Source organism: Paenibacillus sp. FSL R7-0340 (assembly GCF_038002205.1).
Classification (GTDB): Bacteria; Bacillota; Bacilli; order Paenibacillales; family Paenibacillaceae; genus Paenibacillus; species Paenibacillus polymyxa_B.
The window spans coordinates 522,672-580,342 of record NZ_JBBOBY010000002.1; the positions used below are offsets into that span (position 1 = coordinate 522,672).

The 57,671-nt window shown below is 42.2% G+C and carries 53 protein-coding genes, 1 pseudogene and 1 riboswitch (2 of these 55 cut by a window edge); of the genes and pseudogenes, 39 read left to right on the forward strand and 15 right to left on the reverse strand.

All coding sequences use genetic code 11. The annotated features are described in order from the left end of the window. From MKX59_RS25250 to corA, 4 genes are all read left to right on the forward strand, one after another. On the forward strand, nt 1-1,197 hold the 3' portion of the coding sequence (locus MKX59_RS25250; protein WP_023987086.1) for an amino acid ABC transporter substrate-binding protein/permease. It extends 252 nt beyond the left edge of the window; 1,197 of the gene's 1,449 nt are visible here — the last part of the coding sequence; its start codon lies beyond the left edge, outside the window; the stop codon is at nt 1,195-1,197. Continuing rightward, the gene (locus MKX59_RS25255) at nt 1,190-1,918 is read left to right on the forward strand and encodes an amino acid ABC transporter ATP-binding protein (RefSeq protein ID WP_023987087.1); all 729 of its coding nucleotides are present in this window, start codon (nt 1,190-1,192) and stop codon (nt 1,916-1,918) included. The genes MKX59_RS25250 and MKX59_RS25255 overlap by 8 nt, the downstream gene beginning before the upstream one ends. Nucleotides 1,919-2,080: 162 nt before the next feature. Continuing rightward, entirely contained in the window at nt 2,081-2,227 is a 147-nt protein-coding gene (locus MKX59_RS27640) for a GNAT family N-acetyltransferase (RefSeq protein ID WP_081327454.1), read from the forward strand. Between the two features lie 203 nt (nt 2,228-2,430). Beyond that, nucleotides 2,431-3,390 (forward strand): magnesium/cobalt transporter CorA, encoded by a 960-nt coding sequence (corA, locus tag MKX59_RS25260; protein ID WP_340859298.1) that lies wholly within the window; start codon nt 2,431-2,433, stop codon nt 3,388-3,390. A gap of 6 nt (nt 3,391-3,396) precedes the next feature. Here the strand turns inward: corA and MKX59_RS25265 are convergent, their stop codons facing one another. Next, nucleotides 3,397-3,912 (reverse strand): hypothetical protein, encoded by a 516-nt coding sequence (locus tag MKX59_RS25265; RefSeq protein ID WP_025721205.1) that lies wholly within the window; start codon nt 3,910-3,912, stop codon nt 3,397-3,399. Nucleotides 3,913-4,138: 226 nt separating this feature from the next. Between MKX59_RS25265 and MKX59_RS25270 the strand changes: the two genes are divergently transcribed. The 13 genes and pseudogenes from MKX59_RS25270 (at nt 4,139) to MKX59_RS25330 (ending at nt 20,948) form a co-directional block, all read left to right on the forward strand. Continuing rightward, nucleotides 4,139-4,429: a YerC/YecD family TrpR-related protein gene (locus MKX59_RS25270; protein WP_007428885.1), complete on the forward strand. Its 291-nt coding sequence runs from the start codon at nt 4,139-4,141 to the stop codon at nt 4,427-4,429. Further along, a complete protein-coding gene (locus tag MKX59_RS25275; RefSeq protein ID WP_028542001.1) occupies nt 4,429-5,217 on the forward strand; it encodes a sirohydrochlorin chelatase in 789 nt (262 codons plus the stop codon). Before MKX59_RS25270 ends, MKX59_RS25275 begins: the two co-directional genes overlap by 1 nt. A gap of 173 nt (nt 5,218-5,390) precedes the next feature. Then, entirely contained in the window at nt 5,391-6,272 is an 882-nt protein-coding gene (locus MKX59_RS25280; protein WP_013308843.1) for a diacylglycerol kinase, read from the forward strand. A gap of 218 nt (nt 6,273-6,490) precedes the next feature. Continuing rightward, entirely contained in the window at nt 6,491-8,293 is a 1,803-nt protein-coding gene (rlmD, locus tag MKX59_RS25285; protein ID WP_340859303.1) for a 23S rRNA (uracil(1939)-C(5))-methyltransferase RlmD, read from the forward strand. 744 nt (nt 8,294-9,037) lie between these two features. Beyond that, complete coding sequence (locus MKX59_RS25290; RefSeq protein WP_028542003.1) at nt 9,038-10,591, forward strand: type I restriction-modification system subunit M; 1,554 nt, start codon at nt 9,038-9,040, stop codon at nt 10,589-10,591. After that, a complete protein-coding gene (locus MKX59_RS25295) occupies nt 10,588-11,838 on the forward strand; it encodes a restriction endonuclease subunit S (protein ID WP_028542004.1) in 1,251 nt (416 codons plus the stop codon). Before MKX59_RS25290 ends, MKX59_RS25295 begins: the two co-directional genes overlap by 4 nt. A gap of 1 nt (nt 11,839) precedes the next feature. Next, nucleotides 11,840-13,045 (forward strand): AAA family ATPase, encoded by a 1,206-nt coding sequence (locus MKX59_RS25300; RefSeq protein ID WP_028542005.1) that lies wholly within the window; start codon nt 11,840-11,842, stop codon nt 13,043-13,045. Beyond that, nucleotides 13,042-16,140 carry a type I restriction endonuclease subunit R gene (locus MKX59_RS25305; RefSeq protein ID WP_028542006.1) on the forward strand — a complete coding sequence of 1,033 codons (3,099 nt, stop codon included), beginning with the start codon at nt 13,042-13,044 and terminating at the stop codon, nt 16,138-16,140. The genes MKX59_RS25300 and MKX59_RS25305 overlap by 4 nt, the downstream gene beginning before the upstream one ends. 14 nt (nt 16,141-16,154) lie before the next feature. Beyond that, nucleotides 16,155-16,634: pseudogene (locus MKX59_RS25310) on the forward strand (N-6 DNA methylase); the annotation flags it as partial. Nucleotides 16,635-16,994: 360 nt separating this feature from the next. After that, nucleotides 16,995-17,984, forward strand: a complete 990-nt coding sequence (locus MKX59_RS25315) for a tRNA dihydrouridine synthase (protein ID WP_340859310.1) — start codon at nt 16,995-16,997, stop codon at nt 17,982-17,984. Between the two features lie 53 nt (nt 17,985-18,037). Beyond that, nucleotides 18,038-18,607, forward strand: a complete 570-nt coding sequence (locus MKX59_RS25320) for an SF0329 family protein (RefSeq protein WP_069081253.1) — start codon at nt 18,038-18,040, stop codon at nt 18,605-18,607. A 293-nt stretch (nt 18,608-18,900) separates the two neighbouring features. Further along, nucleotides 18,901-19,488 (forward strand): TetR/AcrR family transcriptional regulator, encoded by a 588-nt coding sequence (locus MKX59_RS25325; RefSeq protein ID WP_233903829.1) that lies wholly within the window; start codon nt 18,901-18,903, stop codon nt 19,486-19,488. A 137-nt stretch (nt 19,489-19,625) separates the two neighbouring features. Continuing rightward, entirely contained in the window at nt 19,626-20,948 is a 1,323-nt protein-coding gene (locus MKX59_RS25330) for a metal-dependent hydrolase family protein (protein ID WP_071559273.1), read from the forward strand. Nucleotides 20,949-20,950: 2 nt separating this feature from the next. Here MKX59_RS25330 and MKX59_RS25335 read toward each other — a convergent pair whose 3' ends face one another. Beyond that, on the reverse strand, nt 20,951-21,907 hold the full coding sequence (locus MKX59_RS25335; protein ID WP_340859313.1) for an AraC family transcriptional regulator: 957 nt from the start codon (nt 21,905-21,907) through the stop codon (nt 20,951-20,953). 301 nt (nt 21,908-22,208) lie between these two features. Here MKX59_RS25335 and MKX59_RS25340 point away from each other — a divergent pair, with 301 nt between their 5' ends. From MKX59_RS25340 to MKX59_RS25350, 3 genes are all read left to right on the forward strand, one after another. After that, on the forward strand, nt 22,209-23,228 hold the full coding sequence (locus MKX59_RS25340; protein WP_340859315.1) for a glycoside hydrolase family 88/105 protein: 1,020 nt from the start codon (nt 22,209-22,211) through the stop codon (nt 23,226-23,228). 12 nt (nt 23,229-23,240) lie between these two features. Further along, entirely contained in the window at nt 23,241-25,415 is a 2,175-nt protein-coding gene (gene gnpA, locus MKX59_RS25345; RefSeq protein ID WP_340859317.1) for a 1,3-beta-galactosyl-N-acetylhexosamine phosphorylase, read from the forward strand. A 159-nt stretch (nt 25,416-25,574) separates the two neighbouring features. After that, nucleotides 25,575-25,946, forward strand: coding sequence for a hypothetical protein (locus MKX59_RS25350; RefSeq protein WP_340859320.1), 372 nt, complete (start codon nt 25,575-25,577; stop codon nt 25,944-25,946). Nucleotides 25,947-26,078: 132 nt separating this feature from the next. Here MKX59_RS25350 and MKX59_RS25355 read toward each other — a convergent pair whose 3' ends face one another. Continuing rightward, entirely contained in the window at nt 26,079-27,014 is a 936-nt protein-coding gene (locus tag MKX59_RS25355) for a helix-turn-helix transcriptional regulator (protein WP_028542016.1), read from the reverse strand. A 112-nt stretch (nt 27,015-27,126) separates the two neighbouring features. Between MKX59_RS25355 and MKX59_RS25360 the strand changes: the two genes are divergently transcribed. Next, entirely contained in the window at nt 27,127-27,573 is a 447-nt protein-coding gene (locus MKX59_RS25360) for a VOC family protein (RefSeq protein ID WP_071559269.1), read from the forward strand. Nucleotides 27,574-27,692: 119 nt separating this feature from the next. After that, a complete protein-coding gene (locus tag MKX59_RS25365) occupies nt 27,693-29,171 on the forward strand; it encodes a protein adenylyltransferase SelO (RefSeq protein WP_071559268.1) in 1,479 nt (492 codons plus the stop codon). 104 nt (nt 29,172-29,275) lie between these two features. Here MKX59_RS25365 and MKX59_RS25370 read toward each other — a convergent pair whose 3' ends face one another. The 6 genes from MKX59_RS25370 to MKX59_RS25395 form a co-directional block, all read right to left on the reverse strand. Then, entirely contained in the window at nt 29,276-29,692 is a 417-nt protein-coding gene (locus MKX59_RS25370; protein ID WP_013308879.1) for a DUF4280 domain-containing protein, read from the reverse strand. 5 nt (nt 29,693-29,697) lie between these two features. Further along, nucleotides 29,698-30,228: a hypothetical protein gene (locus MKX59_RS25375; protein ID WP_179085480.1), complete on the reverse strand. Its 531-nt coding sequence runs from the start codon at nt 30,226-30,228 to the stop codon at nt 29,698-29,700. Further along, entirely contained in the window at nt 30,225-31,487 is a 1,263-nt protein-coding gene (locus MKX59_RS25380) for a pentapeptide repeat-containing protein (RefSeq protein ID WP_071559267.1), read from the reverse strand. Before MKX59_RS25380 ends, MKX59_RS25375 begins: the two co-directional genes overlap by 4 nt. 12 nt (nt 31,488-31,499) lie before the next feature. Further along, the gene (locus MKX59_RS25385; RefSeq protein WP_071559266.1) at nt 31,500-32,915 is read right to left on the reverse strand and encodes a phage baseplate assembly protein V; all 1,416 of its coding nucleotides are present in this window, start codon (nt 32,913-32,915) and stop codon (nt 31,500-31,502) included. Then, the gene (locus MKX59_RS25390; protein ID WP_071559265.1) at nt 32,912-33,592 is read right to left on the reverse strand and encodes a hypothetical protein; all 681 of its coding nucleotides are present in this window, start codon (nt 33,590-33,592) and stop codon (nt 32,912-32,914) included. Before MKX59_RS25390 ends, MKX59_RS25385 begins: the two co-directional genes overlap by 4 nt. 165 nt (nt 33,593-33,757) lie before the next feature. Further along, nucleotides 33,758-34,633: an SDR family NAD(P)-dependent oxidoreductase gene (locus tag MKX59_RS25395; protein ID WP_071559264.1), complete on the reverse strand. Its 876-nt coding sequence runs from the start codon at nt 34,631-34,633 to the stop codon at nt 33,758-33,760. 197 nt (nt 34,634-34,830) lie between these two features. Here MKX59_RS25395 and MKX59_RS25400 point away from each other — a divergent pair, with 197 nt between their 5' ends. From MKX59_RS25400 to MKX59_RS25410, 3 genes are all read left to right on the forward strand, one after another. Beyond that, nucleotides 34,831-35,298, forward strand: a complete 468-nt coding sequence (locus MKX59_RS25400) for a MarR family winged helix-turn-helix transcriptional regulator (RefSeq protein WP_071559263.1) — start codon at nt 34,831-34,833, stop codon at nt 35,296-35,298. A gap of 49 nt (nt 35,299-35,347) precedes the next feature. Beyond that, nucleotides 35,348-35,794, forward strand: a complete 447-nt coding sequence (locus MKX59_RS25405) for a GNAT family N-acetyltransferase (protein ID WP_071559262.1) — start codon at nt 35,348-35,350, stop codon at nt 35,792-35,794. 516 nt (nt 35,795-36,310) lie between these two features. Further along, nucleotides 36,311-37,690 (forward strand): amino acid permease, encoded by a 1,380-nt coding sequence (locus MKX59_RS25410; protein WP_023987114.1) that lies wholly within the window; start codon nt 36,311-36,313, stop codon nt 37,688-37,690. 126 nt (nt 37,691-37,816) lie between these two features. On the opposite strand, the gene MKX59_RS25415 is transcribed toward MKX59_RS25410, so the two are convergent. Further along, nucleotides 37,817-38,080, reverse strand: a complete 264-nt coding sequence (locus MKX59_RS25415) for a DUF3953 domain-containing protein (protein ID WP_071559261.1) — start codon at nt 38,078-38,080, stop codon at nt 37,817-37,819. 193 nt (nt 38,081-38,273) lie between these two features. Beyond that, entirely contained in the window at nt 38,274-39,314 is a 1,041-nt protein-coding gene (locus tag MKX59_RS25420) for an NAD(P)-dependent alcohol dehydrogenase (protein ID WP_071559260.1), read from the reverse strand. Between the two features lie 356 nt (nt 39,315-39,670). On the opposite strand from MKX59_RS25420, the gene MKX59_RS25425 reads away from it, so the two are divergent. The 4 genes from MKX59_RS25425 (at nt 39,671) to MKX59_RS25440 (ending at nt 45,734) form a co-directional block, all read left to right on the forward strand. After that, complete coding sequence (locus MKX59_RS25425; protein ID WP_023987117.1) at nt 39,671-40,087, forward strand: MerR family transcriptional regulator; 417 nt, start codon at nt 39,671-39,673, stop codon at nt 40,085-40,087. A 389-nt stretch (nt 40,088-40,476) separates the two neighbouring features. After that, complete coding sequence (locus MKX59_RS25430; protein ID WP_023987118.1) at nt 40,477-41,418, forward strand: hypothetical protein; 942 nt, start codon at nt 40,477-40,479, stop codon at nt 41,416-41,418. Between the two features lie 299 nt (nt 41,419-41,717). Further along, nucleotides 41,718-42,440: a hypothetical protein gene (locus MKX59_RS25435; RefSeq protein WP_028542030.1), complete on the forward strand. Its 723-nt coding sequence runs from the start codon at nt 41,718-41,720 to the stop codon at nt 42,438-42,440. A 381-nt stretch (nt 42,441-42,821) separates the two neighbouring features. Next, nucleotides 42,822-45,734 carry an S-layer homology domain-containing protein gene (locus tag MKX59_RS25440; protein ID WP_340859336.1) on the forward strand — a complete coding sequence of 971 codons (2,913 nt, stop codon included), beginning with the start codon at nt 42,822-42,824 and terminating at the stop codon, nt 45,732-45,734. A 107-nt stretch (nt 45,735-45,841) separates the two neighbouring features. Here MKX59_RS25440 and MKX59_RS25445 read toward each other — a convergent pair whose 3' ends face one another. Continuing rightward, nucleotides 45,842-46,516: an NAD(P)H-dependent oxidoreductase gene (locus tag MKX59_RS25445; RefSeq protein WP_023987121.1), complete on the reverse strand. Its 675-nt coding sequence runs from the start codon at nt 46,514-46,516 to the stop codon at nt 45,842-45,844. Nucleotides 46,517-46,659: 143 nt separating this feature from the next. Between MKX59_RS25445 and MKX59_RS25450 the strand changes: the two genes are divergently transcribed. Then, nucleotides 46,660-47,052: a winged helix-turn-helix transcriptional regulator gene (locus MKX59_RS25450; protein ID WP_023987122.1), complete on the forward strand. Its 393-nt coding sequence runs from the start codon at nt 46,660-46,662 to the stop codon at nt 47,050-47,052. A gap of 191 nt (nt 47,053-47,243) precedes the next feature. Then, on the forward strand, nt 47,244-48,236 hold the full coding sequence (locus tag MKX59_RS25455) for an ABC transporter substrate-binding protein (protein ID WP_264454151.1): 993 nt from the start codon (nt 47,244-47,246) through the stop codon (nt 48,234-48,236). A 120-nt stretch (nt 48,237-48,356) separates the two neighbouring features. Here MKX59_RS25455 and MKX59_RS25460 read toward each other — a convergent pair whose 3' ends face one another. The 3 genes from MKX59_RS25460 to MKX59_RS25470 all read right to left on the reverse strand — a co-directional run bounded on the left by MKX59_RS25460 (nt 48,357) and on the right by MKX59_RS25470 (nt 51,585). Continuing rightward, nucleotides 48,357-49,859, reverse strand: a complete 1,503-nt coding sequence (locus tag MKX59_RS25460; protein WP_028542033.1) for a stalk domain-containing protein — start codon at nt 49,857-49,859, stop codon at nt 48,357-48,359. 227 nt (nt 49,860-50,086) lie between these two features. Then, nucleotides 50,087-50,722 carry a cyclodeaminase/cyclohydrolase family protein gene (locus tag MKX59_RS25465; protein ID WP_023987124.1) on the reverse strand — a complete coding sequence of 212 codons (636 nt, stop codon included), beginning with the start codon at nt 50,720-50,722 and terminating at the stop codon, nt 50,087-50,089. Continuing rightward, nucleotides 50,719-51,585, reverse strand: coding sequence for a bifunctional 5,10-methylenetetrahydrofolate dehydrogenase/5,10-methenyltetrahydrofolate cyclohydrolase (locus MKX59_RS25470; protein WP_023987125.1), 867 nt, complete (start codon nt 51,583-51,585; stop codon nt 50,719-50,721). Before MKX59_RS25470 ends, MKX59_RS25465 begins: the two co-directional genes overlap by 4 nt. Nucleotides 51,586-51,695: 110 nt before the next feature. Continuing rightward, nucleotides 51,696-51,780: riboswitch (ZMP/ZTP riboswitch) on the reverse strand. A gap of 213 nt (nt 51,781-51,993) precedes the next feature. Here MKX59_RS25470 and MKX59_RS25475 point away from each other — a divergent pair. The 8 genes from MKX59_RS25475 to MKX59_RS25510 all read left to right on the forward strand — a co-directional run. Next, nucleotides 51,994-53,055 carry a fatty acid desaturase gene (locus tag MKX59_RS25475; protein ID WP_023987126.1) on the forward strand — a complete coding sequence of 354 codons (1,062 nt, stop codon included), beginning with the start codon at nt 51,994-51,996 and terminating at the stop codon, nt 53,053-53,055. Nucleotides 53,056-53,339: 284 nt separating this feature from the next. Beyond that, on the forward strand, nt 53,340-53,885 hold the full coding sequence (locus tag MKX59_RS25480; RefSeq protein WP_068938576.1) for a PadR family transcriptional regulator: 546 nt from the start codon (nt 53,340-53,342) through the stop codon (nt 53,883-53,885). Continuing rightward, nucleotides 53,863-54,360 carry a hypothetical protein gene (locus MKX59_RS25485; RefSeq protein ID WP_340859341.1) on the forward strand — a complete coding sequence of 166 codons (498 nt, stop codon included), beginning with the start codon at nt 53,863-53,865 and terminating at the stop codon, nt 54,358-54,360. Before MKX59_RS25480 ends, MKX59_RS25485 begins: the two co-directional genes overlap by 23 nt. A gap of 3 nt (nt 54,361-54,363) precedes the next feature. Further along, nucleotides 54,364-54,486, forward strand: a complete 123-nt coding sequence (locus MKX59_RS25490) for a hypothetical protein (protein ID WP_264454148.1) — start codon at nt 54,364-54,366, stop codon at nt 54,484-54,486. 120 nt (nt 54,487-54,606) lie between these two features. After that, complete coding sequence (locus MKX59_RS25495) at nt 54,607-55,740, forward strand: sensor histidine kinase (protein ID WP_069081302.1); 1,134 nt, start codon at nt 54,607-54,609, stop codon at nt 55,738-55,740. Next, nucleotides 55,737-56,336: a response regulator transcription factor gene (locus MKX59_RS25500; RefSeq protein ID WP_013308918.1), complete on the forward strand. Its 600-nt coding sequence runs from the start codon at nt 55,737-55,739 to the stop codon at nt 56,334-56,336. The genes MKX59_RS25495 and MKX59_RS25500 overlap by 4 nt, the downstream gene beginning before the upstream one ends. Before the next feature lie 146 nt (nt 56,337-56,482). Next, nucleotides 56,483-57,103, forward strand: a complete 621-nt coding sequence (locus MKX59_RS25505) for a deoxynucleoside kinase (RefSeq protein ID WP_023987130.1) — start codon at nt 56,483-56,485, stop codon at nt 57,101-57,103. Then, nucleotides 57,103-57,671, forward strand: the 5' portion of a protein-coding gene (locus tag MKX59_RS25510; RefSeq protein WP_013308920.1) for a deoxynucleoside kinase. The gene runs 73 nt beyond the window's last position; 569 of the gene's 642 nt are visible here — the first part of the coding sequence; its start codon is at nt 57,103-57,105; its stop codon lies off the right edge, out of view. Before MKX59_RS25505 ends, MKX59_RS25510 begins: the two co-directional genes overlap by 1 nt.

The following is a 57,671-nucleotide window of genomic DNA, read 5'->3' on the forward strand; positions in this document are numbered from 1 at the left end:
GCAGTGCAGGCCCTTGAAACGAATCAAGTGGATGGTGTCATTGCCGGGATGAGTATTACCGATGAACGCAAGCGGAAATTTGATTTTTCCGAGCCTTATTTTGATTCAGGCGTCGTCATGGCGGTCCGCAAGGATAATGATACGGTTAAACGCTATGAGGACTTGAAAGGACAGCGTGTCGCTGTCAAAACAGGAACGGAAGGTTACACATTCGCAGAATCCATTAAGGCCAAATACGGCTTTACTACAGTACCGTTCGACGATTCTTCTCAAATGTATGATGAAGTTAAAACAGGTAATTCGGTTGCCTGCTTTGATGACTATCCGGTACTGGCATACGGTGTAAACCAGAATAACGGCCTTAAGCTGGTAACAGATAAGGAAAAAGGTGCTTCTTACGGGTTTGCTGTTAACCAAGGCAAGAACCAAGAGTTGCTGGAGAAATTTAATGCAGGGCTTGTTAATCTGCGCAATAGCGGGGAATACGATAAAATTTTGGCTAAATACCTTGGCGAATCGGGCAAAGGTGTGGCGCCTGTAGAAACCAGCCGCTGGGGCCTGATTTCCGCTTCGCTGCCTTCGCTGATTAAGGGCATGGGAAATACGTTGCTGTACACACTTGTATCTTTACTCGTAGCCTTTATCCTAGGGTTGGTGTTTGGCTTTATGAAAGTAAGCCATAACAAGGTGTTCCGTGGTATTGCAACTGTATTCGTCGATATATTCCGCGGTATTCCGCTGATCGTGCTTGCTTTCTTTATTTACTTTGGTATTCCACAGGCACTGGATTTCAAAATGCCGCTTTTTGTTGCGGCTGTATTGACGTTATCCCTGAATGCGGGTGCGTATGTAACTGAGATTATCCGTGGTGGTATTCAGTCCATTGATCCGGGACAAATGGAAGCAGCTCGTTCGCTTGGTCTACCCTATCGGACGGCTATGCTTAAAATCATTTTGCCACAAGCTGTGAAAATCATGATCCCGTCGTTTATCAATCAGTTGGTTATTACGTTGAAGGATACGTCCATTTTGTCTGTTATCGGTTTGGTCGAATTGACCCAATCGGGTAAGATCATTATTGCGCGGACATTCCAATCCTTTGATATTTGGCTGGTAGTAGCGGTGATGTATCTTATCGTCATTACAGTCCTGACCAAAATTTCCAACCGTCTTGAAGGGAGAGTTCGCCGTGGGTAAAATAATCGTTAAAAACCTGAAAAAAAGCTATGGTAGTAATCAAGTGCTAAAGGGCATCGACATGCAAGTACGTGAAGGCGAAGTTGTGTGTGTCATTGGCCCGTCTGGTTCGGGGAAAAGTACGTTTTTGCGTTGTATGAACATGCTTGAAGAAATTACCGCAGGTGAGGTCATTGTCGATGACTACAACTTGAGTGACAAAAACGTGGACATTAACAAAGTCCGTGAAAATATAGGTATGGTATTTCAACATTTCAATCTGTTTCCGCATATGACCGTGCTCAAGAACATTATGTTCGCGCCGACTGAACTGGGCAAACAGTCCAAGGCAGAGGCCCGGGAAACGGCTATGAAGCTGCTGGATCGTGTAGGTTTGGTCGATAAGGCAGATGCATTGCCAGGACAGCTTTCCGGCGGTCAGAAGCAGCGTGTGGCGATTGCACGTGCGCTAGCAATGAATCCAGACATTATGCTGTTCGACGAGCCTACCTCGGCGCTCGATCCTGAAATGGTGGGCGAAGTGCTCGGCGTAATGAAAGATCTGGCGCGTGAAGGCATGACGATGATGATCGTAACGCATGAGATGGGTTTTGCACGCGAAGTAAGCGACCGTGTCGTGTTTATGGACGGTGGTTACATCGTAGAAGAAGGAACGCCACAAGAGGTATTTGGTAATCCGAAAAATGAGCGGACCATTAGTTTCTTGGAGAAGGTATTGTAAGTGGGCAAGGTTTGCCGTGAGTGCAGGTAAGGACGTAGTGTGCGATCGCTCCGCAGTGCATTTGATCTTTCGATCGCTGTTGCTTCTACAAATTCAAATGGACCACTGCGCTACGACTCGCTGATTGCTCCTTTTCGTGCAAAGAGCCTGCCTCACTCTTGAATGAGTGGGTATAGGGGAAGAGAGCGAGATGAAGATTACGCGCGTATCGTCGTTTTTGTGATGGATTCAAAACATCGTAATAAAGGCATCGGCAAGGCGTTAAATCAGGAAGCGGAAGCTCGGGCTAAAGGAACGGTTTGGATATGAAGCGACAAGCACGGGGGTTGTGAAAAAGATTTAATTATAATGAATTGATTATTTTATAAGGATATCTTGGGAGGCATGTTGGCCCGGAGATATCCTTTTCTTTATTAAAAGGAATTTAGAACTTGAGATTTGTATAATGTTAATTGGCTTATATAAAATATAAATAACATATCAGACGGAAGTGTAAGCGAGGGGGACGTACGGTGATACGTACATTGGCTATAGGTCATGATCATCAGGTAACAGTGGGAAAACCATTGGATCAGATCGTCATGGAGGATTATATATGGATGTGGGTAGATTTTAGCAAGCCTACAGATCGCGAGACGGAGCTGCTGACGAGTTATTTTCATTTTCACCCACTGGCTGTGGAGGATTGTATGCATGTTCTGCAACGTCCCAAATTGGATTATTACGAGGATGTGCAGTTTCTGGTCGTGCATGCGCTTGATGTAGATACGTTAGCTGCGGAAGAAGTGGATATGTTTATTAGCAGTCGTTTTTTGGTTACATATCACCATCATGAGTTAGAGGAGCTGGATCAAGCCTGGGAGCGGATTGTCCAGCATGCGAATGAACGCAAAATATGGTCGCGAGGACCGCTGGCTGCAGCCTACACGGTGATGGACAAGCTGGTAGATAACTATTTTCCGAGCCTTTTTATGATTGAGGATGAATTAGCCGAGCTGGAGGGCTTGGGCGGTCGCGAATCCGTAGAGGAATTAATGAAGCAGGTGTTTGACCTGCGTGGCAGGCTGCTCAAGCTGCGCCGTACCATCGTACCCATGCGTGATCTGATGTACCGAGTTTTGAATTCGCAGCATGTGCAGGGCCAAGGAGATCATATGGCTTATTTTACCGATATATATGATCATTTATTGAAGCTGACAGACATGCTGGAGGCCGACCGCGAGATGACAGCCGACCTGAGGGACAGTTATATATCGCTCAATTCCAATCGCATGAATTCAATTATGAAGACGCTGACCGTAATTACGACCGTTTTTATGCCCTTGACGCTGATTGCAGGAATCTATGGTATGAATTTTTCGAATATGCCCGAGTTGGGCTGGAAATATGGATATTTTGGCGTACTGTTCTTCATGTTTTTGTTGAGTGTTGCAATGGTGGTCTGGTTTATGCGCCGAGGCTGGTTCAAATAGTATAGTCTACTTTCTTTTGCGCTTGCGCGGACGTCTGCGCGGGGTAGTGGTGCTTTTGCGCTGTGTCTTTTTCCGACGTGGGCGTGGTGGTGTGTATTCATCCAATTCCTCGGCGATATCTGTTGCAGAGTTTTTGCTCGCGGATTTGCCGAATGCTGGGAGAGAGCCCATAATCAGCTTCGCCATTGGAGCAAATTGCTGCACACTGGACATGACCTTTTGCACCTTGCCGACCGTAGCAACAATTCCATCAATACCACCCATACGGTCAATGAAGCCTTTGATTTCGTTGAGATTACTGAGGTTGCCAAGACCTCCAAGCAGTCCTCCTTTGGCTGGAACCGGGTCTGGTGTGACCACGGCAGAATCCGTAATACTCGCTGGCGCCTCGTAAGGAACCAGCCCGGAAGAACCGGCTTGCGGAACCTCGTTGTATGGATCGAGTCCGGGATAAGGAGATGAACTATACGGATCGGAAAGGGAGCGCTGTAGCGGCCTCCGATGATAGTAGTGTCCAGGCATGAGATCACATTCCTTTGCAGGTTGATACTCTACTGTATGTTACAAACGCACAGTGGGTTTAGGCGCGTGTCCCGAAATCAGGTATAAAAGCGGATTTGGGCATTCGTACGGTACGTTTCTATGGTCATAATGTTGTTCTGTAATGCGTGAAACCGTTAATGCTTGAAAAAGCGACTATTCCTCGGGTACAATGAGGAGAGATCGTAACCTTGGGAGATGATAATCCATGCAGCTTAAGAAGCTTAATGATAAAAGTATTGATCAATTGTTCGAAGCTATTTTAACTCTTAAAAATTTGGAAGAGTGCTATGTATTTTTTGATGATCTGTGCACGATTAATGAAATTCAATCCCTCTCCCAACGTCTAGAGGTTGCCCGTATGCTAGGCAAAGGCAGCACATATAATCAGATTGAAGCAGAGACAGGGGCCAGTACAGCCACCATTTCACGTGTTAAACGTTGTCTGAACTATGGTAATGATGGGTATAAAATGACTCTGGAACGTCTGGGACGCTAATGCGGAGCCCTGGGATACTGGTAATCAGCCACGGCTCTAGGGAGCCATATTGGGTGGAACAGGTGGATCAGGCAGTTGCAAAGCTTCATTTGCCGGAAGAAATACCAGTAGAGGTTTCATTTTTGGAAACGGTTAAAGAAAGATTGATTCAAAATGGTATTGACCGTCTGGAAGCCTTGGGTGTAACAGATATATTGGTTATACCTTTGTTTGTGTCATCAGGCAGTACGCATGTAGATGAGATTAGCTATGCACTGGGTGTCAAAGATGCGCCGGACAAAGAAACAGATTTGAAGCCGTTTCGAATGAAGGCGCGAGTGCATTTTGGCAGCCCGCTGGATGACGGAGAAGATGTTGCCCGCATGGTGTGGGACAAGGTTCGCCCGCTATCGGCCGACCCTGCGAGAGAGGTTATTTTACTCGTAGGTCACGGCAGTGTGCACAACGGCTTTTTTCAGCGCTGGGAGCAGGGGATTTCTTCGTTGGCCCGTACGGTGCAAAGCGTGAGCGGTATCATCACGGACCACGCTTTGCTAAATCCCGAGAGTGTGTACGACAAGGCAGCGTATTGGAATCAGGAGCGGGGTCATGATGTTATTGTGGCACCGCTATTTTTGAGTTCTGGATATTTTACAAGCCACATAATTCCTAAACGCTTGCAGGGGCTCGAATACCGTTATTCAGGAGATCCTTTATTGCCGCATCCTTTGCTCACAAGCTGGATGGATAGACAAGTTCGTGAATTATTGCAAAGTGTGCAGAAGCAAGCAAGGTCAAGTCATAGGTAGTCTAGTTCGGCTATAGCGTCATCTTAGCCTTAAATTTCCTTATTTGGGCAAAGTCTGGCTTCTTTTATTGTAAAAGAGGTCTTTTTCCAGTATGATGATATTTTGTACAGACTGAATGTGATGAACTGCTATGTGAATATAAATATCATTAAATATACGGGTGGCGTAACGGAATGAAAAGAGCTAGATTAATCTATAATCCGACCTCTGGGCGTGAGGAAATGAAGCGTCGTCTTGCGGATGTTTTGCAGCGCCTGGATGAAGGTGGTATTGAAGCCTCTTGCCATGCAACTACGGGTGAAGGGGACGCAACGCGTGCCGCAATAGAGGCCATTGAGCGTGGGTATGACATGATTATCGCCGCGGGTGGCGACGGTACATTGTATGAGGTCATTAACGGGATGGCTGAAAGAGAAAACCGCCCGCCCCTGGGTGTGTTTCCTTTGGGGACGACGAATGATTTCGCCAGGGCACTAGGCATCCCCAAGCACTGGGAGGATTATTGCGACCTAGTTATTCGTCAAAATCCGAAGCCGCTGGATATCGGAAAAGCGAACGACCGCTACTTTATCAACATTGCAGGCGGGGGAACTTTAACCGAGCTTACGTATGAAGTTCCGAGCAAGCTAAAAACGATGATTGGCCAGTTGGCGTATTATTTTAAAGGTATGGAGAAGATGGTCAGCCTTGCTCCACAGGAGCTGATCATCAAGGCATCGGGTCAGGAAGTGATTCACGACGAGTTTATGCTCTTCCTGATTGCGAATACGAATTCGGTGGGCGGGTTTGAAAAGCTTGCTCCCGGGGCGACAATAGATGATGGGCTCCTCGATGTCATCGCTGTGCGGAAATGCAATCTGGCGGAAATGATCCGGTTGGTAACACTTGCGCTGCGTGGTGAGCATTTGCAGGATAAGAAGATTGTTTATTTTAAAACAGATTACATGGAAGTGACCTCACCCGGCTACGTCCAGCTTAATCTGGATGGCGAACTGGGCGGTACCTTGCCAGCGACTTTCCGGAATTTACCTCATCATTTGAATGTTTTCCGGTGAGGAATGATGAGGAAATACTTCTGCTTCCGGGCGGCAACGCAATATAGTATATGGAATGAAGAGTAGGTAGTTGTTTTTGTGAACATATTGGTTCTTGCCGTTCTCCGTAGGGAGTAACGGCATTTTCGAGTTGATGTTTGTATGTTTAGATGACCATTCTAATTAGACGTCCGAAGGAAAATACCGCATAAAAAGAAGATCAGAAAGAAGTGACAATCATGATGAATAACCGTAGCGGACGTGGAAAAAGCCGCCGGAATGCAGCGACAGCAACTCCTGTTCAAGGAAATCAGCACAAAAAGACTATGAAGGCGACAAGAGAGAGAGAACCGGAACAGTCTCGAGTTAGAGCTGGAAATGGGCTGCTTCAAGCCGAAATCAAACATAAAAATGGAAATATGAATGAAGTGGCTCAGAAGAAAAGGGAAAATGGACGAAATATTCGTCGTTCTTCCAACGGTGGACGAAGTCAGGAAGCTTCCAATCGTAACCGGTCTAGTGTAGAGCGTAGCGATCTGCCTGTGCAAAAGAACGATGAGGCCGTGATAGACATCATCGGCATGAACCACGATGGCGAGGGCGTAGGACGTGTCGAGGGTTTTACGCTGTTCGTTCCAGGTGCGTTACCGGGTGAAAAGGTTCGAGTAAAGGTGTTAAAAACGAAAAAGCAGTATGGGTATGCCAAGCTGCTGGATATTGCGCAGGCTAGCCCTGACCGGATTGCAGCTCCGTGCGCCATCTACGATCAATGCGGTGGCTGCCAGATCCAGCATATGAGCTACGAAGCGCAGCTCAGCTGGAAACGCCAGCATGTCGTGGACGTGCTGGAGCGTATCGGGAAGCTGAGTGTGGCTACAGAGCCAAGTGAGCATACTGCACAGGTTTTGGCTGCTTCTGCGGATACAGATGGTGAGGCCGATACAGTCACGACTTCTGATTCGGCCATGAATGCGGATGGAAATGCCGACAGCATGTCGCGTGTACATGGCGTAGTCGTGCATCCTACACTCGGTATGAGTGAGCCTTGGCGATACCGCAACAAAGCCCAGGTGCCGATTGGTGTCACCGAGGGTGGGCTTGTCGGCGGTTTCTACGCACGTGGCAGCCATCGAATTGTGGATATGAACACCTGTCTCATTCAGGATGAGCGTAATGACGAAGTTGTCGCACGTGTGAAAGAGATTGGCCGAATGCTCGGCATCAGTGCATATAATGAAGAAACCGGACGCGGGCTGCTGCGCCATGTCGTTGTAAAGACTGCTTTTCGCACGGGTGAAATGATGCTGGTGCTCGTGACGAATGGGCGAGATATTCCGCATGCAGATGCGTGGATCGGCAGTATCTGTGAGCATATCCCACACGTGGCAAGCATATGCCAGAACGTGAATACGAAGCGAACGAACGTTATTTTTGGCGACGAGACTCGTGTACTGTGGGGGCGTGACGTGATCTACGACTACATTGGAAACGTCCAGTTTGCGATTTCCGCGCGATCCTTTTATCAGGTGAATCCCGTACAAACGGAAGTGCTGTATAGCAAAACTGTCGAATATGCCGGGCTCACGGGCAAAGAAACGGTAATTGATGCGTATTGCGGCATCGGCACGATTTCTTTGTTTCTCGCCCAGCATGCGGACCAGGTGTATGGGGTCGAAATCGTCAAAGAAGCCATCGACGATGCACGGAGTAATGCGCTATTGAACGAAATGCGTAATGTGAAATTTGAGGTAGGCGCGTCCGAGGACGTCATTCCTGCATGGAAAGAGCAAGGCATCACCGCCGACGTTATCGTCGTCGATCCACCCCGCAAGGGCTGCGATCCACGCCTGCTCGATACCATTCTGGAGATGAAGCCAGAACGCGTGGTGTATGTATCCTGTAATCCAAGCACACTGGCACGGGATTTAAGAATATTGGAGGATGGCGGGTATAGTACAGTGGAAGTACAGCCTGTGGATATGTTCCCGCATACGGTGCATGTGGAGAGTGTGGCATTGTTGGAATGGCGGGGTTTGGAATAAGTGAATGTTTGAGTTGGGGACGGATTGGGGACGCGTCTGATTTTGTATTCTTACTTGTTTCTTGGATTAGTATTTTGATAAGTAAAAATTGAACTTATGAGCAAGATTAGGGATTCGCATATATCTGGTAATTCTATAAGAGCTTTGCACTTCGCTGAATAAAAAAGAAAGTACAACCGGCTAGCCTTTAATACTGAAGACTTTTACGCTTAAACTCGTGCGTTGGCAGTTTTGCTCTAACTTACGCTTTTCATTAAAATGCCTTGCACTCAGGTAAAGTCATGAACCACTCGCTAAAGCATAAGGGGCTATTCGTTTTAAATTGCCGTGCATGCATCTTTGGTTGTAAAACTTTATTTAGTCATCCAATGACGAATACTCGCGTCGGCGAAATAGGTTGTACTCCAAAATGCTGTGGAATGGTTCGAATTACTAAGCGTTTTGCCTTGTTTTAAGTAGGACGTAGCATCCCGCGTCCAAGGTTTTTTGGAGCATTTCGCAGATCCATGGCAGCTGTACACAACGGCTCTCATTAGCAGCCCACAATCGAACGGCCGAAGACATCTCGTTTCATTTGGTATAATAAATTCGAATGGAATTCTCTATTCTAATTAGGGAACTTAAGAGATGATAGATGTACAAGAAGAAAATATTAAGAAAAGCGTCTAGAAAAGCAGGAAAACAGAGAAAAATCGGGCTTTTGGAGTTTCGAGAATGCTTATTGTAAAAATCGGAGGTATACAAATGTCAAGTGCAGTACAACAACAACGTGCAGGATTACAATCTCAAATCTGGAAAATAGCCAATGACGTTCGTGGCTCAGTAGATGGATGGGATTTTAAGCAATATGTTTTGGGAACTCTTTTTTATCGTTTTATTAGTGAGAATTTTTCTAGCTATATTGAAGCCGGCGACGAAAGCATCAATTATGCAGAACTTGACGATAGCATTATAACTGAAGAGATCAAAGAAGATGCCATCAAAACAAAAGGTTATTTCATATATCCGAGTCAATTGTTCTCCAATATTGCAAAAAACGCCAATGTTAATGAAAGTTTGAATACAGATTTAGCTGCTATATTTTCTTCTATTGAAAGTTCAGCAAACGGTTATCCTTCTGATCTGGATATTAAAGGGTTATTTGCTGATTTCGATACGACAAGCAATAGATTAGGAAATACGGTAAAAGACAAAAACAGTCGTTTAGCTGCTGTCATTAAAGGCGTGGAAGGGCTTAATTTTGGTAGTTTTGAAGATAGCCACATTGACCTTTTTGGTGATGCTTATGAGTATTTAATCTCTAATTATGCTGCTAATGCAGGGAAATCCGGAGGAGAATTCTTCACACCGCAGCCTGTATCTAAACTTATTGCACAATTAGCGATACACAAGCAAACTACTATTAATAAGATTTATGACCCGGCTGCCGGTTCAGGTTCCTTGCTCTTACAAGCCAAAAAACAGTTCGACGCTCATGTTATTGAAGATGGTTTTTATGGACAGGAGATCAACCATACGACGTATAACCTTGCTCGTATGAATATGTTTTTACACAACATCAATTACGATAAGTTCAACATTGCATTGGGAAATACGCTTTTAGACCCTCAATTTGGTGACGAAAAGCCTTTTGATGCGATTGTATCGAATCCTCCTTACTCCGTAAATTGGATCGGTAGCGATGATCCAACGCTTATTAATGATGAACGATTTGCTCCTGTGGGCGTATTAGCCCCAAAATCCAAAGCCGATTTCGCCTTTGTCCTTCATGCGCTTAGTTACTTGTCAAGTAAAGGACGTGCAGCGATTGTTTGCTTCCCTGGCATTTTTTACCGTGGTGGCGCAGAGCAGAAAATCAGAAAGTATCTGATTGATAACAACTTTGTTGAAACGGTTATTTCATTGGCGCCGAACCTATTTTATGGGACTTCAATTGCGGTTAATATTTTGGTTCTTTCCAAGCATAAAACGGATAATAAAACTCAATTTATAGATGCTAGCGGTGTGGATTTCTATAAAAAAGGAATCAATAATAATGTACTGACAGATGAACATATTGAGAAAATTATGAGCATGTTTGATTGCAAAGAAGATGTTGAGCATGTTGCGAAATCTGTTGATTATGATGCAATCGTTCAAAATGATTACAATCTGTCTGTAAGCTCCTATGTGGAAGCAAAAGATACAAGGGAAATTGTTAATATAAATGAGCTGAATGCAGAAATAAAAATGACGGTAGCCAAGATCGATCAGCTTCGTGCGGAAATAGATAAGGTTGTTGAGGGGATTGAATCATGATTAAGCCCAATTTTATAGAGGAATTGCTTGATGGGGTTCAGGTTGAGTGGAAGACTTTGGGGGAGATTGGCGAATTCACACGTGGCAAAAGGTTTGTAAAAACCGATATGCTCTCAGAAGGTTTCCCATGTATTCATTATGGAGAAATGTATACACATTATAATATCTGGGCAGATAAAACTAAATCATTCGTGAGTCATGATCTAGCCTCAAAGCTACGAGTTGCAGAACATGGTGACGTAATAATTGTTGCTGCTGGGGAAACAATTGAAGATATTGGGATAGGTACTGCTTGGCTTGGTCCTACAGGAGTTGTTATTCATGATGCTTGTTTTGCATATAGAAGTTCTTTGAATCCTAAGTATGTTTCATACTTTTTGCGAACCAAGCATTTTCATGACCAAATTAAGAAATATATATCTTCAGGGAAAATTTCTGCGATTAATGCGAACGGCCTAAGTAAAGCCCAAATTCCCATCCCACCTCTAAAAGTACAGGAAGAAATCGTCCGTATTTTGGATATCTTAACAGAGCTTACAGCAGAGCTTACAGTAGAGCTTACAGTAGAGCTTACAGCTCGTAAAAAGCAATATACCTATTACCGTGATAAGTTGCTGAGTTTTGACGAGGATGAAGTTGAATGGAAGGCTTTGGGGGAAGTTGCTGAAAAAATTTATTCAGGTGGGACACCTAAAACAGGTGTTACAGAATATTGGGAGAATGGTACAATTCCTTGGATGAGCTCAGGAGAAGTTAATTTAGAAACTGTATATGCTACAGAGAAATATATTACTAAATCAGGTTTAGAAAATTCTAGTGCTAAGTTTGTTCCCAAAAACTCAATTGTTATTGCATTGGCAGGACAAGGTAAGACCCGTGGAAAAGTTGCAAGAATTAGAATTGATTTAACAACTAATCAATCTCTTGCTGCATTAACGTTTGATGAAAGTAAAGTTAATACGGATTATATTTTTCATTATTTAAAAACTCAATATGATAATTTACGTCAAATATCCTCAGGAAGTGGAACTCGTGGTGGTTTAAATTTACAGATGATTTCAAATTATAAAATACCTATTCCCACTACTTCTGAACAAGCACGCATCGTATCTATTTTAGACAAATTCGACGCCTTGACATCTTCAATCACTGAGGATTTACCTCGTGAAATAGAATTGCGTCAAAAACAATTCGAATATTACCGTAATATGCTTCTTAGCTTTCCAAAAGAGGAGGTAGAAGCATAGTATGGGAAAGAGTTTAAATGAAATTGCACAACAGTTAAAAGATAATGGAAAAAACGTTCAATTAATTTATGCTTTTAACGGAACAGGTAAAACAAGGCTCTCACGAGAATTCAAATTGTTAATTGCACCGCAAGGAAAAGAGGATACTGAATTTGAGGAATTAGAAGCGGTTAAATTTCTTTACTATAATGCTTTTACGGAAGATTTATTTTATTGGGATAATGATCTACAAAATGATACTGAACCAAAACTGAAAATCTATCCGAATTCTTTTACAAAATGGATATTTGAAGAGCAAGGACAAGATGGTAATATTATTAAAAATTTCCAAAATTATTCGGATAAAAAATTAAATCCGCGTTTTAATGAAGAATATAGTATTAAAGATAAAGATGGAAAAGATATAACAATAGGTGCTTTTACAGAAATAACTTTTTCATATGAACGTGGTAATGAAGAACGTTCTAATAACATTAAAATTTCAAAAGGTGAAGAGAGTAATTTTGTATGGTGTGTTTTTTATACTCTGCTTGAACAAGTTATTGATGTATTAAACGTAGTTGAACCAAGTAATAGAGGAACAAATCAGTTTGACCAGTTAGAGTATGTATTTATAGATGATCCTGTAAGTTCATTAGATGATAATCACTTGATTGAATTAGCAGTAGATTTAGCACAATTAATAAAATCCAATATACCAAACCTTAAATTTATTATAACTACACATAATCCCCTTTTTTATAATGTACTCTGTAATGAATTTAACAATTCTAACAGGGAAACAGGCTACAACAATAATAAACACTTTAAAAAACATAGGTTAGAAAAGAAAGAAGAAGGCATTTATGAGCTCATATCTCAGCCTAATGATTCGCCTTTTTCTTATCATCTTTTTCTAATAAATGAAATCGACAAAGCTATTGCATCTGAGCAAATATATAAATATCATTTTAACTTTCTTCGAAACATTTTAGAGAAAATGTCCACCTTTTTAGGTTATTCTGATTGGGGAGATTTGTTATTACCTGTTAAAGGAAGTCATGCTGCATATGAAAAAAGGATTCTGAACTTATCCAGTCATTCGAAGCATTCAGGTGAAGAAATCGTTGAACTAACAAATGATGACAAGAATGTTTTAAGGCATCTTATTAGTGAAATTAAAGAGATATATAGGTTTAAAAAATTAATTAAGGGGGGAAATGAATGAGCGATTTCAAACCCATTGTAGAATCAAACAACTTCATCGTTCTGGATAAATATACGAAGATCGATCAGCAAGGAGCTGATTATCAGACAGAAGCTGATTTGGAACGAGAACTGATTCAAGATTTGGACAATCAAGGTTATGAACATCTACCAAGTTTAACCACTCATGAAAAAATGCTTGCTAATGTCCGAGTGCAACTGCAAAACCTTAATAATGTACAATTTTCAGAAGCTGAATGGTTTAGATTTTGTGAACAGTTTTTAGATAAACCCAGTGATAACCATATTGATAAAACACGTAAAATTCATAATAATTACATTTATGACTTTGTCTTTGATGATGGGCATATTCAAAACATCTACCTAGTGGACAAAAAGAATATCGCCAATAATAAAGTGCAAGTCATTTCCCAATTTGAACAAAAAGGAACGCAAGCCAACAGATATGATGTTACCCTTTTAGTCAATGGCTTACCTTTAGTACAAGTAGAGCTTAAAAAACGTGGGATTGCCATACGTGAAGCCTTTAATCAGGTTCATCGATATAGTAAAGAGAGTTTTAATTCAGAAAACTCTCTGTTTAAATATTTACAGATTTTCGTGGTTTCTAATGGGACAGATAGCCGTTATTTTGCTAATACGACTAAACGTGATAAAAACAGTTTTGATTTTACGATGAATTGGGCTAGATCAGATAATACCCTGATTAAAGATTTAAAAGATTTCACAGCTACATTTTTTCAAAAAAATACTTTACTGAATATACTACTGAAATATTCCGTTTTTGATGCGAGCGATAATCTACTGATTATGCGTCCTTATCAAATTGCGGCTACAGAAAGAATTTTATGGAAAATTAAAAGTTCACACTTATCCAAAAATTGGAGAACCACTGAAAGTGGCGGATATATTTGGCATACAACGGGTTCAGGGAAGACGCTTACAAGTTTTAAAGCAGCTCGTTTGGCTACTGAACTGGATTTTATAGATAAAGTATTTTTTGTTGTAGATCGCAAAGACCTGGATTTTCAGACGATCAAAGAGTATCAGCGTTTTTCTCCTGATAGTGTTAATGGTTCAGAAAGTACCGCAGGATTAAAACGTAACATTGAAAAAGATGATAATAAAATTATTGTGACGACGATTCAAAAACTGAATAACCTAATTAAAAGCGAAACAGAGTTACCTATATATCATAAGCAAGTGGTATTTATTTTTGATGAAGCCCACCGTTCACAATTTGGTGAAGCTCAAAAAAATATCAATAAAAAGTTTAAGAAGTTCTATCAATTTGGATTTACAGGTACGCCTATTTTCCCAGAGAATGCGTTAGGTTCTGAAACGACTGCTTCTGTCTTTGGTCGAGAGTTACACTCTTATGTAATTACGGATGCCATTAGAGATGAAAAAGTTTTAAAGTTCAAAGTAGATTATAACGATGTACGTCCCAAGTTCAAAACGATTGAAAAAGAACAGGACGAGAAAAAGCTATCGGCCGCAGAAAATAAAGAAGCATTACTACATCCTGAACGGATTAAAGAAATTTCTCAATATATTCTTCATAATTTTAAAATAAAAACCCACCGTTTAAATGCGAATGGAAAAGGATTTAATGCCATGTTTGCTGTGAGCAGTGTTGATGCAGCCAAACTCTACTATGAATCATTAAATAACTTACAACAGGGAAGCAGTAAACCCCTTAAGATTGCGACAATCTTCTCCTTTGCTGCTAATGAAGAGCAAAATGCTATAGGTGAAATTCTTGATGAAACTTTTGAACCTTCAGCAATGGATAGTAGTGCAAAAGAGTTTTTAAGTTTAGCCATTAAAGACTATAATGCCATGTTTAAAACCAATTATGGCGTAGAAAGTAAGGAATTCCAAAATTATTATCGTGACCTTGCTAAACGAGTAAAAGACAAAGAGATCGATTTATTGATTGTTGTAGGCATGTTTTTAACCGGGTTCGATGCTCCTACATTAAATACTTTATTTGTTGATAAAAATCTCAGGTATCATGGTTTGATGCAAGCCTTTTCGAGAACAAATCGTATCTATGATGCAACTAAAACCTTTGGAAATATCATTACGTTTAGAGATTTAGAACAAGCCACTATAGATGCTATTACTCTTTTCGGGGATACAAACACTAAAAATGTAGTGCTGGAAAAAAGCTACAAAGAGTATATGGAAGGGTTTACTGATATCGCAACGGGGGAAGCCCGGCGTGGTTATGTAGACGTAGTAAAAGAGCTGCAAGAACGTTTTCCTGATGTTGAAGATATTTCTACTGAAAAAGATAAAAAAGAGTTTGCCAAGCTTTTTGGTGAATATTTGCGTGTTGAAAATATTTTGCAGAATTATGATGAGTTTTCAAGTCTAAAAGCTTTACAAACAGTAGATCTCAATGACTCTGAGGCTTTGGAAAATTTTAAATCTACTCACTATATGAATGATGAAGATATAGCTGCCATGCAAGAAATTAATGTACCAGAAGAAAGAACGATTCAAGATTATCGTTCATCCTATAATGATATTCGTGATTGGCTTCGTCGTGAGAAAAACGGAAAACAAAAAGACAATTCCTCTATTGATTGGGATGAGGTTGTCTTTGAAGTAGATCTTCTAAAATCACAAGAGATCAATTTAGATTATATTCTTGAACTTATTTTTGAAAATAACAAAAAAATAAAAGATAAAGAATCGTTGGTTGAAGAGGTACGTCGTTTAATTCGTTCGAGTGTAGGGAACCGTGCGAAAGAAAGTTTGATCATCGATTTTATTAATCAAACAGACTTGGATAATATTCAAGATAAAGCAAGTATTATTGATGCCTTCTTCTCATTTGCTCAAAAGGAGCAAAAACGTGAAGCAGAAGAATTGATTACTACTGAAAGCCTTAGTGAAGAGGCCGCAAAAAGATATATTTTAAATTCATTGAAAAAAGAATATGCTAGTGAAAATGGAACGGAGCTTAATGAAATTCTTCCTAAAATGAGTCCTCTTAATCCTCAGTATTTAACAAAAAAGCAGAGCGTTTTTCAGAAAATCTCTGCCTTTGTAGATAAGTTTAAAGGAGTAGGCGGAAAGATTTAATAAATCTAAAATAGCATGGTGTCTTGTTCCGTGGTATAGCAGAAGGTGCGATTCGCCAAACGATCATTGAGAAAAACTATCTTGATACAGTTATAGGATTACCTGCTAACTTGTTTTATGGCGTATCCATCCCAACTACGATCTTAGTATTCAAGAAAAATCGTAAAACAAAAGACATCTTGTTTATCGATGCAAGCAATGAATTTGAAAAAGGTAAAAATCAAAACAAACTTACTGATAAAAACATTAATAAGATTATTGAAACGTACCGAAATCGTGTAGATGTTGATAAATATGCTCACGTGGCATCACTTGAAGAAATCAAAGAAAACGAGTTTAACTTAAATATTCCTCGCTACGTGGATACGTTTGAAGAAGAGCAAGTCATTGACCTTGCCGAAGTGAGTAAGCTTTTAGAGCAAGATAAACAAGAAATCGCTGAACTTGAAGCCAAAATCAATGAACAGCTGAAAATTTTGGGTATTCATGTGTAGAAATTGACGAAAAGGGTCAAGGATATTATTCCTCGGCTCTTTTTTTAAGCCATTCGCTTGGGAACGGCGTAGGCTGGGGGAAGTTATGCCGTGCAGTATTTCTATGAACTGCGGCGCAGTACGTTATAGAAGATGGCAAGGAGGGGCGGCGCTCTTCCTTTTTTTGCGAGTCTTTTGGGGAGTCTGCTCCTCTATTGGGTATGATATACTCATTTAGATGTCTATGCTTAACATATACTGCCGTTTGAACTACGTTGCTTAAACATGTTTTATGTGAAGAAGAAGCAAGGACATGAACAGGTTAGCTTTACCATTTTGGGACCAAAGATTTGTCCTGGTATTTATAGAGGAGTTTTTGATATGACGAATAATTTTTGGTGTGATTTGCCACGACCTTTTTTTATACTGGCACCGATGGAAGATGTGACGGATGTTGTGTTTCGCCATGTCGTAAGTGAAGCAGCCAGACCGGATGTGTTTTTTACGGAGTTTGCGAATACAGAGAGTTATTGTCACCCGGAGGGGAACAAAAGTGTACGCGGGCGTTTGACTTTTACAGAGGATGAACAGCCCATGGTGGCCCATATCTGGGGAGATAAGCCAGAATACTTTCGTGAAATGAGCATCGGTATGGCGAAAGAAGGCTTCAAAGGCATCGATATTAATATGGGTTGTCCTGTAGCGAATGTAGCCGAGAATGGGAAGGGAAGCGGCCTGATCTGCCGTCCCGAAATCGCAGCGGATATTATCCAAGCCGCGAAAGCCGGGGGACTGCCCGTCAGTGTGAAAACAAGGCTCGGTTTCACTACCGTAGACGAATGGCGCGACTGGTTGACCCATATTTTGAAACAAGACATCGTTAATCTCTCTATTCATCTGCGGACCAGAGAGGAAATGAGCAAAGTAGACGCTCACTGGGAACTGATTCCGGAGATTAAGAAACTTCGTGATGAGGTGGCACCAGACACACTGCTGACCATTAACGGAGATATTCCGGACCGTCTGACCGGCTTGAAGCTTGCTGAGCAATATGGAGTGGATGGCATTATGATTGGGCGTGGTATTTTCCAGAATCCATTTGCGTTTGAGAAGGAGCCGAAGGAACACAGCAGTGAGGAATTGCTTGAACTGCTGCGGCTTCATCTAGATCTCCATGATCATTATTCAGCGCAGGAGCCACGTTCGTTCAGCCCTCTCGCTCGCTTCTTCAAAATATATGTCCGTGGATTCCGAGGGGCAAGTGAACTCAGAAACAGCTTAATGAACGCCAAATCAACAAGTGAAGTGCGTACATTGCTTGATGAGTTTGGAAGCAAGGATCATGATGAGGTAGAGGAACGCGGAAATTAAATTACCAAGTTGGGGATGGGCTGTTAGTAGACATTGAAAACATAGGAGGATATATGTCCTGGAGTAAATTGAAGCAACAACTGGAGAGCTTCCTCTGTCCTGCGTTAGACGGAAGGGTCGAATACCGAGCGACCAGTTACCGTTATTTGCTTGATAAACCTGGAATTTGTTATATAACTGTAGATAAGAAGAACATACTCAATATGAATGATATCATTAGTCCAATCAAATGGTATCAGTCGGAGCAGGAAATTAAGAATGATCCAGATATCCAAGTTCCTATCAGCAATGAAGAAATTGAAGCGGTCAGAAAAGATACTAATGGGAATGTTCCGGAGGCTCGTCTACAAGTAATTGCAAGAGGTAGAAAAATATCAGAGCATGCAAAGGAGCTTTTGTCAGCACAGGCCTCATTAAGCAAGTCTAATTTTAATGTTGTAGCTAATAAGTTTTTAACTACTTCTATAGAGGAAAGCTTAGAGAGTAATGATATCTTATTGAATATTCTAGCTTTAGTGGACAGACGAGTAGGAAAAAAGCGAATTTTAAACATGACCGGGAAGATGAAGTTAAAGCATCCCATTGTGCAGTATTTTTATGAACTACGGCGCAGTACGTTATGAAAATAAATAACTTTCATTGATGTTGGCACGTCGTGTCAGGGTTTGTGACAAACTTGTGCTGAAAACATGAATGAAGATTTAAAAGAAATCGGGGAACAGGTTGAATGGAGAACGGGGCAAACCCGCTTCCGTCATGTCTTTTCCCTGTTTTTTTATATCGTCTATATTTTGAAAATAATAATGTCGTTGTTTTGCTCGGGTTTGACAAATCAAAACCACTAAACTACACTAAAAATGAATGAATTATTCATTATTGAATGAGGGTGTTTATTATTCAGGCGAAAAAAGATGAAGTGAAAAAAGAAATTGAATCCGCCGCTTTAAAGGTATTTTTTCGAAAAGGCTTTGTAGATGCCAAAATGAGCGATATTGCGGATGAAATCCAAATTTCTGTCGGAAATATTTATACTTATTTTAAAAATAAAAAGGAGTTATTTTATTCGGTTGTTCCGCCGTCTTTAGTAGATTATTTGAAGAATGTGTTAGTAGAAAGCATTTATATCGATAACCAGACTTTTTTTGAAGAAACCAATAACGAAAAAAAATCGGCCATTGTTCAGGAACAAATCAACCTATTAACTCAATATAGCATGCAGATCGTCATTATTTTCGAAAAAAATAAAGGGACGATTTACAGCGATGCAAAAAAAGAACTGATCGATCTGATGATCGAAACCAAGAAGCCTTATTTGAAAAAAAATTATAAAAGATATGAAATCGGAACTGATGAAAATATGATTTTGCTGAACATCATTGCCAATAATGTCATCCATATGACTTTGGATTTATTGAAGAGGGATATGAGCGCCGATAGCCGGAAACGGGTTTTTGAGGCACTTAGCCTATACAGGCTGCATGGACTAAAAAGCTTGAATGAATAATGTCGACAAGTAGGCGGATATTTGCGGGACGGTCCATCATTTTTCTGGCATCAAGACAGTCCCTATATTTTTTTATCCCAAAAATGAATAGATAATTCATTATTAAACACCATGAGCGTAAACAGGAGGGAGAAACGATGAAGACAGGTTATGCACTTAAGAACTGCAATGTGATTTATGGAGACGCGAAAAAAGACGTTGAAAAAATGATGACGATTTTAATTCACGAAGACGGGCTGATTCAGGAGATCGGGAAGACAAGCGGTTTGGTTATTCCCAGCCATTATCAAACGATCGATGTATCGGGGAAATATGTGATGCCTGGCCTCATTAATGCGCACGTCCATCTTTTTGCAGATGGAAACCCATTTAAGCTGTCTGCAAGCGAAGGGCTGCTGAATTTTGCATTCCGTCATATTTTGGATACGAGGCTGGGCCGAAGTGTGTTAAAAAAACGGGTGAAGAAAAATGCACTGACGGCACTGCATTCCGGTGTAACCACGATGCGCAGCGTCGGCGAGTTTTTTTATACTGATGTACAGCTTCGAGATGAAATTAATGCAAACCGGTTTGTTGGCCCCAATCTTTTGGTGTCCGGGTATTTCCTGAGCGTAACGGGTGGTCATGGGGCACCCTATTTGGCTTTGATCGGCGATTCGCCATGGGAAGCGAGAAAAAATGTAAGACTCAATGTGAAAAACGGAGTAGATCTAATCAAAATATGCGTGACTGGCGGGGTTACCGATGCCAACATGGTCGGTGAAGCAGGCCGCTTGCAAATGACGGAGGAAGAGGTTGCCGCCATCTGCGAGGAAGCCCATAAAATCGGTATGCGTGTAGCGGCCCATGTGGAAAGTACCGAAGGCGTAAGAATCGCGCTAAAGGGCGGGGTGGATACCATTGAACACGGTGCGGAGATGGATGAGGAGATCATAAGTCTGTACAAAAACAATCCTAGGGCATTAAAGGGCTATACCGCCTTGATTCCTACGATGCAGGCTGCGTATCCCACTGCAAAATTGGACACGGGCCTAACGAAGGTGAATGAGACTGTTAAGGAAAATTCCCGGCTTGTGTACGACTCGATGTTGAAGGGACTGCGACAGGCTGTGGAACATCATATCAAAATTGGGGTTGGAACGGATGCCGCAATGTCTTACGTCACCCACTATGATATTTGGCGGGAACTGGACCACTTTATGAGACAAACGAAACTGAACGCGGGTCAGGTCATCGAACGGGTAACAAAATCTAATGCGGAAATCTTAGGCATTGATCACCTTACAGGGAGCATTGATGTCGGAAAACAGGCGGATTTAATCGTGATGGAGCAAAACCCTTTGAACAACATAAAAGCTTTGTCGGATGTAGCTATGGTCATGGTCAAAGGCAATCTTATACAAACACCATCGGTGACCCGAATTCGAGAAGTGGACGAGCTGCTTGATTCCGTTTGGTAAAATTAAACCCACCCCGTAAACTCCAGTATAGACGCTTTCGCGGATTGGGCTTCGGATTGCGCCCCTTTACGCCATTCTTTGGGCGGCTTTCCCATAAGCCTGGAGAAGCAACGGTTGAAGCTGGAAATGGAGTGAAAACCGACTTGTTCAGAGATCGAAAGAATAGAATCCTCCGTGCTTTTTAACTGCTTGCAGGCCTCTTCGATTCGAGTGCTGTTTAGGAAATCGAGAGGCGACGTCCCCATAATTTCATGGAATTTTCTTCGAAAATGAGTTGTACTTAAATGGCACAGGTCGGCCAAAAAATCCATAGTAATGGGGTTCATATAGTTTTTCGTGATGTACTCCAGAACCGGAGAAATGACAAAATCGCTTTTCAGGCTATGCTCTGTTTCTTGATCTGCCAACAGTTCATTCCTGGAATGAATTCTAAGGAGTTCTATGTAAAGGGATAGCAATAAGCCGTAGGCACTTTCCTGATAGTAAGGATTCTGCTGTTTTAATTCCTCTACGATTGAAGTCGCAAGTGTATAAACCTTGGGATGTTGCTCCTTATTCAATATACAGTTCATACCCTTCACTACCCACAAATTCGGCTCGAAGTTGCTATAAGCACTTTTAAATGAATGTTGAAAGAGCTCCTCTGGCGAAAAAAAGATATAAGACCAAAGACTGGCTGTATTTGGCGAACTATACGTGGTATGAGGAAGATACCTGGGGATGAAGGTCACATCGCCAGCTTTGAAGGGTACAGATTCTCCTTTGATCTCCATGATGCCGCTATCCGAATAGCATATACCAATCTCCAAATGGTTATGGAAATGGAGATGTTCACTTTTAATATCGGAAATCTTCCAACGCTCACCGCTTAATAGCAAGACAGGGAAATTTATGGGCAAGCTGTAGTGTCGGTATTCTATAACGGGCTTCTTTTTTCTGGGCATATCCAATACTCCCATGACTTTGATTTTAACCAGCCTATATATATCAGGATTTTGCAAAATTCGATTCCAATCGCTCCAAGGTGCAATATATAGACGAACTAGACCATTTCGATCTATATACTGTTTATTGGAAGTCGCTTATTGGATTTTTGCAAAATCATCACATAAATGATTGGAATTGCACAGTTTTGTTGCGAATATGCTTAGATGGAGACTATTTTACTGCGTACAATGGAATAAGTAAAGCGTTTTCAAAACAGTGACGAACAGCTCTCAAGCGCCTTTGGGGGCGTGTGCGAAAGAGAGGAGAACATAGATGCTTCAATTAACTTATGACAAGAAAGAGATGTTAATAGTTATCGACAAAGTCGTCAGAAAAACAATGGCGATGGATTTGACGTGGGACTGGCCTTGCGGTGTGGCTTATTATGGGGTATCCAGAGCCTATACAAAAACTGGAAATAAAGAGTATTTGAATATGCTTGTGCAATGGGCAGATGAATATATCGAGCTGGGGCTGCCGCATTGGACGGTAAACACATGTGCCATGGGTCATATGCTGATCACATTGTATGAAGAAACAGGGGACCAGAAATATTGGGATATTGTGATGAGCAAGGTGGATTATATTCGGAACCATGCTCTCAGGTTCGGAGACAATGTTCTGCAGCATACGGTATCCGTTGCTAATGATTTTCCAGAACAGGCATGGGCGGACACATTGTTTATGGCGGCATTTTTTCTGCTCCGTGTAGGAACCAAATTAAAGGATGAGGAAATGATCCAGGACGCCTTAAACCAATTTTACTGGCATATCAAATACCTGCAAGACCCTAGTAGCGGTTTCTGGTACCATGGCTACAATAATGTCAAGCAGGATCACATGTCCGGATTTTTCTGGGGGAGAGCGAATGCTTGGGGAGCCTATACCATGTCGCAAGTTAAAATTCATTTGAAGGACTGGTATTTATATCCGCAGTGCATGGACGTGGAGTGTTCGCTTCGGGATCAACTGGCGGCACTAAAGGGTGTTCAAACGGAGAACGGCCTATGGCGGACGGTACTGGATGACGAGGAGTCCTACGAGGAGGTGTCTGCATCTTGCGGAATCGCGGCAGCCATGATCAATAACGGCAATCCGCTGCATACCAAATACGTGCAAAAGGCATTGGACGGCATCTTGAACCATATTAGCGAGGACGGACGGGTACTAGGTGTTTCTGGCGGCACAGCGGTTATGAAAGATCGGGATGGGTATCGCAATATTCCAAAAGACTGGATTCAGGGCTGGGGTCAAGGCCTGGCATTGGCTTTTCTGTCTGATATGTTGAATTAGGAGGGAACCAAGTTGTCTAAACAAACAACGGGGGCCTTTACACTACCGGGAGAATCTGGTTATGAGGCGCTGACCCTAAAATTAGCTGAACGGTGGGGTGCCGATGTCATCCGTGATAGTGACGGCACGCAATTGTCCGACGAGATTATTAACGCTGGGTACGGCATATATTCGACAATCTGTATCATCAGAGATCATAACGAGTGGGCGTCCCACAATCTTGATAAGCTTCAGCAATGTTTTTTAATTACAAATCCGAAGGTAGCTGTACAAGATTATGTATCCATCTATCTGATGGAGGATTTTTTTGCTGAACAATTCAAGGTTAATGATTCCAAAGAGGCGTTTAACTATTGGCAGGTTTTTGACAGAACGACCGGGGAGGAAGTTCCAAGAGAACAGTGGAATTATGAAAGGGAATCCGGAAATGTAGTCATTACCGGAATTGTTCCTTGGCATAAATACACGGTAAGCTTCATGGCCTACCGGATCTGGGAAGAGATTTCCATGTACAATCACACAACGAATCATTGGGACAAAGAGCATTTGATGCAGATTGATCCCATCTATGCAGAAACGCAAAAATATCTGCTGGATTGGATGGAAGATTGGTGTCTCCATCATAAGGAAACCACGGTTGTTCGGTTTACCTCCTTATTTTATAATTTCGCCTGGATCTGGGGCAGTAATGAGCGCAATCGCCATCTGTTCTCTGACTGGGGTTCATACGATTTTACGGTAAGTTCAAGAGCGCTTGATCTGTTTGCCAAGAAATACGGGTATTCGATGACAGCCGAGGATTTTGTGAATGGCGGGAAATACCGCGTCAGTCATATCCCGGCTGAGCAGCGCAAGCTGGATTGGATGGCATTTATCAATGATTTTGTGATTGAATTTGGCAAGAAATTAATTGACATTGTGCATAGGCACGACAAGCTGGCCTATGTTTTCTATGATGACAGTTGGGTTGGTATGGAGCCTTACAATGACCGTTTTCAAGAGTTTGGATTTGACGGGTTGATTAAATGTGTGTTTTCAGGTTACGAGGCGAGGCTCTGTTCAGGTGTAAAAGTGAATACGCATGAGATTCGGCTGCATCCATACTTATTTCCGGTTGGTTTAGGCGGGCTTCCTACCTTTATGGAAGGGGGGAACCCCACGCTGGATGCCAAAAAGTATTGGATTAATATTCGGCGCGCCTTGCTGCGGGAGCCTATTGACCGAATTGGACTGGGCGGATATTTGCACCTTGTAGAGCCTTACCCGGATTTTTGCGATTACATCGAAAAGATTGCCAATGAATTCAGAGAAATTAAGGAACTGCACCATGAAGGCAAGCCCTATCACATGAAGACGAAGGTAGCTATTCTGCATAGTTGGGGAAAATTGAGATCGTGGACATTGTCCGGACATTTCCATGAAACGTATATGCATGATTTGGTTCATGTCAATGAGGCTTTATCCGGATTGCCGATTGAAGTGAAATTCATTGATTTTGAAGATATCCGTCAGGGAATTCTACAGGATTGTGATGTAGTGATCAATGCCGGCTCTGCTGGTTCAGCATGGAGTGGTGGGGAGTACTGGAATGACAACAAGTGTGTGGACTTACTGACCCAATGGGTTTATGAGGGTGGTACCTTTATTGGCATCAACCAGCCTTCTGCGATTGAAGGCCACGACAGCTTTTTCAGAATGGCACATGTTCTCGGTCTGGATGAGGATACAGGCTCCAGAGTAGGTCATGGAAGATGGGTATACGAGGTTAGGGATGAGCATGGTTTGGTGCCTGAAGGAGCCAGTATAACGCCAAAGAATAGCATTTATCTTACCGATGGGTCAGCGGCGGTAGTTGAGGAAACGAGTGGTATGATAACACTGTCTACACATGCCTTCGGTAAAGGAAAGGGGATCTACCTTCCTTCTTTCGAATTCAGCTGGGAGAACACAAGATTACTGCTGAATTTGATTCGCTTTGCAGGCAATGAGTTACATGAAACGAAGTACATTACGGATAACCTATATACAGAGTGTGCTTATTATCCAGAAAGTAAAATGTTGGTTGTTATTAACAATAGCGATCAAGTTCAAAGAACGACGATTGATACGGAATATGGCAAACAAGCCATGGAATTAGAACCGTATGACACCATGATCACCCATATCGGCTTAACAAAATCGGTATAGGAACGGAAAATATGAGAAGTAGCGGTATCAAGCCCTCCTTTATTTTAAGGAAGGGCTTTTTGTTTCAGCACCTCCAGAAAATCAAGCCAATTTACCGGGGATTTTGTCCATTCAAAAGTATCTACTCCATCATTAACTATAAGTAAAACAATTAAGGAGATGATTTCTTTGAGAAAGGCAACCTTAATGAAAATTAAAAAAACAGAAGCAAAGTTGGGAAAAAAACTGAAAAAAAATAGTCACGTGATTATGAATCTTAAAAAAGCCATTCGTGTAACTCAACTTGGAGATGGATTCGCACGCTTCACCTTCGCACCGATCACTATTTCTCCTAATAGCTTTAGAAGCACTACGATTAACGGTAACGCCTACAATCTGATTAGCGGTTCATGGACTTTCTCTGGAAATGAACAAGGGTTTCTTCTCAATAATTATTCCGCGGCCGAAGACAGATGGGTATTTACTGCATGGAATCCAACTGGATTCACAAGAACGGTATCCTATGCCGTTATCGCCAAACGGAAGCCATGATTCAAATGTCATAGCTAGTAAAGAAAAGGAGCTTGCAGGTTCCTTTTCTTTACTAGAATGTAAATGAAATAGACCAAAGATCTCCTAAAGGGTGTGAAGTTTTCTGCATTCTGCCTTAAAAGCCTTTTTACCTTATAATTTTTGATAGTGGTTTAAGAGGTGCTCAACTCTATCTTTAATAATCTGTTTTAAAGATTCAGGCTTCACTGATCGTACATAATGACCATATCTCATAAAATAATGAGCGATAAATTCTTCTTCTCCTGGATTATAGAATCCCTTAATGACTGTCTTATCACCATTTTCTATTTTCATAGAAGGATAATGTTCTTTATAAAAAATATCCTTGGCTTGTTCTACAATCTCTACTTCAAAGTCAATGCTCTTCTCAGTTTGATACATTTCTAATGAACGACTAAGAAGTTCATCTATAGAAAAGCGAGAATTGTTCTCCTCTTCTATAAGGGTTATTCGATCACATCTGAAAACTCTATATTTATTCGTATGTAACTCTATTCCAGTAGCATACCATTGACCAAACTTAGCGGAAATTTTGAAAAATTGAATATAGTAACTTTTTTTCTGATTATTTTTTACATATTTAACTTTACAGGTACTCTCATTAAGAATGCTTGTTAGAATTTTATCTAAATAACGACTAACATGATTATGCTGATATGTTTCAAATTGTAAAACCTTTTTCATTTTATGAATCTGGTTTATTTGTATTTTAGAAAGACAGTGTTCAAACTTTTCATTCAGTTGATTAACACTTAAATGAAAGGGGGTGGATTGATAAGCTTCTAACGTCAACATTGCAAAGTACAGAGCATACACTTCATCCATCGTAAAAATAATGGGGGATAACAATCTATTTTTTAGGATACCATATCGTCCATGTCTGCCATGTTCCGAAAAAATAGGCATACCTAATTGTTCCAATGAACTAATATCACGTAGAGCTGTACTTTTTGAGATATGGTATTTATCCATTAGGTCATTTAAATTAAAAAACTCTCGACTGTTTAAGTATCTGATCATGTCATTTAATCTTTCCGATTTCTTCATCTAAATCTCCTTATAAAGGTGTCATGTTTTGATACCTTTTTATATGATAATAAGTTCAAGGAAATATATCAAATTCATAAGATATCTACACATATAAAAGGAGATTGATACCATGAGTACAACACTGGAAGTAGCTATTTTCTTATCCATGAACGGAAAGGCAAAAGAAGCTATACATTTTTACAAAAAACACTTCAACGCAAAGGAATTGTTTCTTGTTACCTATCAAGACATGGCCCAACGTGACAGCTCCATACAGCTTACTGATGAAAATAAAAATTATATTTCTCATTCTGTCTTAGCAATCGGAAAAACAAAAGTAATGATAGCAGAAGATACAATGAATCCCAGTGAAGAATATACAGTAGGGAATAATACTTCATTATGTATTCAAAGTGCTGACCTAGAAGAAATTAAACGTTTTTATGATAGCTTAATTACAGATGATCGAGTGAAAATTATTGTGCCTTTATCTAATAATGTGTTTAGCCAAGCCTACGGTATTATTGAAGACCCGTTCGGTATTCAAATACAATTAATGTTTGATAATCGATTATAATAAAAAAGCATGTTAAAAGCTGAAAGGCACAATAGCATGGTGAAAAGTGGATAATAAATGGGCAGAAGTAAAAACTAAAATGGGAAAACCTAAGATACCGCAGCAGAAAAGGAGCCATTATGACGGAGAAAAAAGAAATAGCAGATCAAATAGGGTGGAACTTCGACAACCGTTACTCGCGTTTGCCGGAATCATTGTTTACAAAACTCAACCTAACTCCTGTCCGCTCACCAAAGCTGATCATTCTTAATCATCCGTTGGCAGGATCACTGGGGTTGAACGGCACGGCGCTGCAAGGGAATGATGGTGTAGCGGAGCTGGCCGGCAACCAGGTTCCTGAAGGGGCTACGCCTCTTGCTCAAGCTTACGCAGGGCATCAATTCGGGCATTTTAACATGTTAGGAGACGGACGTGCTCTGCTGCTTGGCGAACAGATCACTCCCTTGGGTGAACGGGTTGATATTCAGCTCAAGGGCTCAGGCAGAACGCCATACTCCCGTGGTGGTGACGGTCGTGCGGCACTTGGGCCGATGCTTCGCGAATACATCATCAGTGAGGCGATGCATGCGCTAGGTATTGCTACCACCCGCAGCTTGGCGGTGGTATCCACGGGTGAGTCGATCATCCGGGAAACCGAGCAGCCCGGAGCCATTCTGACCCGTGTGGCTGGCAGTCATCTTCGCGTCGGCACCTTTCAATACGTCTCAGCATGGGGCACGTCCCAAGATCTCCGTGCTCTGGCTGATTATACATTGGAAAGACACTACCCGGAAGTTGCCAATGACGAAAACCGTTACCTTTCACTTCTTCAGGAAGTGATTAAGCGTCAGGCCGAGCTGATTGCCAAATGGCAGCTAGTTGGTTTTATTCATGGGGTGATGAACACCGACAATATGACCCTTAGCGGAGAAACCATTGATTATGGACCTTGCGCCTTCATGGATACCTATGATCCTGAGACGGTGTTCAGTTCCATCGACAGGCAGGGACGCTATGCTTATGCCAATCAGCCGCATATTGCTGCGTGGAATCTCGCGAGATTTGCTGAGACGCTCTTGCCACTGCTGCATGACAACAGGGAGCAGGCTGTCACACTGGCTGAGGATGCAATTTCAGATTTTGTAAAAATGTTTCACCATCATTGGCTTGCAGGAATGCGGGCGAAGCTAGGGATCTTTAACGAAGAGCAGGAGGATGAATCTCTTATTGAGGAGCTTCTGAGTATCATGCAGAAGCATCGTGCCGACTACACCAATACCTTCCGTGCCCTAACTTTGAACAAGCTGGAGGATACGGTTCTGTTCAGCACTGCGGAATTCACCCAGTGGCACGAGCAGTGGCAGGCGAGGCTGGGCAGACAGCAGGAATCACAAGCCTCCTCGTATCAGCTGATGCGCAGCAGCAATCCTGCAATCATTCCACGCAACCACCGGGTAGAAGAAGCACTGGAAGCTGCGGTGGAACGAGAAGACTACCGTGTGATGGAGCGGCTTCTTGAAGTTCTTTCGAACCCTTATGCCTACTCTACCGAACAGGAAATTTACTCTACATTGCCTGAGGAATCCACCTGTCCTTACCGAACCTTTTGCGGTACCTGATGTGGAGCGAACTATTTGAAGATAACCTATATTATGCGTTGGTGGAGAAGATAGCCAATCTCTCACCAACGCATTTTGTTTTTATAGTGGTAGGTTGCGACTGATTAATCCAGTTCCTGACCGTCATTTTCGATCTGTATGTGTCCGCAATAAAGACATTGATGCGTACAGTTCTGCGTAAGAGCAGGCTGGCCTTCGATGCGCATGTCGCTTTTTCCGTTCAGCCAAGGCATCGTAAGGACAGGAATACACGGTGCCTTTTTCACCCCATAAATATCGACCATCTCACTGGCTTGCACAGCCGGATTCAGCGGACTGGAGCAATTCCCAAAAGATTTTATGTTCACTCCGGGCACATAATCTCCAATATTCATCTGAGCTTTATTTTTGACATACACCCCATGGCTAAAAGGGCGCTTCAAACGCGTGGGCTGTGTACCGTAACTACAGCTTAAAATCGCACCTGCCACGACATAGCTTTTTTTCGCACCTGTTCCAGGCTGCACACTTGCTTCTTCCATACGGATTATTCCTCCTTTGTGGCCATCTCTACTTTTTGCACACGAACACCTGTAAATGGACGACGCAGCAGACTTTCCGCTACCGCGAGATTGATATAGATATGTGCTTCCAACAAGCCGGCAATCCGAAATATAGAGGATTCGATTTTCCCGTGTTTAAGTACCAATTGCTTCAAGGTGTGGTCGGGATACCACTTGGTTTGTGAGGAAAGACAATCCACCACAGGTGGACGCAGTATCCAGTACACATCCTGCCTGGCTTTCTGAAAATCGGTAAGTATAGCGGCCTTCCATTCCATCTCCGGCATATATTTTTCCAACAGGGCTTTCATGGAGTCTGAAACCAGTGGCAAAGGGAACTCCAGAAAATCCGGATATACGGTTCGTGGATCTGTATGTACAGCTAAAAACAGGGGAGTATCCTCCTCCTGAAGGGTATGACCCGAAAGGATATCTTCCACCTGCAAGGGAGACAGGGGCGCAGTCTCCACCCGATGCTTTACGCGCTCGTCCACCATGAGTCGGTAATACCTCATGACATCCACTCCCCTTTACTCATTGCATCTGTTATCTGTGTAGCCAGGGGCGTTTCCACAGCAGCAAGGCCAATGGCCTCGCTTAGTTGGTCATCTGTAAAGATTGCCCGGTGTAGTTTTGCTCCTGTAAAATTAGCGTTTACTAAACATGCACCTATAAAAGAAGCGTCAGTAACATCGGCTCCTACAAAGCAGGCACCTGTTAGATCCGCGCCGTTAAATAAAGCTCTTTGCAGCGCGGCATCTTGGAAAGTAGCTCCTTGAAGCTGTGCATGTTGAAAACTAGCTCCCTGTAAATTAGCTCTTGTAAAATTCACTCCATCCAATCCTAACGGTTCCCAATCCAGCCAAGCATCCGATCCATATTCGCTATTGCTTATTACTTCGTCCAGTACAGCCTCTTGCAGGGAACAGCCACTGAAATCGGCTCCGTGAAGCAGGCTGTGTGAAAGGTCGGTTCCATCTAGCTGAGCTTCTTGCCATACCGTGCCTACGAGGATACAGTGATGCAATCGACTTTGTTGCATCCCGATCTGGCGAAAGACTGTATAGCGAAAATCCAAGGAACTGTAATCTCCATCCGACAGTTGAACTTGAGACAGTGCTTGGTAGCTGTAGGCCGATTCTTCTTTTTCCTCCAGCCAAGACTTTACTATGTTTGCATCCATGGGTCTCCGATCTTCCCGATACACGGAGACACTATGATCCATATACTCTCCGACGCGAATCTCAAAAGCTTCTTCACGATCCAACGCCTCAAACTCTGGTAGGTGGACTGCTTGCTTCATAGCCTGACGAACTAGACTAACGATCATCGTATGAAGATATCCCGCTGCTTCCAGCATGATCTGTTCCAATTCAAGTTCGGAAAGGGAGACTTGTTGCTTCAAAGTTTCAGCCCCAAGTTGTTCACGTAATTGAGTCCAATAGAGAAAAATCCAACTTGCATCGTACTCCAACTGAACGGGCTCAGCATCAAGCATCCATAAGGCATCCGTAGCTTCAACAAGATAAACGGGCTTCTGTTCAAGCCATGTGGTGCGCAGCATAGAGTAGGTGATGTAACCGATATGACCTTTACGGCCTGTAAATTGTTTTTGCCGAACCAGCTCACAAAAGGCGCGAAAATGTTCTACTATATGCTGTAATCTTTGTGTTTGTGTTGATTTACATGTCAACGCCCATTCTTTGCGAATGAAAGACCAAGCCTGATGAAGAGCCGTTTGTTGTTGATCTAACACATCTGTTTGCTTTTCCATTTCTAATCATCCTTAATTCGACTTCACTTCGCTGCCTTTCATATCCGCCGATCCGCTTAATTCAATATGACTGCCATTACAATCCATACGGAGCTGACTACCTGCGGATAGACTCATCGTCTTCCCCGCAGACAGGCTGAGATTGCCTCCCGCCGTAATATTCACCTGTTTGCTGCTCGCAATATGAATGCCTTCTTTATCGTCCAGTTTGATATAAATAGCGCCGTCCTTACCTGTAACGACCAGTTCATCCGGTCCCAGTCGAATTTCCTTGCCATGCGGGGTACGCCATATTTTCATTTGCGGATTGGAAAAATGGTTATGCGTACTCTTGCGATCTGCCCTTCTCACGGCACTACCTGCAACGCCGTCTTCTTCCCGACTACCGGGGAAATAGAGGGAAACTGAATCGCCTTTTTCTGGCATGACATACCAGCCGGTATGGCCACCGCCACTGTACACAGTAGAATAGTTGAACCAGTGTGCTTGGTTTGTGTCCTGTTGTTCATCACAATCCAGATGAATGCGCACCTGATCCTGACGTACGTCCAGCACAATACCGTTTAATGAGGCTCCTGCCAGCTTATCCTGGTAGTAGCTTTTTTGCCGAAATCCCTGGTAAGAACCCAACACATACTGATGCCGCAGCAGTCCTTGACTCATGGCGGTGTAGGCTTCCATCACATACAGGTTATGCCCCTGAAAATTCAACTGAGCGCCCAAGTCGAGTACCTCATCCGTTTCTACCTCATAAAAAATAAAATCGTGTTCGCTCAGCTTGGTTTGCTCATTCTCCTGAAAATAACGAAAAGGAAGCAATTGCTTACGTACGGTATAACGGGTATGATCCAGTATCGCCTGTGCAGGGCTGTCCTCAATACCAAAATAAAATTTGGGACTGTCAAAGCGGGCTACAGGCATCAGACTCGTATGATAACGGGAGGCTATGCGTCTTAAAAACGCCCAGTCTGTCTCCTGATACTGAATGGCAAGCCGTCCGATGGCTTCTCCGCCGGTAGCCCCGTCGATCACATCCAGTCCTTCATAGTCCTTACCTATGTGCTCCAGCATTTGAGGAATCGTCATTTTCGTATACTGAAAAGAACGAGTACGCTGCTTCATGTCCATCCGGTACGTATGGGAAATGGCTTCCACCTCCAGATAGTACACACCTCGCACGACTTTTACCTCGACCGAGAGGGCAATCCCACTAAATAGCGGCTTGCTTGCGCCAGATTCATCTTGTTGACTGACTTCAATGATGGTATTTTTTTCTGTCGTTTCTACGTAACTGTCTTGCAAGTCATCGGGGATAATACCTGTAAAATAAAGCCGAGTATGCTCGTTAATTTTTTTCGTTAAGGTAAGCTCCTCCAGATCAATTTGTTCATAAGGGTGAATTTGAATTTGATCGTATCCCAGACTCATGGTGTAGTCATTCCTTTCTCATTTGTACAATAGGCAGGGGGTGGAAGGACAGAAAGGGATTGAGCCCAGTATTCTGCTACAGGTAACCAGACTTCGAGATCTGCCTCCAGACAGCTAAAGGAACCTATGACAACTCGTCCATTATGGATGAAGAGCAGCATTTTGTTGTATAGATTACCGTCGATCCCCGCCGCCACAAAACGAATCTGCCCAACTGAAAGTCCGGAACAGTTGGTGACCATTTCGGTACCTAACCAGTTGCGAATCGGTTGTACAGACCGTAAAATATCCGCCATTTGCTCTACAAAATCAGGCAGTTCTTCCGCTTCCAGAGCGGTATCTGTAGGATTAAAAGTGATATTGATGGTCTCCTCAGATGAGGTATAAATGACCTTTGGTCGATGCTCTGAAGGATATTTGATTATAGCTTGCTCCATTGGCATAGGAGTGAAGGACTTGGGGATGTAGAAACCAATCTCTCCGTGTAGTATTGTAATGGGCTCCAACGTGAGATAATCATTTTCAACATGAAGTAGCTTTGTTTCTTCAAACATGGAACCGTCCAGTTCCGATTTCTGGGTTTGAGCTGGGATGGATTTCACATTATCGTTATTAGCTGTCTTCTGATCCACCATTTTAGCTTTGAGGCTAAGTATATGCTCGTCTAGATAGTTCATAGAAAGCCCCCTTTTAGAAAAATACACGTTTGTACTTGAATATGTAAAGATGGGAGGAGATATTTAAGTACAGAACCAACATATGTATTTATCGGTTAAAAGAGAGATTTAGTTTACAAAATGAACCATTCGTTGGGGGGACATTGTTCGATTTTAGATTCTATTTCATTCCATAACGCCTTTTTGCCGTAATAATTCGGTTGTAGTACTCCAAAGTAGGCGTTGCATCTTGCTATCCCCACCAGGATATACCGGCACAATCAGCTTACCAGTACCAACATTAAAATACCCGCCTGTCACTTCTTGATATTGGGATTCTGTTGCTAAACGAATAATAATTTCTGCTCCTCTCCGTGGGTCTCCGATATGCAAAACGTTCAATATTTTTGCAAGTACCGAAGAAAATCCTAACTCACGGCCAAGGCCGGTAACGTTAAAGCCTGGATTAAGTGCGTTAACTACGATTCCGGTTCCATCCAATTGACGTCCAAGTTCTTCTGTAAACATGATATTAAGAAGTTTAGTCTTTCCGTATATCTTAGATGAACCTCTTGCGGTAAATGCAGATGTATCTATTAAATCCTCCGGTAATTTTAATTCACCATGGTTGCGTGACGCTTCAGAAGCTACATTGACGATCCTAGCATTTGTGGATTCCATTAGTGAATTGAGTAGTGTATGCGTTAACAGCCACGGGGCAAGATAGTTTACGGCTATCATTTCTGCCAAACCCTCTGAGGTTATTCGCTGTTCAAATCCATGTAATCCAGCATTGTTCACTAATACATCAATCTTTGGATAATTAGCTTTAATTTCATCCCCAATACGTTTGACATCTTTCATAAGAGACAGGTCCCCGAAAAAAAAGTCTACCTTTGTACTTGGCGCCAAGTCTCTCAGAATATTTCTAGTCGTTTCAGCACGCTTTTCATTTCTGGCTGTTAAGACTAGATGTGCTCCGCGTTGGGCTAATTCAATTGCTACCCATTGTCCAAGACCGTTAGTAGCACCAGTGATTACAATAATCGGGTATGTCGACATATAAATCATCCTCCAAATTCTCGATCTAATTACATTCTTATTCATGTCCACGCTTTACGGTTGTGGATGCTTTATATTGTAGATCTTCTGCTTGACACTTACCAAAGTTGAAAATATGATTGACATATATCAAGTATATGTATTTTGATTGATATATGTCAAATATATTCATACTAATTTAAATAAGGTGGAGACATATGGATAATAAAACTCAACATCCAAATTCTACAAGAGAGAAATTAGAACTGAATCTTGGTGAACAACTTAATGCACTTATAAGCGCGTCACATGCACTCAATGTAAAAACTGCGGCACTTTTCGATCCATCATTACAACCTGCGGCTTTTCTGATCGTACGCTGTCTTCTTTCATACGGCCCGGTAAGCGCTACATTTTTGGCAGAATCCACCGCTATGGATCGAAGCTCTGTCAGCCGTCTTGTTACTCAGCTTAAGCAATTGGAATATGTAAAAAGTGAAACTCACCCTGAGGATCGCCGGGGTGTGTTGATATCCCTGACAGCTAATGGTCGTGGAAAAGCCTTGGAAGCTTTAAAAGAAAAAGAAAAAGAATTTTATCAACGTATTTCAACATGGGAGGATTCCAAACTTGAAGCATTTATTGGGATGCTGAATTGTTTTAACGGTCAAGATTGTGAGGATTAATGAGTTTAGACATAAAGCATCGTATGATGAAAATAGGAGGTATTCAAAAGTGAAAGAAAAAAATGTTAGGGAAATTAGGGTATCTGATTATCATGACATTTATTTGTTGAACCAAGATTTTAACCCCAATCTATATCTATTTCCTGAAGAAAAAGTAAAAGAGAAGATTGAATTGATTACAAAGGAATCAAAAGATATGATCTTTGTTTATGAAGAAAATAACGAGGTATTAGGATATATTCATGGAAGCCCATATGAATTACTTTTTTCTGAATCTTTGGTAAATATATTAGGATTTGTCGTTAAAGAAAAGTATAGAAATCAAGGTGTAGGTAGCATGTTGATTGAGCGTCTTGAACAGTGGGGAAAGTCCCATGGATTTTCTGGGATCAAACTATTATCTCACCCAAGTCGGATACAGGCTCACAGGTTCTATGAACGACGTGGCTATATGTTTACCAAGGATCAGAAAAATTTTATAAAAAATCTCAAATAAATACATATTCATTCATCATTGAATAAGCGGGTTCAAAAGCCTGATCTTTAGCTAGGCTTTGAACCCTTCAATTTTATAGATGAGATCCGCCACTTGCATCAATCCATTGACCAGTTATATCTTCATCTCGGATTTCAAATAGACTTAATATCGTGATATTTATCATTGAAGAAATATGTTTGTTTAGCACTCTAATGCATTACATTAAATTGACCATTGTTCAGAAAATATGAATAGCCTTCCTTTCCATTTCATGCATAAAAATGTCTGCTAATTAGCAGTTGTATTTAGGCGTTTTTTGTCATACAATGCATCTAATGCTACGGACTCGGTCTTAGAAACAGTAAGGTTTGGACGGTAAATAGGACGTGGTTTTCTGGTATATTTACGAATCGTGGAACTACTTTGTTGTCGTTCACTCACGACCACGTCAGTCTGAAAAGTTAATAATGTTTGGGGACAGTTTTCCGGATCATTAGCGTTTGATGATGAACATATACGAAGGGGAGCGTTCTTTTGGAATCGAAACAATTAACGAGAGGGCTAAAGCCACGGCACGTTGAGTTGATTGCGCTTGGAGGTACGATTGGCGTCGGTTTGTTTATGGGATCGGCAAGTACGATAAAATGGGCAGGTCCCTCAGTGCTGCTGGCTTATCTCTTAGCGGGGATTATTATGTTTTTTGTCATGCGGATCATGGGGGAAATGCTGATTCTTGAACCGGTGACAGGCTCATTCGCTACATTTGCTCATAAATATATCAGCCCTTTAGCCGGTTTCTTGACCGCCTGGAGCTATTGGTTTTTATGGGTTACCGTAGGGATGGCGGAAGTTACTGCGATTGGGGTATATGTGGGCTACTGGTTTCCAGATATCCCGCAATGGTTGCCGGCTTTGGCAGGTGTAATTATTATTGCATTGGCCAATTTGGCGGCTGTGAAATTTTATGGGGAATTTGAGTTTTGGTTTGCGATGATTAAAATTGTCGCCATTATCTTCATGTTAGTAGTTGGTACGGGGATGATCTTCTTTGGACTCGGTAACGGTGGACAACCGATAGGTCTATCCAATCTGTACAGCCATGGCGGCTTCTTTGCAGGTGGTTTGAAAGGGTTTCTGTTTGCACTCTGTATTGTAACAGCGGCTTACCAAGGGATAGAAATGGTGGGTATTACGGCAGGTGAAGCTGAAAATCCAAAAACGACACTGCGAAAAGCCATTAAAAACATCATCTGGCGTATTCTGATTTTCTACGTGGGTGCAATCTTTGTCATTGTTACGATTTATCCTTGGAACCAAATAGGCGAGATCGGTAGCCCATTTGTTCTGACTTTTGCCAAGGTAGGAATTGTGGCTGCTGCGGGTATCATTAACTTTGTTGTACTTACAGCTGCGATGTCTGGTTGTAACAGTGGTATTTACAGTGCGGGAAGAATGTTATACACGTTGGCTAAGAACGGACAAGCTCCCAAGTTTTTCGGGAAAGTTTCTCCAAGCGGCGTCCCTAGAAATAGTATAATAACGACCATTTCCTTGCTGCTGGTAGGGGTATTATTTAACTATTTAATGCCTGATTCCAAACTGTTTCTGTATATTTACAGCGCCAGTGTTCTTCCAGGCATGGTACCGTGGTTTGCATTAGCCATCAGTCAATTTAAATTCAGGAAAAAGTGGAAAGACGAAATGAAGGATCACACCTTTAAATCTCGTTTTTTTCCGATCAGTAATTACATTACCATTATCTTTTTGTTGCTGGTGATCGTTGGAATGTGGTTTAATCCAGACACACGCTTGTCGTTGATTGTCGGGGCAACATTCATGGCGATCGTCATTATTGGATATTTTGTCTTTGGCATAGGAAAGCGGCAGAGAATTGAAGAATTAGAGGAAAACTAAAAGATTGCTAAATACGTAACATTTGCCGAGCGCAATTCAGATGATCCTGAGTTCGCTCGGCTTTTCTTTTACATGACGAGGGAGAGGGCTATGGGAGGGTTGTTACTGAGGTATAGAACCGTGTGGTTAGCCTGTTCGCACTACAAGTGTAAATATAGAGACAAAAAAAGTGAGAAGGGAAACTGAGAAGTTCATTATTGCTATACTCTTACGGTTAGCCTTAAACTCTGTAATTCCAGAAAATAAAAATATAAACCCTAGAAAAAATTGCGCGATTTTGTATGAGTCCCTATAGGTGTCTGGGTATGCGAGTGATAAAGAGGAAGAGATCATAACAACTACAGCAAATATTAAAGTGAGGATTCTGTAAATATCCATTTTCTTGAACATAGATAAGTTCCCCCTTCCTATTTATTCCTAATGTATTATATTCTAAGGGTAGAATCTTTGAATTACAAATAAATACAAAAAAGAGGAAATAGACAATAGGATGGTACACAGAATAAAGTGAAGGTGTCCCAAGTAATACTTTGGGGACACCTTCAAAATTAAAATCACTTGTACAACTTATGATTTACATAGCTTACATTGTGCTAATGTCAATCACGAATCTATACTTCACATCAGAAGCTAACACTCGTTTGTAGGCTTCGTCAATCTGGTCGGCCGATATCACTTCAATTTTAGGAACAATATTGTGTTTTGCACAAAAATCCAACATTTCCTGTGTCTCACGGATGCCTCCTATCATTGAACCAGCAAATGAACGGCGATGTCCGATAAGGGACATCACATTTAGTGACAACGGCTCCCCAGGGGCACCGACATTCACCAAAGTTCCATCTAGATTGAGTAGTGCAAAATAAGCATCCATATCGATGGCAGCACTTACCGTGTTAATAATCAAATCAAAGTGCCCAGCAAGCTTTTCAAATGTTTCTGGTTCGCTTGTAGCATAATAGTGATCCGCACCAAATTGCAAGCCATCATCCTTTTTCTTTAATGTTTGTGATAGAACGGTTACCTCAGCACCCATAGCATGTGCAATCTTGATAGCCATATGGCCAAGGCCTCCCATTCCCACAACGGCCACTTTCTTATCTGGACCAGCACCCCAGCGGTTCAACGGTGAATAAGTCGTAATACCTGCACAAAGTAATGGAGCAGCCACGTCTAGCTCAATGTTATCTGGAATTTTCACTACAAAATCCTCAGTTACGACAATGTGGGTAGAATATCCGCCTTGTGTAGGCTCGCCGTATTTGTCAACACCAGCATAGGTAGGGACATTTCCTTTAAGGCAGTATTGTTCCTCTCCTTTACGACAGTTCTCACATTCTCCACAGGAATCGACCATACAGCCAACCCCTACCCGGTCACCAACTCTGTACTTTGTAACCTCAGATCCTACCTCCGTGACAATCCCTGCAATTTCATGTCCAGGTACGAGAGGGTAGTTCACTGGCCCCCATTCGCCGTGAGCAGTGTGGATGTCAGAATGGCATATGCCGGCATATTTAATTTCAATCAGAACATCGTGTGAAACAAGATCCCGTCGTTTAATTTCAGCCGATCGAAACGGTTTGTCTGGGCCATCGACAGCTCGCGCTTTAGCAGTTATCATAAATAGCCTCCAATTATTTCTATTTTTCAAGAGAATGCAGTTATATCGGTATAAATTGAAAACTAGCTGAAGTCAGTTGAAGTTACCCTTCATTCATTTCCATTTATACTTTTTCTCTTGCAAATCAATGTTAATCCTTATAGTTAACTCTAAGTCAAGCGCAAGTTTATATTCCTTTTGGGAATTTCTGCTCGTACAGGTTCAGGTTCATTACAGCTAATTATATTTCGTTAGATAGCATCTGATTCTACTTTTCCTATAAGGGGACTTTGACATTCTACAAATAACTTGATAGAATCCCCCTTATATCATAGAGTTAACTCGAAGTCTATGTCATTAAGAATAGGAGATACATGATGAAGACATATTCTATCAGCGAAGTTGCAAAAGAATTGAATCTTACAGCATACGCTTTGCGGTACTACGACAAGGAGGGACTTATGCCTTTTGTAGAACGGACATCTAGCGGAACAAGATTATTTAAAGAATCCGATATCGACGCTTTAAAAATAATTGAATGTCTAAAATCCACCGGGATGCCGATCAAAGAAATTAAAAATTTCATTGATTGGTGTTCTGGTGGGGATTCCACACTACAACAAAGATATGACATGTTTATGGAACGAAAAGCTACTGTAGAAGCACAAATGGAAGAACTTAAAAAAACAATGGAAGTTATTGAACATAAATGCTCATATTACAAAACTGCATTGGAAGCCGGAACGGAAAATATTCATAAAAATAATAAAATAGGGAGTCTCATTACTAACTAATAGAAAAGCACCTGTAATTCATCTATTTCTATATGAATTACAGGTGCTTTCGTTTGTAATATTCGATTTACACAACCTACTGATTTAAAACAGCACGATCGGCTTTTGAAAACTAGGAACCAACTATAATGTAACTTGAACAGGCAGGAGTAGTACCGAGGATCAAGTATTCCGAAAGTCAACGGGCAATTTGCCCATTATATAGGTTGAGAGCCACGACTTTAGTTCAGAAAACAACGAATTACTATAGAATCATCGAAGATAATCAGGAGTATGGTCCAGTATTCCCTCATTTTTATTTTTGATAAGATTAATTCCATATTATTGAAGGCTACAATCAGACCGCAAAGGTATAAAGAATGATACATAAGGAAATGAGGAAGGTACTAATGAAGGCAAAAGCGTATATTATTTTGTTGACTGCTGTAATAAGTTTAGCTGCTTTGCTGACTGCATGCGGTGACTCCAAGAAGCAAATTGAAGGTGAATCTACGACTGGAGCAGCAACGGCAACGACTACGACTACACAGAATGCCAAGGTGGACAATGCGGAACAGGCTGGTGTGGATGGTGTTGTGAGCAATACTACAGACCAAGCTACAAAAGGTAATGGGAAGACGTATTCCGACGTGGCTAAAGAAGCAACGAAGCCCGATCGGCCAGCAGGACAAATAGGGTTAAATACGACGCAGGAGCAGCTTCTTACCTTTGCAGATCGTTATGGGCTGGTACGAGTACAGGATCATCCGATTCGGCGGGTTTCCGATCCAACCGGGAAACAGGTAAACATTGCAAATTACAGTGATTCTGTCGTGAATTTATATACAGAAGAACCCATCCACCTGAATACAGATGAATTTATTCATGAAGCTTATAATTTTTTTACAGAGGGAGTTGCTCCAGGTGAGTCCTACAAGAAGTGGGAGGAAACCTCTAATACAGAAAGAGGACTCGTCAAAATGCTTTATTTGTCACGCGAGGGACTTCATATTTTAGAAGAAGCGATGAGGACGCATGATTATTCTAGTCCATCGGTCCAAAATACGCTGGGATTTTTTAAGGTTGCCTCGAAATTTGAGTCTATGATGCCTGTTGCCCAGACACCTACAGACATCAGCTTGTATGATATGTACGATCAACGTGTTAAGCCCGAGTGGAAGAAACTAAGTGACATTAAAAACCCTGCCGCGAATGAAAAAGCCTTCGCTGCGGCCTATCAAAAAGCAAGGGATGAGACCAATAATCTTATGGGGCTATTAAACATTATGGTGTCTACAGAAATGGAAAAACGTCTCAAAGCAGCAACCGATCAGCAGAATACAGGGAAATAGCTTATTCAATGCATGTTTTAACTTGATACCAATACGTATAAATTTCCGAAAATCCTAGCTTGGAATAAAGCCGTTATAGACCCCAGTATTCTCTCTCCATAATGCCTTTATTATGTTCTGCTACCCATCCATCATAAAGTAAAGTGGACAGGGGCTGCCAGTTGTTCAAGGAAATTTTGTAGCTCATAGGTGACAAAAATCATCCACACTTTTTTCTAATATTTAACTGTTAATAGAACTATTGAAAAGCTATAATGCTAATAATGATTTGAGTGTACTTTGAGAAAGAGGTTGAGGGTATGGTGTTGAAAAAATGGCCATTATTATTGATGATAGGTATTCTCATGGTGGCATCTGTGAGCTGGAACAGTGGAGTATCTTATGCAGCTACAGAATATACTTGGGATAAGTACAAGGGCACTGAGGTCAAGACATATAGATTGACTGCGGTACCTGGAAGAGTCGAATATATGGATCAGGAAAGGTTTTTTGCAGCTTTAAGTCAAACCCCAAATGTGTATGGAGATTTCAGTGGCTATAAAACAGGGAAAACAACTGGAGTTGTAACCGAGAGTATAACGGATGATGTGTACAAATTTACAGTTACTGATTTTCTTCGCGATCAGGAGCCTGAGGTTGTAGAGTATATCAATCCCAGAGGCGGAATTCCTCATAGATGGAATGGAACTAGTGATATTCAAATTTTTATGAGAGGATCAGAAGCGGCTTCTTTGTCTGAGCTGTTTTATGAGGGGACACCCAGTGAAGGACGCTTTCAATTTAATGCTAACGATATATATTTAGTTACATTCTGGTCCAGTACCGTAAGACTTATCAGTGGGATGTCTGCTGAGGCGCTAATAGAGGAAGGTCCTCACACGTTTAAGAATCGGGAGCTTGTAGGTCAAGTAACCAGCGAAGATCCTGCAGCTTATCCGCAAGACGGGATTTCAGAAGGTTATTATTATGTTTTTAAGGGTGCTGGCAACAAAGAATCAACAGCTGATGGAGATAGCCAATAAAAACAAAAGAAGAGATAACATTGTGTATGGTGCTTTATACATGATGTTATCTTTTTTATTGTGATGCTCGCATTAGAAAATTTAGTAATGAAAAAATGCTGGAAATTTAATTCCCAATGAAAACCATTTTAAAAGATCGGGATATATGCCTTTAAAATAATGACAATTTTACGGATGGAACCGTAATCTATAACTACTTTTTTTGCTGTCTTTATTCAATCCTAGGGATATTATTCCGATAATTCAAGTATATACAGTTTGGTGTTAATTGAAATGAAATCCGTTTGAAAACAAAAGAGATAATTTTCAGAGTTGAAACAGAAGTGCAGGTGGAAGTGACCTGATGCTATATCGTAAAGGAGGTGCAAGGATCCAAATAATATGAAATGTGAAAAAAAGTTAAAACAAATTAGGCAGTACATCGCTGCTTTACTGGCTGTTTGGTTGTTCTGTATACATACTGTGCCTGTTTTTGCAGACAGGGTCTTTAACGATATCGAACATTCCTACGCAGCTGATGCAATTGAAGCCATGGCTGCTCAAGGGTATGTTACGGGTTATCAGGATGGTAGTTTTCGACCTGTGCATTTTATTTCGAGGCAGGAATGGGCGAGCATTTTCGTTAAAACCTTAAAACGAACTTCGGTTAACAAAAGCGTTGCTTCTTTTAGTGATGTGTCACCGTGGGCTCTACCCTATGTGCAGACCTTGCAAGCAGAGAACATTACCAAAGGAATTAGTGATCAGTTATTCGGTGCAAAGCATAATATGACCCGTCAGGATATGGCGGTGTGGTATGCCAGGTATTTCGGCGTTTCTGAAGATACCCGCGCTTCCGATAGATCTAGTTTTGTGGATCAGGCTGATATATCAGACTATGCACAAACGAGCGTATGGCTGATGGAACGGTTGGAGCTGATCGAGGGGGATACGAATCATTATTTCCATCCCAAAGAGTCTGTGAGACGGCAGGATGCTACACTGGTAGCATATCGGATATGGCTAGGCGGTGACGGTCTGAGAGAACGTGCTAAGCGTTTGCTGGAATCATTAGGAAATGGAACTGCAATGACGAATCAGCCAGCCAGTCCAACGGAATCGAGGAAGATCGTGGTCGACCTGGCGCCGGAAATCAGTCACCAGCGTGCGAATCCGGAGATCGAAGAGCCTAAAAGCCATAGTCCAAGACCCGATCCACCGGTATCTCCGGTAACACCAACAGAGCCGAAGCCGGAACCGCCAATTATACGACCAGAACCTAGTCCCAAACCACCGGTGATACCACCAGTGACACCGCCAGTGATACCACCAATCATACCGCCAGTGACTCCGTCAGAACCACCGGATCATTCGTCGGATTTCGTGGTGGATGAGGTAGTAATCAAGGCGCCCGAGTTGGTCAATCAACCGGAAACGTATCCTTCGTATCAGCTGTCCTTTGATCTCTACAATAAAGGGCACTTGGTAAGCATTCCCGCTGTTAGCGTCACAAGTGTCACCTACACATTTAGTGATACATTAGGTGTATTTGATGAACATGGGAAAATTGCGCATTCCGAAAATATACCTGCTGCTGATGGTTATATTCCTGTAGAGATGGAAGTCACCATTGCTAAACCTTATCGGGTACTTAAAGCACAGACCAAGCTGATCGTGAAAGGGAAGACTCCTCCGGTAGAGGACCCGAGTGTAATCAGGTCCGTATACTTGGCGACGTACACCATTTCACAGGCCACTACTCTAGACCCTACAGCCTGGAGCATGCCCTATGTATTTCAAAATGCAAAGGGAGAGGTCATACCGTCCGGTCTATTGCCGTCAGACTTGAAGCTTCGTATAGAGGATTCCAGAGGGATATTTGACGAGGATGGACATATTGCCAACCTGCATCTGATTCCTGCATTGAACTCTGTCATTCCATTCAAGATTGAGGTTGAATCACCCTCTCAGGGAATTCACTTCATATCCGATGCCGAGTTAACTGTAGTACCAGGAGCACGCAAAAAGCAATATTTTGCTATCTCCATGATGCTACAGGGAAAAGATGCGGGCAGTACGACCACGGTAGAGCAAATTGAGCAGTCGCGTCAATTGCTGATGGATCACTTTGGTACCAACTTAAAAGTGACGTGGGCCATGGAAAATAGATTTATTTTTGTGGAATCAAATCGTCCGCAGCTTAAAAAGGTTTTGGAATACGTGGATCAGTATGGCGATGAAGTCGGGATTTTGGATGGGTATCCGAATAATCTGTTTGATCTTCCTGAATGGGAAGCACAGATGAACGAGTGGTTGTATATGTATCGTTATAATGCCCTCAATGAGCTGCACCAATCTGGTTCGTTGGGATCACCTTCGGTGTTTGAAAGTATGGATACAGACCAATATCGGAAGTATCTGCCTAAATCATTGACCGGCTTTACGGTGAATCCTGAGCAGGCCCAATGGCTTAAGGATCATTTTAAGATTACCTCAGCGATGGGGTGGTCGGCTACACAGTATAATGTGAACAACATGTATGGTGAGGGTTCACCTTTGATGCCTTACTGGTCCCATAAGGATAATCCGATTGTTCCGGCACAGGGGCTTACAAATAATAGCGGTATCGTATTTATGAACTCGATTTCGATTGATCCCATCGGGTCGCGTTATACCAAAGATTCTTCACGCTGGACTCTCCATCCAGGTGATCCATATGTGACGGAAACGGATGCGGCACCACAACTGTATATAGCACAGCAATATTTAGATAACCCGTATCAACGTTTGAATACAGTAAATTACATGTCCATTATTTTGGATGTCAACTGGCTTGCCAAAAACCATAACATGTCTCAAATATGGGAAAACTTTGTGAAGCACTTCCCTGTTGACCGTGAGGTTGAGATTGTGGGCGTGGACGGGCTGAAACAGATTTATGAATCGATAGCTGGATTGAGTAATGATCATACGGAGTTTTCACTCATGTTTAGAGGCTCAGGTTTTAAGGCAGTTATGGACTCCAATAATTCACCAGCCAATCTGCGTTACTTGTGGACTGAAAACGCCTCACAGCGGATTATTTTATCCAAGGAGGATGGAGATGCGGCATGGTCCATTATTGACTTTACTGACTATACCCGAAATCCGGTTCCGAAGATGGCCTACAATCTGGGTAAGAACACAGATGTAAGCTATGTCACTGGAAGGAACTTTAAGCTGCATCCTACAGCTCCGTTAACAGCAGATGAAATTCAGCGCGTAAAGGATCGTTTAAAGGAAATCTATTTCGCGGAAGAAGTAACTTATAAGTAAGGGTTTGGAATGACAGAATTTTTAAGACTTGAGGTTTTATGAAAAGGGGGTGTCCCAACAGCCATGGAAATGGTTGCGGGACGCCCCTTTGTTTTAGAAAAAAGGTTTTACACCCATTCAATAACCTGATCTACAGATCGCCGAGTTTTGCCACGCGGTTCGTTGAGACGGTATCCAAATGCCACCATACAAGAAATACCGAAATGCTCGGCATCCATAATGCCTTCCTCGGAGAGGATGCGTTCGATTTCCTGTTTATTAAAACCTTCGATAGGGCAGGAATCAATGCCGATTTGAGCTGCGGCAGTCATCATGTTGCCAAGTGCGATGTAGGTTTGTCGGCAGCCCCACTCGAACAAGGCTCTTTTATTTTCCTCCAGCCCAAAATCTGACTTTAGAAAGGCATCATACACTTTCTCTCTGCCTTGAATCACTTCAGCTGGTAATTGCTGCACGTTCTCCATCATACTCTTGATATAATCGGATGAGGCTACCATATCTTCAGGAAGTCTAGAGAGGATGAGTACAAAATGGCTGGCTGTTGGCAGTTGTTTTTGGGCCCCCCAAGAGTAAGGCAGCAGCTTCTCACGCATAGCGTTACTCTGAACGACAACAAATTTCCAGGGTTCAAAGCCAAACGAACTCGGGGATAAACGGCCTGTTTCAAGAATAAAGTCGAAGTCAGAATCGCTAATTTTCTTATGGCTATCAAATTCCTTCGTTGCATGTCTGAACTCGTATGCAGATAAGATTTGATCTTTAGTAGTAGTTAAGGTTTCCATCGTTATTCCACTCCTTATGGATGTGATTAAAATTGACGCTTACCAAGTAACATGCTTAATATTAGAATATACATGATCGTTTTTGAAGTACGCACATTAATGTGCTGTAGTATATAAAATGATACCAAGGAGGAGAAAAGCCTATGCGCAATCGGAAAGGCGGCTTTGGGGAATGTACCGCTGGAAATGATCAGGCGTGTCCTGTTGAGTACACGCTGGACGTGATTGGGGGCAAATGGAAAGGGATTATTTTATATCATCTCATGTATGGGACTAAGCGATTTAGTGATTTTCGGCGGATCTGTCCGGGCATTACCCAGCGTATGCTGACACTCCAATTGCGCGAGCTGGAAGAGGACGGAGTCGTTCACCGTGAAGTCTACCAACAGGTTCCTCCCAAGGTCGAATACTCTCTAACTGAATTTGGAAAAACGCTGATCCCGATTATTAACCTGATGAAGGATTGGGGAGAAGAATATAAAACAAAACAGCGATCACCAGAAAGCAGCCTCCAGCAACCTAGCCCCAATGTGTAGGTTTTGAGACGGCTCCACAAAGAAGACCTGGCCATCATTTTGGCAGGTCTTTTCATTTTAAAGTGAAATGATGCAAAGTTCGTTTTTCAGTTGACAGTAAGGACGACGCTTGATATATTTCTTACGATATTGATAATCATTATCATGTGTATCGGGAAGATCATCTTTACAATATATAGGGGGCTAATCAGTTGAAAAGAAAATCGTATTTTATGATGACAGCTATGTTACTTGTATTGTCTGTATTCATCAGCGCTTGCGGCGGAAATAATAATGGAAGTAATCTGGCTTCATCTTCAGGAGATAAGCAAGAGTCGGCAACTACTGGAGAGACTAGAAGCTTTAAAACGGTTAAAGGGGATATTCAAATTCCTGCGAAGCCACAGCGCATTGTAACGGATTTTTACGGTGGAGAATTGCTGTCCGTGGGTGCTAACGTGGTGGGTGTGGAGCCGACTGCGTTTCAAAATCCTTTTCTGACCGATTTGCTGAAGGAAAAAGGAACCAAAGAGGTGGGTGATCCGACCAATTTGGAAAAGACGCTGGAACTCAAACCCGATCTGATCGTGGTTATGAAGGATACGAATTATGAGGCTTTGTCTAAAATCGCACCTACCCTATACATTCCGTACGGTACGACGACTAATATCTATGATACGGTCAAGCTGTTCGGAGATATCACCGGGGAAAAGGAGAAGGCTGAGCAATTTATTGCTGCATTTGATAAAAAGGCCGCTGAAGGTCGCGCACGTCTTAAAGGCGTGATTGACGAAAAGGCAACTTTCGGTCTGTATGAGCTGACGGACAAGCACGCACTTTGGATCTTTGGCGACAATGCGGGGCGGGGCGGACAAGCCGTGTACAATGCGCTTAAACTGAATATGCCAAAGAAAACAGCTAACTCCAAGGAACAAACGGTGCAGCTTTCGATGGAGGTATTGCCACAGTATGACGCAGATTATATGTTCCTGACTACGTATGACCCGGAGAAAAAGGGTGACGCGCTCAAGCAACTGAAATCGTCCGCTGTGTGGGGGAATCTTCCTGCGGTGAAGAACAATAGAGTGTTCTTTAACGATTTTGATACGTATTATCGCTATGATCCAATCGCTATTACCGGGCAAATTGATATGATCGTAGATATGCTGGTCGAAAGAGAAAAAGAGAATAAAGTTAAACAATAGGTGTGAGATTCTGCGTTGTGACGAATTGTCCAAAACAGATGGGAAGTCGCATAATACACGCAGTATATAGCATAAAAAACCAGTCCAACATGAATCATGTTTGGACTGGTTTTTTATTTACTATTTCGTCGTAATTTCAATAGTATCTTCTTTTTGTATCCAATCTACCTTGGCCCCCAGCGTTTCGCTGAGTAGCCTTAGTGGAAGATAACCAATTCCATTCACCATGAAGGGCGGATTGGTGAGTTTTACGGCTTTACCGTTCACTTTTGTTTGGCTGGTTTTGAAATTTACTTCTAGAGAGACAGGATGGTCTTCTGTCTTAGACTGATTCATATTCGCTATTTTGCTGTTGAAATCATAAGCGATCTCGGCCCCCAGTTTGTCAAAAACAGAACGAAGGGGAATAAAAGCCTGCCCGTTGCGGGTAATGGCACCATTACTCAGAGGGACAGGCGAACCATTGAGACGGACAAGAATCGGTTTTTGTACAGGAACTGGTGAACTATAAAGAAACTCATAGTCCCCTATACCGAGCTGCGCGTGTTTGTTGACACCCCAGCCCCATAGGGCGCCATCTGCTTTTTGCATGATTACGTGCCGTGGACCTGCTTTGATGCTTTGAATATTTTTAGCAAGTAATGTAAAGGGGGCATTGGATGATAACTTTTCACCATCTAGAGACGCAACATATACATTCCCAGCAGTGGTTAGGGCAAGTATGGAGCGTTCAACGAAAAAGGCGTCTTTAACATCCTTTACTCCTGTTAATAGTACAGGGGTATTTTCGTTGTGATAGGTTGTATTATCTGAGGAACCTGTAACTGTAGCACCCCAGAACCAAAGTCGACTTTGCTGATCAATCGCGAGATTGGAATACCTATCGGCCTTGATTGTCTTGATGCCCGATAAGGCTTGAATTTGCGATACGGATAGAGTTTCGGACGGAGTTACATTTTTATCAAATTCTTTGGGCCACGTCCACACGGTGCCATCTTTTTTTAAGGCTATGTTTTTAGCGATTGCCGTAATATCTTTTAATGATGAAATAGGTTCGAAGCCCTGCAAGGCTTTTGTATTTTTCCACACACTGCCGTCTTTCTTTAGAAATATCCAGCGTTCCTCATAATCCGGTCTTTGCTCATAGTAACTATCTATATTGGCAACCTCGTCGAGGCCAGATAGGGTTTGAAAAGGACTAGAGATGTTTCCATTGTCGAGTCGATCAGCGGAAGATATGCTGCCTTCGCTGCTCAGAGCGAGCACATGATCATTCAAACTACTTACAGCTGCGAGGTTCTGTAATCCTTCCAGAGGAACGAATTTCACGGATTCAGCAATATTATTTCTAGGCACATACCAAGCAGAGTGGTCTTGTAAGGAAAATACCAGATCGCCCTCGTTGATGATATTAGAAAATGTTTTTACAACGTCCGACTTACCCTCTACACGAGTCGGTACGGATTGATTATAGCCCCACAGCCACAAGCTTCCATCGGATTGAATCAGACTCCCAGAATCATAGGAACGAATATGGGATGTAGACTCCTTTTCGTTCGCCCACGCGTTAGAACTGAATAACAATAACGTGATTATACTGAGTAATAGAGTCCGTCTTTTCATACGATTTTCCTCATTTCTTGATCAATGTGTATAAGATAAAAAATGATACCTTCGAGAATATCCCCTTATCCATAGACGTATATAATATAGAAAAGTTTTCCAAAATGTATGAATTTCAATAAAATAACCTCCAAACCCACGATTAGAGATGGATTTGGAGGCTATTTCTTTTAACGAGTAAGCAGAAATATGTTGGTTAGAACAGGTTAAACACGGTTATGAGCAGACTAATTCGCTATTCGACTGCGCACCATCAACAAGGTTTGGTCTTTGATTTGTCCGATTTCGCGGATGAGTGCGGCTGTCTTGGTCTCATAGGAGTATTTGACATCCAAGTCTTTCAGCGAAGCAAGGTTAATGTCGACGGTAAGCAGGGCAGATTGAGCTGCTGCTTCGAACAGGATCGCGCCGATGCCAAGATCTGAAATCACATTTTTATTGGACATTTCCACAATGTTATAGGCTTGCGACAATCCGTCCCGGCATACTTCCAGCAGGCGCATGGGTACCTCAATGGCAGCGATCACCGCTGTCTGTAAGGAATGGGTACGATAGCGCTTTTCTTCATCTGTTTCCTTGGGCAAACGCAGCGCGGTCATGTACTGTTCAAAGGATTGGATGTCTGCGACCATTAGTTCCTCACAATGTGTAGACAATCTTTCCATGCTACTAATGACATCCGTGATTTGTTCATGGATGTGCGCATATTTTTCTCCTTGTGAAAGGTTGGCGGTCATGGAGGTCATAGCCGCGCCTAGTGCCGCAGCCAATGCGGATACACTTCCTCCGCCGGGGGTAGGCGCTGCACTTGCAGCCTCTTTCAGAAAATGTCCGATGGAATTGTTCCAAGACAGTTCACTCATGAATAGACCACCTCTCTGGAGTAGTGTTGCAGATGTATCGCTTTGAGCAGATTTTTGTACAAAATCGCAGTCGTTAAGGTGCCAACACCGCCGGGAACCGGAGAAATGGCATGTACCTTTTCACCCACGTTTGAAGCAGCGTCACCCACGATTTTTCCTTCCAGTGTCTCGTTAATTCCTGCATCCACGAGAATCAGACCGGGATGGACCATATCCTGCGTAATCACATCAGGGCATCCGACTGCGACGAAGGCAATGTCTGCATGGCTCAGATGCTCTGCAATATCACGCGTACCTGCATGACAGGCGGTAACGGTGGCATTTTCTCTTTGCAACATGTGGAAAAGGGGAAGTCCCACTGTCTGCCCGATGCCCACGAGCGTGACATTTTTGCCTGCCAAGGTGTGACCGTAATGCTTGAGCAGCTCGATACAGGCTTGAGGTGTTGCGGGATATAGTCCGGCGTCACCTGTTACGGTAGCCAGCTTGTTATCAGGTGTTATTCCATCAATATCCTTGTAGGGGGCGATGGATTGTTTAATAACGGAGGCAGAAAGATGTTGGGGAAGCGGCAGTTCCAGCATAATGCCATGTACATGGGATGCATCGTTCAGACTGCCGATCAGGTGCAGTAGCTCGGCTTCGCTAACATGACGGTCAAAAGTATGGAGATGAAATGAGATTCCCAGCTTCTCCGCTATTTTTTGCTTGGTCCGTGCATAGTATGCAGATGCCGGATCGCCTTCTACCAATAGGGTCGCCAGATGGGGACGGTGTCCTTGCTGCTTCATTTTTTCTACCTGTGAACGGATCGTTGCATATACTTGCTCAGCTGCTTCTTTGGATTTCATGATTATAGCCATAGTCCGTGCCTCCTCTGAATTTATCGCATGATTTATCAACAGGGTGTCATGGTCTTAAAACGAAAAAAAGTATTTGCACAAGGTCGTCAAGACAGACGAATCCTCTGCAAATACTTCTCCCAGGCGAACGGTACGCTTTTTTTGTATGCTCCCTCGTGGTTCATTCCACTGACTTCGCCAGTCACATACAGCGTTATTATGTCTTATATTTTAACAAATAATCATCAGAAAAGAAACCCGCGAACATTTGGAAAACGGGTTGTGTTACTTGTCTATATGACAAATGTCATATACCCGAGCTGACGTTTATGACTACAGCGCCTAGAGGCTTTACCTTATACTGAGATTAGATCAACATGTACGCCTAACAGGATCAAGGTATAGGCGTCATTTTAAAGGAGGATCATAATGAGTATGACACAACTCCCATTAGCCCAATTGAAAAAAAATATGGCTCCCTACGAGAAAATAAACACAAAATCCAGCGTTCTGCAACTCATCAATACCTTGGGTCCACTGATCCTATTGTGGTATGCTGCTTATCTTAGTCTGTCGGTTTCGTACTGGCTGACACTTCCAATTGCCATTGTTGCATCGGGGTTTGTGGTACGGACATTTATTATTTTTCATGATTGTGGTCATCAATCCTTCTTCAAAAGCCGCAAGCTGAACGACATTGTGGGAACGATTACAGGTATTATTACGCTCTGCCCTTATCACCAATGGAAAAATAGTCACGCAATCCACCATGCAACCAGCAGTAATCTGGATAAAAGAGGCACAGGTGACATGTGGGTGCTTACGGTAGAAGAGTACACAGAGGCTTCCACATGGACACGGCTGGCCTATCGCATATATCGAAATCCTTGGGTTATGTTTGGACTAGGTCCGATCTATACTTTTTTGATTTCCTATCGCTTTAATATCAAGACAGCCAAACGCAAGGAAAAAATGAACACCTATGTGACGAATATATCCATCGTTGCCTTGTATGCACTGTTGTCATGGGCTATTGGATGGCAGGCCTTCCTTCTCGTACAGGCACCTATCTTTTTTGTATCTGGTATGTTGGGAATCTGGCTGTTCTATGTACAACACCAATTTGAGGATTCGTATTTTGAGCACGATGAAGAGTGGAGCTACATTAATGCGGCCGTAGAAGGCAGTTCTTACTACAAGCTTCCTAAAGTATTGCAATGGATTACGGGCAATATCGGATTTCATCACGTTCATCACTTGAGCCCAAAAGTGCCAAATTATAATTTGGAAAAAGCACATGAAGCGACACCGTTACTTCAAAAGGCGACCACGATCACAGTAAGTAGCAGTCTGCAATCTTTGAAGTTTCGACTTTGGGATGAAAATACGAAAACCTTTTTGACCTTTAAACAAGTGAGGCCGCTCCTCAGCAAACGTGTTGCAGTTACGAAACCCATCCCTACACCTGTTGTAAGCACAGAAAGAAAATAACTTTGTACAAAACTTTTCTGAAGAGATGTTGAAAAATTGCAGTTTACTTTGAGAAATCTAAAGGGATAACATCCTTTTAGATTTTTTTGTTTATATTGAAAATGCAGTACTTTCATTCTTTGTTTTAGCAAGCGCTATTGACAAATCGATTGTCAACCTTTACATTCTATATATCGAAACGATATATATCGATTATATATAAAATAGCTACATGTAAACAGAGATAAGTTCCCTTTGATTTCAGAAGGATAATTCACTATGCCAGGAAAGAAGGAATAGATTTTATGTTGATTTATGTAATACTTGGGTTCCTCTGCGAAAAGGATATGACAGGATATGAAATCAAGCAGAAGATGACGATAAGCACTTCCAACTTTATTGATGCCAGCTTCGGAAGCATATATCCTATGCTGAAAAAAATGGAAAAGGGGGAGCTTATCAAGTATGAAGAAGTGGTAGAGGAAGGCAGATTCAAAAAATCATATGGTATTACGGAAAAAGGGAAGAGTGAATTTATAGAATGGTTAAAAACACCATGTACTTTTTCCCCTTTTAATTATGAGTATTTGAGTAAGCTTTTCTTCTATAAATATCTTGACGACATTGAGGTTGTTCGTTTGATTGCCAGCTTTCAAACTACTGTCGCCTGTGAATATAACAAGCTTGCCTTGATAGAAGAGAAGCACGTTCATGAGATGGGTGTATATGAGCACGCGACGTTGATGTTTGGCAAAGAATATTTTCAAATGATTATGAATTGGCACGATGAACTCACAAGAAAAATTACAGGAAAGAAGGATAATGAAGATGAGAATGACAAAGAAATTTAAATTGCAGATTGCAGCTAAAAATGTGGATTTGTACAAATGGGTAACTGAGATGACTCCAGCTGAATATGAATCATTTTCAAAAGCTCACAAGGCAATGGGCAGTTATTTTGAAGATGGTGAATTCTATATGGTTAATGTGGAAAATATGGGGAATGAGATGATTGTTCAGCACTATCAATTAAAAGAGCACACAAAGGATCATTTGCGTTTCTACTCTGACAAGACAGAAGCATATATATGGCGATGGATACCCGCCATCGTTGGAGTTCCATGGGAAATGAAGGTCACGCCTGTTGATAACAACTCTTGCGAATTTAGTTGTACGATTGGAGCGGACTTTCCATCTCGGCTACTGGCTTTTGCAGCATGGGTAAATGGTTTTGGTGGATTCTTTATGAGAAAGCATTTAGCCGATGAGGGCGGAAAATTTGCTAAAGATATAGAAAAGAAATTTAATAACGTCAGGTATGTATAATTCATGAACGAGCTGATCAGAAATATAGACCAGTCCCATTTCAAAGCACGACCTGGTGCAGTGGGTGGAGTGTACAGCGAATGGCTTAAGCTTGAGATCAGTTCCCGCAAAATGGACGGCTTCTAATCAAAGTGTTCATTTGCGGTTCACAGGAAAGGCTTCACCTTTGGTGCTTTCGAGCAGACGAGACCAGTGGTATGATAAGATAAGGGATATAAGTCATGTGAAGTAGAAGAGGGTGGCAGAATGCAAAAGTGGTATCAGATTTTCCAAAGAAATACAGGGCTTAGTCCTTATGTGTGGGTCGTCTTTTATATCCTGCCCTTTTACTACTTTAGCTCTTCATCTACAAGTCATATTATTCTGGGTACTGCTATTATTTTGGTATTCTTTGCATGTTATGTACTGGCTTTTGTCTCGAAAGGCTGGCTCATATACTTTTGGACTAGTGTACAGATTGCCATATCGATTACCATGACACTGCTGTTTAGCTATATGTATTTTTCCATATTTATCGCCTATCTGATCGGTAATATTAAAAGTAAGGCTGCATTTACGACGCTGTATATTATTTTAATGGTTATTACGATTGGATTGATCAATTACGGTTTTGTATCTCAGAATCCCGTTTTTATTAAACAGATTCCTTTTATCCTGCTCAATCTGATCGGTGTGATTCTCCTTCCGATTACGAATTTTAATCGCAACAAAAGCGATCGGCTCCAAGTCCAATTGGAGGATGCCAATAAGAAAATATCGGAATTGATTAAGCTGGAGGAACGGCAAAGAATTGCGCGTGACCTGCACGATACCTTAGGTCAGAAGCTGTCACTCATTGGACTGAAGAGCGATTTGGCGGGCAAACTGATGGATCAGTACCCGGAGCGGGCTCATGCTGAAATTAACGATGTTCGTCTCACGGCGAGAAGTGCGTTAAAAGAGGTGCGGGAAATGGTTACTCAAATGCGCGGTATGCGGCTAGAGGATGAACTGCTACGTATTCGGCAGATTTTAAAGGCTGCTCACATTGAATTGACTCTAGAGGGCGACCCGAAGCTGGAGCATACATCATTAATGAATGAAAATGTACTTAGTATGTGTATGAAGGAAGCAGTGACAAATGTGGTTAAGCACAGTGGAGCCACCGCTTGCTCCATCACCATTGAGCCGTCTCGTAAGGAATTAACCCTTCGGATTCAGGATAATGGAGTCGGTGCTACGGGGGAAAATGGGGCCTTTCGGGGAAATGGCCTGAAAGGAATGAAGGAAAGGCTCGAATTCGTGAACGGATGTATGGAGCTGCGTTCAGATCAGGGAACGACCTTGGTCATTAAAGTGCCCAATATCACTGAAAAGCCGAATGAGGAGGTGGGGCCATGATTCGAATTGTTATCGCGGAGGACCAGCGTATGCTGCTGGGTGCTCTAGCCTCCCTGCTAGACTTGGAAGAGGACATGAAAGTAGTCGGAAAAGCAAGCAACGGGGAAGAAGCTATAGAACTGGTGAAGCTGCACCAGCCGGATATATGCATTATGGACATCGAAATGCCGATTAAGAGCGGATTGGATGCGGCTGAGGAACTCAAAGCCTTGAACTGCAAGGTACTGATTTTAACTACGTTTGCTCGCCCCGGGTATTTTGAACGAGCGATCAAGGCGGGGACACACGGTTATCTGCTCAAGGACAGTCCCAGTGAAGAGCTGGCTTCCTCCATTCGAAGTATTATGGCAGGTCGACGTATTTACGCTCCAGAACTGGTCGATGATGCTTATGCCGAAGTCAACCCGCTAACAGAGCGTGAAAAGACCGTTTTGGCGCTTATTGCTGACGGAAAGAATACAAAAGAGATTGCTGGTGAACTGTATTTAACGACAGGGACGGTGCGCAATTATATTTCAGTCATTCTCGATAAGCTGGGTGTCAGTAACCGGATCGAGGCGATTACACGTTTTAATGAAAAAGGTTGGTTTAAGTGAGAAACAGGGACGCTATGAAGCAAAATGTAGCGCTCTGTTTTTTTTGTTTTATCCATAGATTTGGTATGCCTTTAGCGTACTACCTTGTGATACAATAGGATAGTTGTCCACAGGATGGACTGGAGTACAAGGAGGAGCAGAACTGCATGAAACAAGCCCCATTTATAGCCGTTGAAGGGCCAATCGGAGCAGGTAAAACGACGTTGGCTTCGATGCTTTCAACCGAGCTACATTTGCCGATAATCAAAGAGATTGTCGAGGAGAACCCATTTCTCGATAAATTTTATCAAAATATAGATGAGTGGAGTTTTCAGCTGGAAATGTTCTTTCTCTGCAATCGGTATAAGCAGCTGGAGGATACTGGTCTGCAATATATCGAGAAAGCTCAGCCCGTTATTTCTGATTATCATATCTACAAGAATTTGATTTTTGCTGAACGTACGCTTAAGGGTGTGAAGCTCGAAAAATATCGTCAAATCTATCATTTGCTCACAGATGATATGCCTAAGCCGGACATTATCATTTATATTAAAGCAGATTTGGATACCTTACTGGGGAGAATTCGCAAGCGTGCACGCTCTTTTGAACAGGAGATGGACCCCGCCTATCTGGAGCAATTAATAATAGATTATGATAAAGGCATTCAGTTTCTCGCTGAACAGTCCCCTTCCCCTCGTATATTGACCGTGAACGGGAATGAAATTGATTTTGTAGAAAACCAGGCACAATTTAAACAAATTGTTTCCGATGTAAAGGAGCTTATATAGTGAATAATTACAACATTCCTGCGAATGCCCTGATTACGGTAGCGGGTACAGTGGGTGTAGGTAAATCCACGCTGACTGGTGCTTTGGCCGGACGCCTTGGTTTTAAAACCTCTTTGGAGCAGGTCGATCATAATCCCTATCTGGAGAAATTTTATCACGATTTCGAAAGATGGAGCTTTCATTTGCAAATTTATTTTCTCGCGGAACGCTTCAAGGAACAAAAGAATATTTTCTTGTCTGGTGGAGGTTTTGTGCAGGATCGTTCTATTTATGAGGACACAGGCATTTTTGCGAAAATGCATGCCGATCAGGGAACGATGAACCCTACCGATTATGAAACGTATACTAGCCTGTTTGAGGCGATGGTGATGACACCGTTTTTCCCGCACCCTGATGTGTTGATCTATTTGGAAGGCAGTTTGCCCTCCATACTGAGTCGGATTGAGGAGCGCGGTCGCGAGATGGAGATCCAGACCGAGCGTTCTTATTGGGAGCAAATGCATCGCAGATATTCCAATTGGATCAACGAATTTGATGCCTGCCCTGTACTGCGTCTGAACATTGATGA

What these genes read in the sequence shown, in the direction of transcription:
- MKX59_RS25350 (WP_340859320.1), top strand. Translation starts at nt 25,575, where the DNA reads ATGATTTCTTTGAGAAAGGCAACCTTAATGAAAATTAAAAAAACAGAA.
- MKX59_RS25490 (WP_264454148.1), top strand. Translation starts at nt 54,364, where the DNA reads ATGAACGAGCTGATCAGAAATATAGACCAGTCCCATTTCAAAGCACGA.
- MKX59_RS25365 (WP_071559268.1), top strand. Translation starts at nt 27,693, where the DNA reads ATGACGGAGAAAAAAGAAATAGCAGATCAAATAGGGTGGAACTTCGAC.
- MKX59_RS25320 (WP_069081253.1), top strand. Translation starts at nt 18,038, where the DNA reads ATGTCCTGGAGTAAATTGAAGCAACAACTGGAGAGCTTCCTCTGTCCT.
- MKX59_RS25270 (WP_007428885.1), top strand. Translation starts at nt 4,139, where the DNA reads ATGCAGCTTAAGAAGCTTAATGATAAAAGTATTGATCAATTGTTCGAA.
- MKX59_RS25435 (WP_028542030.1), top strand. Translation starts at nt 41,718, where the DNA reads ATGGTGTTGAAAAAATGGCCATTATTATTGATGATAGGTATTCTCATG.
- MKX59_RS25370 (WP_013308879.1), bottom strand. Translation starts at nt 29,692, where the DNA reads ATGGAAGAAGCAAGTGTGCAGCCTGGAACAGGTGCGAAAAAAAGCTAT.
- MKX59_RS25480 (WP_068938576.1), top strand. Translation starts at nt 53,340, where the DNA reads ATGTTGATTTATGTAATACTTGGGTTCCTCTGCGAAAAGGATATGACA.
- MKX59_RS25465 (WP_023987124.1), bottom strand. Translation starts at nt 50,722, where the DNA reads ATGAGTGAACTGTCTTGGAACAATTCCATCGGACATTTTCTGAAAGAG.
- rlmD (WP_340859303.1), top strand. Translation starts at nt 6,491, where the DNA reads ATGATGAATAACCGTAGCGGACGTGGAAAAAGCCGCCGGAATGCAGCG.
- MKX59_RS25305 (WP_028542006.1), top strand. Translation starts at nt 13,042, where the DNA reads ATGAGCGATTTCAAACCCATTGTAGAATCAAACAACTTCATCGTTCTG.
- MKX59_RS25275 (WP_028542001.1), top strand. Translation starts at nt 4,429, where the DNA reads ATGCGGAGCCCTGGGATACTGGTAATCAGCCACGGCTCTAGGGAGCCA.
- MKX59_RS25430 (WP_023987118.1), top strand. Translation starts at nt 40,477, where the DNA reads ATGAAGGCAAAAGCGTATATTATTTTGTTGACTGCTGTAATAAGTTTA.
- MKX59_RS25425 (WP_023987117.1), top strand. Translation starts at nt 39,671, where the DNA reads ATGAAGACATATTCTATCAGCGAAGTTGCAAAAGAATTGAATCTTACA.
- MKX59_RS25375 (WP_179085480.1), bottom strand. Translation starts at nt 30,228, where the DNA reads ATGAGGTATTACCGACTCATGGTGGACGAGCGCGTAAAGCATCGGGTG.
- MKX59_RS25280 (WP_013308843.1), top strand. Translation starts at nt 5,391, where the DNA reads ATGAAAAGAGCTAGATTAATCTATAATCCGACCTCTGGGCGTGAGGAA.
- MKX59_RS25290 (WP_028542003.1), top strand. Translation starts at nt 9,038, where the DNA reads ATGTCAAGTGCAGTACAACAACAACGTGCAGGATTACAATCTCAAATC.
- MKX59_RS25385 (WP_071559266.1), bottom strand. Translation starts at nt 32,915, where the DNA reads ATGAGTCTGGGATACGATCAAATTCAAATTCACCCTTATGAACAAATT.
- MKX59_RS25395 (WP_071559264.1), bottom strand. Translation starts at nt 34,633, where the DNA reads ATGTCGACATACCCGATTATTGTAATCACTGGTGCTACTAACGGTCTT.
- MKX59_RS25315 (WP_340859310.1), top strand. Translation starts at nt 16,995, where the DNA reads ATGACGAATAATTTTTGGTGTGATTTGCCACGACCTTTTTTTATACTG.
- MKX59_RS25495 (WP_069081302.1), top strand. Translation starts at nt 54,607, where the DNA reads ATGCAAAAGTGGTATCAGATTTTCCAAAGAAATACAGGGCTTAGTCCT.
- MKX59_RS25330 (WP_071559273.1), top strand. Translation starts at nt 19,626, where the DNA reads ATGAAGACAGGTTATGCACTTAAGAACTGCAATGTGATTTATGGAGAC.
- MKX59_RS25440 (WP_340859336.1), top strand. Translation starts at nt 42,822, where the DNA reads ATGAAATGTGAAAAAAAGTTAAAACAAATTAGGCAGTACATCGCTGCT.
- MKX59_RS25400 (WP_071559263.1), top strand. Translation starts at nt 34,831, where the DNA reads ATGGATAATAAAACTCAACATCCAAATTCTACAAGAGAGAAATTAGAA.
- MKX59_RS25380 (WP_071559267.1), bottom strand. Translation starts at nt 31,487, where the DNA reads ATGGAAAAGCAAACAGATGTGTTAGATCAACAACAAACGGCTCTTCAT.
- MKX59_RS25300 (WP_028542005.1), top strand. Translation starts at nt 11,840, where the DNA reads ATGGGAAAGAGTTTAAATGAAATTGCACAACAGTTAAAAGATAATGGA.
- MKX59_RS25500 (WP_013308918.1), top strand. Translation starts at nt 55,737, where the DNA reads ATGATTCGAATTGTTATCGCGGAGGACCAGCGTATGCTGCTGGGTGCT.
- MKX59_RS25390 (WP_071559265.1), bottom strand. Translation starts at nt 33,592, where the DNA reads ATGAACTATCTAGACGAGCATATACTTAGCCTCAAAGCTAAAATGGTG.
- MKX59_RS25485 (WP_340859341.1), top strand. Translation starts at nt 53,863, where the DNA reads ATGAGAATGACAAAGAAATTTAAATTGCAGATTGCAGCTAAAAATGTG.
- MKX59_RS25415 (WP_071559261.1), bottom strand. Translation starts at nt 38,080, where the DNA reads ATGTTCAAGAAAATGGATATTTACAGAATCCTCACTTTAATATTTGCT.
- MKX59_RS25450 (WP_023987122.1), top strand. Translation starts at nt 46,660, where the DNA reads ATGCGCAATCGGAAAGGCGGCTTTGGGGAATGTACCGCTGGAAATGAT.
- MKX59_RS27640 (WP_081327454.1), top strand. Translation starts at nt 2,081, where the DNA reads ATGAGTGGGTATAGGGGAAGAGAGCGAGATGAAGATTACGCGCGTATC.
- MKX59_RS25355 (WP_028542016.1), bottom strand. Translation starts at nt 27,014, where the DNA reads ATGAAGAAATCGGAAAGATTAAATGACATGATCAGATACTTAAACAGT.
- MKX59_RS25420 (WP_071559260.1), bottom strand. Translation starts at nt 39,314, where the DNA reads ATGATAACTGCTAAAGCGCGAGCTGTCGATGGCCCAGACAAACCGTTT.
- MKX59_RS25295 (WP_028542004.1), top strand. Translation starts at nt 10,588, where the DNA reads ATGATTAAGCCCAATTTTATAGAGGAATTGCTTGATGGGGTTCAGGTT.
- MKX59_RS25445 (WP_023987121.1), bottom strand. Translation starts at nt 46,516, where the DNA reads ATGGAAACCTTAACTACTACTAAAGATCAAATCTTATCTGCATACGAG.
- MKX59_RS25475 (WP_023987126.1), top strand. Translation starts at nt 51,994, where the DNA reads ATGAGTATGACACAACTCCCATTAGCCCAATTGAAAAAAAATATGGCT.
- MKX59_RS25460 (WP_028542033.1), bottom strand. Translation starts at nt 49,859, where the DNA reads ATGAAAAGACGGACTCTATTACTCAGTATAATCACGTTATTGTTATTC.
- MKX59_RS25265 (WP_025721205.1), bottom strand. Translation starts at nt 3,912, where the DNA reads ATGCCTGGACACTACTATCATCGGAGGCCGCTACAGCGCTCCCTTTCC.
- MKX59_RS25470 (WP_023987125.1), bottom strand. Translation starts at nt 51,585, where the DNA reads ATGGCTATAATCATGAAATCCAAAGAAGCAGCTGAGCAAGTATATGCA.
- MKX59_RS25505 (WP_023987130.1), top strand. Translation starts at nt 56,483, where the DNA reads ATGAAACAAGCCCCATTTATAGCCGTTGAAGGGCCAATCGGAGCAGGT.
- MKX59_RS25360 (WP_071559269.1), top strand. Translation starts at nt 27,127, where the DNA reads ATGAGTACAACACTGGAAGTAGCTATTTTCTTATCCATGAACGGAAAG.
- MKX59_RS25340 (WP_340859315.1), top strand. Translation starts at nt 22,209, where the DNA reads ATGCTTCAATTAACTTATGACAAGAAAGAGATGTTAATAGTTATCGAC.
- MKX59_RS25335 (WP_340859313.1), bottom strand. Translation starts at nt 21,907, where the DNA reads ATGGGAGTATTGGATATGCCCAGAAAAAAGAAGCCCGTTATAGAATAC.